The following is a 41512-nucleotide window of genomic DNA, read 5'->3' as shown; positions in this document are numbered from 1 at the left end:
AATTCTCATTGCTAGACCTAGGTCTAGCTTTTTTATTTTACGAAAACCACTAGCTGTACTAGTGGTTTCGACTGATCTGTTTATCAACTGTAGTGAGTGACGAAAAGCTAATATTTAGAGAGGATATAGTGGTATAGGGTAATCCAGTTTTGTTTAAATTTGGATATGAGTGACAGTTTCAAAAACAAGGGAAACCTTAATATTTTACTCTCTATTTCCGATTAATTCTGTGGTATTCTTAATAAATCTTATAAGCTCTAATGATGGTTTGGTCGCTTTTCATTATAGTTCTTATGGGACTTTTTGTGTATACTCAAACAGCTCTATAATCTCTACAGTGGTTTTTACCCACTACAGAAATTATAGAGCCTATAATTTTTATAGTGACATATATGTCTCTATTTTATTTCTTATGTATCTCTTATAATAGATTTCGTAATTATTTTAATTACAAATATTTTATCTATTTATAGGAGGTTTAATGGAACAAGAAGTTTTTGTTCACGCATATGAAGTTGTAAGGCCGATTGTACTTAAGGCTAGTAGACAATATTTCATCCAACTTTGGGACCAAGCTGATATGGAGCAGGAAGCAATGATGACACTTTATCAGCTTTTAAAAAAGTTTCCTGAGTTAGCGTCTGATGATGATAAGCTTCGACGTTATTTCAAAACTAAGTTTAGGAATAGGTTGAATGATGAGGTTAGAAGACAGGAGTCTGTAAAACGACAAGCTAATAGACAATGTTATATCGAAATTTCAGATATTGCTTTTTGTCTTCCGAATAAAGAGTTAGATGCGGTAGATAGGCTTGTTTATGATGAGCAGCTTAATGCTTTCCGTAATCAGTTGTCTTCGGAAGATGCTACTAAGTTAGACCGTCTGCTAGCTGGAGAATGTTTTAGAGGTCGAAAAAAGATGATCAGGGAGTTAAAATTTTGGATGGTAGATTTTGATCCTTATAATGAAGATGATTAATTTTGAATATAGATTCTAGTCTAGTTTTTTTGAGTAAAAGTCATAAAAAACACTTCGAAAGTAGATTTCTGTTATCTATCTTTTGAAGTGTTTTTAATGTAGTGTAAAGAATTTATTTTACTGCTATAGGGTTCCCAATGAATCTTGGAAGTTCAATATTTTCTTTGGTTAGGGCTTCTTGGTAAAGTTTTAAGAAATCAGCATAGATATGAGTTTGTTGTCCATTTTTCGTAAAAATATCAATACGAAATACTAGTTGTCCAGAAGGAGTTGTGCTTAATCCAATGATATTTGGAGCTCCACAGATTTGAGGATAGTTTTCAATGTTTTCTCGATTTACTTCTTGTATGATGCTTGTCACCTTATTGATATCGGTTGACGGATAGACTGGGATATCAATTTGAGCTCTCATGTTCCCTCGAGATTTGTTAGATACAATTGTGATATTTCTGTTAGGTATAAAATGGAGGGTTCCATCAAATCCTCGAATTTGAGTAGTTCGAATACCTACGGTTGAAACAAGGCCTGTAACGGCTCCTACTTCAACTGCGTCACCGACTTCAAATTGGTTTTCTAACAATATGAAAAAACCATTAACGACATCAGATAGGAAGCCTTGAGCTCCTAGACCAAGAGCAACCCCAGCAAGTCCTGCTCCAGCAAGGAGGCTAGATACTGGGACCCCAAGGATACTAAGAAGACAGTAAACAAGGAAGAAGTATAGCACGTAGTTCATGCAATTGTGTAGTAATCGTTCAATGGTTTTTTGTCGAGCAGGTGTTTGAATTGTCCAAGCTAGAGAGCGTCCCACTGTATGTTTAAAAAGGAAGTTGATAATCTTCTTACTAAGAAGAAAGATGATGAGGAGAATAAAGAGTTTAATCCCTTTCGTAATGAGTACCATTAGGGTCTCTTCAAAATTAAATTGTTGGATGTATCTTTGTAAAATATTCATAGCTCTAGTTTATCAAAATTTTGAAAAAGTAGCAGTTTCTAACGATTTTCTTGTGATTAAATTGGATAAAAAAACTTTTAAAAGGCTTTGAAATATGGTAAACTAAACTGTATCTATAAAAAATTTTAAGGAGAATGACTACATGTCTGTATCATTTGAAAACACAGCCACTAACCGTGGTGTGGTGACATTCACTATCGGTCAAGATAAAATTCAACCAGCTTTGGATCAAGCATTTAACAAGGTTAAAAAGAATTTGAACGCTCCAGGCTTCCGTAAAGGACACATGCCTCGTGCCGTATTTAACCAAAAATTTGGTGAAGAAGCTCTTTACGACGATGCTTTGAATGCAATTCTTCCAGCAGCTTATGAAGCAGCGATTGCTGAACTTGGTCTTGATGTTGTTGCACAACCAAAAATTGATGTAAAATCAATTGAAAAAGGTCAAGATTGGACACTTACTGCAGAAGTTGTTACAAAACCTGAAGTAAAACTTGGTGCATATAAAGATCTTGAAGTTTCAGTTGAAGCTTCTAAAGAAGTTACTGATGAAGAAGTTGATGCTAAGCTTGAAAGCGAACGCAAAAACTTAGCTGAATTGGTTGTTAAAGAAGGTGCAGCTGAAAATGGTGACACTGTTGTTATCGACTTTGTTGGTTCAGTAGACGGTGTTGAATTTGATGGTGGTAAAGGTGAAAACCACTCTCTTGAACTTGGTTCAGGTCAATTTATCCCAGGTTTCGAAGACCAATTGGTTGGAGCAAAAGCTGGTGATGAAGTAGAAGTTAAAGTAACTTTCCCAGAAGACTATCAAGCTGCTGACCTTGCAGGTAAAGCTGCTGTATTTGTTACTAAAGTTAACGAAGTTAAAGCTAAAGAAGTTCCAGCTCTTGATGATGAGTTGGCTAAAGATCTTGACGATGAAGTTGAAACTCTTGACGAGTTGAAAGCTAAATACCGTAAAGAACTTGAAGCAGCTAAAGAAATCGCATTTGATGACGCTGTTGAAGGTGCTGCACTTGATTTGGCTGTTGAAAACGCTGAAATCGTTGAATTGCCAGCAGAAATGGTTGAAGACGAAGTTCACCGTGCTATGAACGAATTCATGGGTAACATGCAACGTCAAGGTATCTCTCCTGAAATGTACTTCCAAATCACTGGTACAACTCAAGAAGATCTTCACAAACAATATGAAGCTGACGCTGACAAACGTGTGAAAACTAACCTTGTTATCGAAGCTGTTGCGGCTGCTGAAGGATTCGACGCTACAGAAGAAGAAATCCAAAAAGAAATTAACGATCTTGCAGCTGAGTACAACATGGAAGTATCACAAGTTTCTGCACTTCTTTCACCTGAAATGCTTAAACACGATATCACTATGAAGAAAGCTGTTGAAGTTATCACAAGCACAGCAAAAGTTAAATAATATGACTAAAATCAAGTTTCTGTTGAGACTTGATTTTTTCTTCTATAAATGCTTTGACTATTGACTCTTTTTAGCGTAAAATAAAAGGTAGCGAAAAATTGATTGCTGAGCTATTTCTGATAGAAACTAGCTTGAGTAAGAATGAAGGAGAACCACTTTGGAACTAGACGTATTTGCTGGACAAGAAAAAAGTGAATTATCAATGATTGAAGTGGCCCGTGCTATCTTAGAAACACGTGGTCGTGATAATGAAATGTATTTCAATGATTTGGTCAATGAAATTCAAAATTACTTAGAAAAATCGGATGCTGATATCCGCAATGCTTTGCCATTCTTTTATTCAGATTTGAATACGGATGGAAGTTTCATTCCACTAGGTGATAACAAATGGGGCTTGCGTTCATGGTATGCAATTGATGAAATCGATGAAGAGGTCATCACATTGGAAGATACTGATGAAAATGCACCAAAACGTAAGAACAAGAAAGTTAATGCCTTCATGGATGGTGATGAAGATGCCATCGATTATAATGACGATGATCCAGAAGACGAGAACTTTACACCTGATTCTGATAGTCTTGAATATGACGACGATAGCGAAGATGATGAGAAAGCCGAAGTGGAATCTTATGACTCTGAGTTGAATGAAATTATTCCAGATGATGATTTGGATGATGTTGAGTTGTCAGAAGAAGATGATGACGATGACTATGAGGACGAGTCAAACGACTAAGTTTTCATTGACAAATGGTCTTGGATAGTTTAGACTATTTATCGGGCACCTCTTTTGAAGAGGTCATGATTAAGGCTCCCAGAGTAAAACTCTTGGGGGTCATTTTTGTTTTTAGTCATTTACTGGACTTGTCTAAGGTGAGGTACTTTGTACGGCTCCAATCAGGTACTAGGAAAGGACTATCGTGATTATCTGAGTAGGTAACCAATCTGCTATCTGTAGTTGTTTTGAATTATATTATAAGGAGTTAACATGACAAAATATATTTTCGTCACTGGTGGTGTGGTATCTTCAATTGGTAAAGGGATTGTAGCTGCAAGTCTTGGGCGTTTGCTTAAGAACCGTGGTCTTAAGGTTACGATTCAAAAATTTGATCCTTACATCAATATTGACCCAGGAACAATGAGTCCTTACCAACACGGTGAAGTTTATGTCACTGATGATGGTACTGAAACTGACCTTGACCTTGGTCACTACGAACGTTTTATTGATATCAATCTTAATAAATACTCTAACGTGACTACTGGTAAGATTTATAGCGAAGTTTTGCGTAAGGAACGTAAAGGAGAGTATCTTGGTGCGACTGTTCAGGTGATTCCGCATATCACAGATGCTTTGAAAGACAAGATTAAGCGCGCAGCGACAACAACTGATTCAGATGTCATTATCACTGAAGTTGGTGGTACGGTTGGTGATATTGAAAGTCTTCCATTCCTTGAAGCGCTTCGTCAAATGAAGGCTGATGTGGGCTCTGACAATGTTATGTATATCCACACAACGCTTCTTCCTTATTTGAAGGCTGCTGGTGAAATGAAGACAAAGCCAACGCAACACTCTGTTAAGGAATTGCGTGGTTTGGGTATCCAACCAAATATGTTGGTTATTCGTACAGAACAACCTGCTGGTCAGGGAATCAAGAATAAATTAGCTCAATTCTGTGATGTTGCACCTGAGGCTGTTATCGAATCACTCGACGTGGAACATATCTATCAAGTGCCACTTAATATGCAGGCTCAAGGTATGGATCAAATCGTTTGTGATCATTTGAAACTGGATGCTCCAGCTGCAGATATGACAGAGTGGTCTGCTATGGTTGATAAGGTGCTTAACCTTAAGAAAACAACTAAAATTGCTCTTGTTGGTAAGTATGTGGAGCTTCACGATGCTTACTTGTCAGTAGTTGAGGCACTTAAGCACTCAGGTTTGGCAAATGATACTGCCATTGATATTGACTGGGTCAATGCTAATGATTTGACTGCTGAAAATGTTGCTTCTCGTTTGGCTGATGCTGATGGTATTATTGTTCCTGGTGGTTTCGGTCAACGTGGTACTGAAGGTAAGATTCAAGCTATTCGTTATGCACGTGAAAATGATGTGCCAATGTTAGGTGTCTGTCTCGGTATGCAATTGACATGTATTGAGTTTGCTCGCCACGTTCTTCACTTGGATGGCGCTAATTCAGCTGAGCTTGATCCAAACACAAAATATCCAATTATCGATATTATGCGTGATCAAATTGACATTGAAGACATGGGTGGTACTCTTCGTCTTGGTCTTTACCCATGTAAGTTGAAACCAGGTTCTAAGGCAGCTGCAGCTTATGGCAACCAAGAAGTTGTTCAACGTCGTCACCGTCACCGTTATGAATTTAATACTAAATTCCGTGAACAGTTTGAGGCTGAAGGCTTTGTATTCTCAGGTGTGTCACCAGATAATCGTTTGATGGAAGTTGTAGAACTCCCAGACAAGAAATTCTTTGTGGCAGCGCAATACCACCCAGAATATCATAGCCGTCCAAACCATGCTGAAGAACTTTACAGTGCCTTTGTGACAGCAGCGGTTGAAAATGCTAAATAATTATCTAAGACAGAGTGGGATAGCCTACTCTGTTTTTTATTGGCTCCTTTTATGCTAAAATAAAGGGAATAATAAGAAAGAACGAGGAAAACAAATGGCTAAATTTGGCTTTTTGTCAGTATTAGAAGAAGAACTGGATAAGCACCTGGACTATGATTTTGCGATGGACTGGGATAAAAAGAATCATGCTGTGGAAGTAACGTTCATCCTAGAAGCGCAAAACAGTAGTAATGTGGAGACTATTGATGATAAGGGTGAAGTGTCTGATGAAGATGTCATTTTTGAGGATTACGTGCTCTTTTATAATCCAGCAAAATCACGTTTTGATGAAGAGGACTACCTAGTGACAATTCCATATGAACCTAAGAAAGGTCTATCTCGTGAGTTTTTGTCCTATTTTGCGGAGACCTTGAATGAGGTGGCAACAGAAGGATTGAGTGACTTGATGGATTTTCTATCTGATGATGGACCTGAGGAATTCGGTTTGGTTTGGGACAAAGAAGCTTTCGAAAAAGGGAAAGCTCAACTTGAAGAGAAGGAATTTTTTGCTTATCCAAGGTATTAAAGGGAGCGAAAAGGGATGGATGCTTATTTAAAAGATCAGTTCAATTTTACAGGTGTTAAGGCGGCCTTACTCGTAGAGCAAAGTATTTTGGTCATTCTCAGAGATAATAAACCAGATATTCCTTGGCCAAATACATGGGAGTTGCCTGGTGGTGGAAGAGAAGGTCAAGAAACACCACTTGAGTGTCTTCAACGCGAAGTCTGGGAGGAGCTGGGATTGGCTCTGAAAGAGGAATCGATTATTTGGTCGAAAATCTATCCTAGTATGTTGGATAAAAATAGGTTAGCTGTTTTTGTGGTTGGCCAAATTAGCCAAGAGCAGTATCGTGAGATTCGTTTTGGTGACGAGGGACAGGAATTTAAACTAATGCCTGTAGAGGATTTTATAAAAGCAGAAGGTGTCATTGCCCAGTTGCAGGAACGCTTTAAAGACTATTTAGTAGGAAAGGAAACAGAGAAATAAATGGACAAATGGCAAGAATTAACGATTGAAGTTAATCGTGAGGTCGAAGAAGCGGCTTCTAATATTTTAATTGAGTCTGGGAGCCAGGGTGTGGCTATTGATGATAGTGCAGATTATTTGGAAAATGCGGACCGTTTTGGGGAACTTTATCCTGAGGTTGAGCAGGTTGAAACGGTTAAAATTACGGCTTATTATCCAGAGTCAGCAGATATCGAGGCCATTACTAAGCAGGTCAATGAGCGTTTGGCTGAGTTGACAGATTTTGGTCTTGAAACTGGAGATATTCACTTAGCTACTCAAGAATTGGTTGAAGAAGATTGGGCTGAGAATTGGAAAAAATACTATGAACCAGCTCGCATTACCCATGACCTGACTATCGTACCGTCATGGACGGATTATGAGGCATCAGAGGGGGAAAAGATCATTAAGTTGGATCCTGGTATGGCCTTTGGGACAGGAACACATCCAACAACTAAGATGAGCCTCTTTGCCTTGGAGCAGGTGCTTCGTGGTGGTGAGACGGTGATTGATGTGGGGACTGGTTCAGGAGTCCTCTCGATTGCTAGCTCTCTGCTTGGTGCCAAGGAAATCTACGCTTATGACCTTGACGATGTAGCGGTTCGAGTGGCACAGGAAAACATTGATATGAATCCTGGTATGGAAAATATTCATGTTGCTGCGGGAGATCTTTTGAAGGGCGTGACGCAAGAAGCTGATGTTATCGTGGCTAATATTCTGGCGGATATTCTCATCCACCTGACAGAAGATGCCGACCGTTTGGTTAAGGATGAAGGTTATTTGATTATGTCAGGGATTATCTCTGAAAAATGGGATATGGTGCGTGAATCGGCTGAGAAAGCTGGTTTCTTCCTAGAAACTCACATGGTTCAGGGAGAGTGGAATGCCTGTGTCTTCAAGAAGACAGATGATATTTCAGGTGTGATTGGAGGCTAAATGCAACAGTATTTTATAAAGGGGCAGGTTGAAAATCCAGTAATTATCAAAGACAAGGATACTGTGAAGCATATGTTTAACGTTATGCGTTTAACAGAGGATGATCAGGTTGTCTTGGTTTTTGAAGATGGTATCAAGCGTCTTGCGCGTGTGACTGACCGTGAGAATCACGTCTTTGAAGTGATTGAAGATTTAACTGATAATGTCGAGATGCCTGTATCTGTAAGCATTGCCTCAGGTTTTCCCAAGGGAGATAAACTGGAGTTGGTGACACAAAAGGCAACAGAGCTTGGAGCTCAGGCTATTTGGGCCTTCCCTGCCGACTGGTCTGTGGTTAAGTGGGATGGTAAGAAGCTAGCCAAGAAGGAAGATAAGCTTGCCAAAATTGCTCTAGGAGCTGCAGAACAATCCAAGCGTAATCGTGTGCCAGAAGTCAGATTGTTCGAGAAAAAAGGGGAATTTCTATCAGAATTAGATAATTTTGATAAGATTTTTATCGCCTATGAGGAAACAGCCAAAGCAGGTGAGTTGGCTACTCTAGCTCGTGAGTTGGCTCAGGTAGAGAATGGTCAGAAAATTCTCTTTATCTTTGGACCAGAAGGTGGTATTTCTCCGTCTGAGATTGATGCATTTGAAGAAGCTGGTGGCGTTAAAATTGGCCTTGGACCGCGCATTATGCGGACGGAAACCGCTCCTCTCTACGCTTTGAGTAGTGTCAGTTATGCCTTGGAATTGAATAAGTAAGAGAAAGTTGGCCTTGTTCCAACTTTTTTTGTATTTGACACTTTTAAGCTAAGATTGCATCGTGCCATTAGTTTTGTATGACAAATCGAGCATTTCTAAAAAAGTTGATAATCTTATTTAGATTTAATATAATTGTACTATCTTTATAAAAGGGGAAGATTTTTAATGAAAACGAATCGTTATGTGACTCAATCTGCCGTGGTTTTGGGCCTTTTTGCTCTTTTGACTGTGCCACAAGTCCTAGGTCAAGCTGATGAGGCAACGGCACCAGTACCAACTACTTCTACAGAAACTGTGACAGATAGTGGAGCTGCTACCGTATCAGTACAAGGAACTGCGGGAACAGCTGTTCAAGGAGGAACAGAGACTGTATCTCCTACATCAACAACAGTAGCGACAAATGCATCTGCAGAGTCATCAGCTAATACCTCGACGGCCCAATCAAGTCAAGAAGCCAGTGCTGTTTTGACGAATGCCAATCAGGTGACACCAGCGGTGCCAGTACAGGCTGAAACTGTTACAGAGCCTGCTCATGAGGGGCAGACCGTTGATATGCAGATTTTGTCAACAACAGACCTTCATACCAACTTGGTTAACTATGATTATTATCAAGATAAGCCGTCTCAAACAGTTGGTTTGTCTAAAACTGCTGTCCTTATCAAAAAAGCCCGTGAAACTAATCCCAATACGGTCTTAGTGGACAGTGGGGATACGATTCAGGGAACTCCTTTTGGGACTTATAAGGCTTTGATTGACCCTGTTGCCCAAGGTGAGACTCACCCTATGTACAAAGCCTTTGAGATGCTGGGCTACGATGCCGAAACACTTGGAAACCACGAGTTTAACTATGGTCTAGAATTTTTGGATCGTATGGTTAAGGCTGCTAAGATTAACATTATCAATGCCAATGTGCGTAATGCTCAGACAGGTGACTACTATTACAACCCTTATAAGATTGTTAACAAGACCTTTACTGATACAGATGGCAAACAGGTAACGCTAAAAATCGGTATTACAGGTGTCCTTCCAACACAGATTTTGGTTTGGGATAAGGCCAATCTTGAAGGTAAGGTAACTGTTGACGATCCAATGGAGGCTGTTAAGGCTATCGTTCCTAAGATGAAGGCTGCAGGAGCTGACTTTATCCTTGTTGCTGCTCACTCTGGTATTGGTGACAATGAATACACTAAGAATGAGGAAAATGAAGGTTACCAAATTGCTGGTATCGAAGGTGTTGATGCTGTTGCGACAGGGCATTCTCATGCGGATTTCCCAAATGGGGATGGTACAAGTTTTTATGCGAAATACCCTGGTGTAGATGATGTCAATGGTCTCATCAATGGGAAACCTGTGGTTATGGCTGGTAAATTCGGAGATCATCTAGGCATCATGGATGTCAAATTGACTTACACGGATGGTAAATGGAAAGTTGTTAACAGTAAGGCCAAGCTTGAAAAGATTGATACTAAGTCAGATGTTGCGGACAAGGATTTAATTAATATGGCTGCTCATGACCATAATGGAACAATCAACTATGTTCGTAAGGAAGTTGGTGAGACTACTGCACCAATCACTAGCTACTTTGCTCAGGTTCAGGACGATCCATCTATTCAAATCGTTAATAATGCACAACTATGGTATGCTAAAAAACAAGTAGCTGGAACAGCAGATGCGAATCTTCCACTCCTCTCAGCTGCAGCACCTTTCAAGGCGGGGACTCGTGGGGATGCGACCTACTATACCGATATTCCAGCAGGACCATTAGCCATTAAGAATGTCGCGGACCTCTACCTCTACGACAATGTTACTGCCCTACTCAAGGTGACTGGTGCACAAATAAAAGAATGGTTGGAAATGTCTGCAGGACAGTTCAATCAAATTGATCCTAATAGCAAAGAGCCACAACAACTCATTAATAGTAGCTATCGCTCATACAATTACGATGTGATTGATGGGTTGACTTATAAGTTTGATTTGACACAACCTAACAAATACGATCGTGAAGGTAAGTTGGTTAACCCAGATGCTAGTCGTGTTCGTGACTTGACTTATCAAGGTAAACCCATTGATTTGAATCAGACTTTCCTTGTCGTGACTAACAACTATCGTGCGACTGGTAACTTCCCTGGTGTTAAGGATGCTGCAGAAAAACGTCTCCTCAATCTTGAGAATCGTCAGGCAATCATTGATTATATCGTTAGTGAGAAAACGATTAACCCAACTGCTGATGGAAATTGGAGTTTCGTTCCTAATATTACGAATGCAGATATCCGTTTTGCCTCATCTGACAATGCACGTGCCCACCTTGCTGGTCAGGATGCCATTAGTTATGTAGGACCATCAACACAAGCAGGATTTGCAGAGTACCGCTTTGTTGTTAAGGAAAAGGCAAATCAAGTTGAGGATACGACTAAGAAAGAATCTGAGAAGTCACCAAAAGGTGTTGAGATGGCAGACCAAACTAAGCATGTGAAACCAAATGCTACTGCAGTCACCAGCGTGGCTAAACCTGCTCCAGCTATCCAGTTGTCAAACACTCAAGTCGTTATTTTGCCTCAAGCTCAAGTACAAGAAACTCAACCTTCCAGCTCAGCCAAGAGCTTGCCAAACACGAATTCAGACGAATCTGTGTCAGCAACTTTAGCTGGAATGTTCCTTATGACCTTGGCTGGTTTCTTTGGAATCAAAAAACACGAAAAAAATTAAGCAAAGGAAAAAGCCCCTGTCAGGGCTTTTTTGCTGTAGTTTTAGCGTTGGTTAAAGTTCTTTTGTGCTTCTAGAATAATAGGTGCCAGACGCTCGATATCAGACTGTGTGCCACGAAGCTCAAAGTCTCCCAACATAGGGAAGCCAAAACGTTGACTGTATTGTTTGGCGGTTAGGCAGTACTGGTTATTGAAGTTACGGTTACCAGAACCGATGATACCAAAGCAACGTTTGTGGTTATCATGGGCTGCGATAAAATCTCCCAGTGGATTGGTTAGGATTTCGACATCTCCATTGTCCACGCCATTTCCACCTTCAAGGTAGGTTGGCAAGAGTGCGACAAAGGGTTCATCTACTTGGAAGGTTTCATGATTAAGCTCTTTAATATTGATTTTGCGACATTCAATCCCGTGGTTGAGGGATAGATAGTCAGACATACGTTTGACAAAGCTTTGGGTATTGCCGCTTAGACTAATATAAACGAGGGTAAGTTGAGACATAAGCGTCCTCTTTCTATCTATATCTTGTGTTTGTTCAATCATTCTAACACAAGATGTTGTGCTTTTCAAGTTAGCTCCTTGCAGTTAATAATTGCCTAACTAGCTCTTTTTCTTTACTTGTAAAAGTGATAGAATAAAGGTTATTAAAAGAAGCGAAGGAAGAAATCATGGCTAAAGATAAAAATGTAACAGGAGAAGAAATTTTAGACATTTGCTCGGCCTACATGTCAGCAGATGATTTGAAATTAGTTGAAAAAGCCTGGCATTATGCGACAGATGCTCATAGTGGGCAATCTCGTCAGTCAGGAGAACCTTATATTATTCACCCTATTCAAGTGGCAGGTATCCTGGCAGACCTTCATCTTGATGCAGTGACAGTAGCCTGTGGTTTCTTACACGATGTCGTTGAAGACACCGAAAAAACGCTCGATGATTTGGAAACGGATTTTGGTACGGATGTACGAAATATCGTAGACGGTGTTACTAAGCTTGGTAAGGTTGAGTACAAGTCCCACGAGGAGCAGTTGGCTGAAAACCACCGTAAGATGCTTATGGCCATGTCTAAGGATATCCGTGTTATCTTGGTTAAATTGGCCGACCGTTTACACAATATGCGTACCCTAAAGCATCTTCGTAAGGATAAGCAAGAGCGCATTTCTCGTGAAACCATGGAAATCTATGCTCCTTTGGCTCACCGTCTGGGTATCAGTCGTATCAAATGGGAATTGGAAGATATGTCCTTCCGTTACCTTAATGAGGTGGAATTCTACAAGATTTCTCACATGATGAAGGAAAAACGTCGTGAGCGTGAGGAACTTGTGGACGAGATTGTCGATAAAATTAAGACCTACACAGCTGAACAAGGACTTGTTGGTGATGTTTATGGTCGTCCAAAGCATATCTACTCTATTTATCGTAAGATGCGCGACAAGAAAAAGCGCTTCGATCAAATTTATGATTTGATTGCCATCCGTTGTGTCATGGAGACGCACAGTGATGTTTATGCCATGTTGGGATACATTCATGAGCTCTGGCGTCCGATGCCTGGCCGTTTCAAAGACTATATTGCCAATCCTAAATCCAATGGTTACCAGTCTATCCATACAACGGTTTATGGACCAAAAGGACCTATTGAAATCCAAATCCGTACCAAGGAAATGCACCAAGTTGCCGAATACGGGGTTGCAGCTCACTGGGCTTACAAGAAAGGGATCAAGGGCAAGGTAGATTCAAAAGAGTCCGCTTTGGGAATGAACTGGATTAAAGATCTTGTTGAACTTCAAGATGCCTCAAATGGTGATGCTATGGGATTTGTAGACTCTGTTAAAGAGGATATCTTCTCAGAGCGTATTTATGTCTTTACGCCGAATGGTGCTGTTCAGGAATTGCCTAAAGATTCAGGACCTATTGACTTTGCCTATGCTATCCATACCCAAGTTGGAGAGAAGGCTACAGGTGCTAAGGTTAATGGCCGTATGGTTCCCTTGACTGCCAAACTTAAGACAGGTGATGTGGTTGAGATTGTCACTAATGCCAATTCTTTTGGTCCTAGTCGTGACTGGATTAAGATGGTCAAGACAACTAAGGCCAGAAATAAAATTCGACAATTCTTTAAGAATCAGGATAAGGAAGCTTCTATCACCAAAGGTCGTGAGCTTTTGATTGCCTACTTCCAAGAGCATGGCTATATTGCCAATAAATACCTAGACAAGAAACATATTGAGGAAATTCTCCCTCGTATGAGTGTGCGTAGTGAAGAAGCTCTCTATGCTGCTGTTGGCTTTGGCGAAATTAGTGCTGCTGCTGTTTTCAATCGTCTGACAGAAAAAGAACGCCGTGAGGAAGAGCGTGCTAAGGCAAAAGCTGAAGCTGAAGAGCTAATGAACGGTGGCGAGGTTAAGACTGAGAAGAAAGAAGTTCTTAAGGTTAAGAGTGAAAATGGAGTCATCATTCAAGGTGCCTCTGGTCTCCTCATGCGTATCGCTAAGTGCTGTAACCCAGTACCTGGAGATGAGATTGAAGGTTACATCACCAAGGGCCGTGGAATTGCTATTCATCGTTCAGATTGTAATAATATCAAGAGTCAAGAAGGTTATGAACAACGTTTAATCGAAGTGGAGTGGGATGAACGTAATGCCAATAAATCTTATTTGGCAGAGATTGACATCTATGGCCTTAACCGTTCTGGTCTGTTGAATGATGTTCTCCAAATCTTGTCAAATACGACCAAGAGCATCGCTACGGTCAATGCGCAACCGACTAAGGACATGAAGTTTGCCAATATTCACGTTAGCTTTGAAATTGCAAACCTTATTGAATTGACTGGTCTAGTGGATAAGATTAAAATTATCCCTGATGTTTACAGTGTTAAACGTACGAATGGGTAAGGAGTTACTGCGATGAAGATTGTGATTCAGCGCGTGCAAAGTGCCTCTGTGGTTATTGAGGATTCTACGGTTGGTGCTATTAATCAGGGGCTCTTACTCTTGGTCGGAGTTGGTCCAGAGGATACCAAAGAGGACCTAGAGTATGCAGTTCGTAAGATTGTCAATATGCGTATTTTTTCAGATGAAGAGGGCAAGATGAATCTTTCTGTTAAGGATATTGATGGCCAGATTTTGTCGATTTCTCAGTTTACGCTTTTTGCAGATACGAAAAAAGGGAATCGACCAGCATTTACAGGTGCTGCAAAGCCTGACATGGCTAGCCAGCTCTATGACGATTTCAATCAATCCTTGTCAACACATGTTCCTGTAGAAAGAGGACGCTTTGGTGCAGATATGCAGGTTAGTCTGGTTAATGACGGCCCTGTGACCATTATTTTAGATACTAAAAATCGATAAACAAACCATTTCTCGCCTTGTGTGAGAGGTGGTTTTTTTACTCTCATCGTATGGGCAATTTAGGTGATCGATTTTCATTATTTGGGATTTATTTTTGTTATTTTAAGTAGGCTTAACCAAGTGAATATTTAATGAAATTAGAAAATATTTTTCTCAAATTTCTGAAAAAATCTGACCATTCATGATGAAAAAATTACCGTTTACGAGGATTGCCGGAAATTCCCTTGTCTTACAAAAAAGATTAAGTTAACATTAGTTTCATAAGAAACACCAAGCGATTTTTATGAAACTAAAAAATAACTCGAGTTCACAGCATGCAAATACCAATAGTGATAATTTGAAACGCCGAGGTGATTTAAACTTTATTAGAGGGATAGAGAGATGTCAAAGAAAGTAGCGTCAACTAAATTATTATCAGGTTTGTTTGTAGCTGGCGGTGTCCTAGGGATGAATCAGGTCGCCAAGGCAGATAACATGGTCAGTTCAGAGGCAACAAAACCAGTCATTACAACTGAAGCAGATAACTTGGTGGTGGTACCAACGGAGGCAGTTGCTCCAGTTGCGACAACAGAAGTAGGTCCATCATCTGCCGCTGTTGCGACAGATACTGCAACAACAGCAACAGCTTCTACAATATTTTCACAAGCTGTGCCAGCAGAGAGTGCTAGCTCAGAAATGCTTGTAGCCAGTGAAGCACTAGCTCCTGAGTCAGCTGCTGTGGAAACCATCACATCATCATCTGATAATGCTACTGAAGCGGGACGCCATTCAACTGCTCAAGTGACACCAGTTACAGAAGTGACAGAGCAAAACTTAAATGGTGATGCTTATTTGACAGATCCAGAAACAACAAAAGCTGCTTATAGTAAGACAGATGGTGATATTAACTATTCTGTTGTTGTGTCTAATCCAACAGCAGAAACTAAGACGATGACTGTCAACTTGACACTTCAACATGCTTCAGAGATCATCGGTCAAGATAACGTTGACCTTATACTAGCGGCAGGAACCTCAGCTAAGGTTTCAAACTTGACAGTAGCGTCAGAGTGGTTGACAAACAATACAGGTTACTTGGTGACAATCAGTGTCAACGATAAATCAGGTAGTACTTTGTCAAGCAAGCGTGCTGGCTTGTCTGTTGAAGATGATTGGACAGTTTTCCCACGTTACGGTATCGTAGCAGGTTCGCCAACGGATCAAAACAGTATTCTTGTAAAAAATCTTGAAGCCTACCGTAAAGAGCTTGAGCTCATGAAGTCTATGAATATCAACTCATATTTCTTCTATGATGCTTATAGTGAAGCTACAGATCCTTTCCCAGAGGGTGTTGATAGCTTTGTTCAAAAATGGAATACCTGGAGTCATACTCAGGTTGACACTAAGGCTGTTAAAGAATTGGTTGACCAAGTTCATAAGTCAGGTGCTGTTGCCATGCTTTATAACATGATTTCAGCAGATTCAAATCCAAAGAATCCAACCCTTCCACTTGCTGCTTTGGCTTATAACTTCTATGATAGCTTTGGTAAGAAGGGTGAGCCGATGACTTACACTATCGGTGATAACCCAACTCAAGTTTACTATGATCCAGCTAATCCAGATTGGCAAAAATACATTGCGGGTGTCATGAAATCAGCTATGGATCGTATGGGCTTCGATGGTTGGCAAGGTGATACAATTGGTGACAACCGTGTGACTGATTATGAGCACTGTAACAGCTCAGACGAGGCTGACTCACACATGATGTCTGACTCATATGCGTCATTTATTAATGCTATGAAAGACCTCATTGGTGAAAAGTACTACATCACAATCAATGATGTCAATGGTGGTAATGATGATAAATTAGCCAAGGCACGTCAAGATGTTGTTTATAATGAGCTCTGGACAAACGGTGGTTCAGTTATTCCAGGACGTATGCAGGTTGCCTATGGTGATTTGAAAGCACGTATCGATATGGTACGCAATAAAACTGGTAAATCACTTATCGTTGGTGCCTACATAGAAGAACCAGGTATTGATTATACTGTTCCTGGCGGAAAAGCAACTAATGGTGCTGGTAAAGATGCCCTTGCTGGTAAGCCATTGCAAGCTGACGCGACTCTTCTCGTAGATGCGACAGTAGCTGCAGCCGGTGGCTATCACATGTCCATTGCAGCCCTTGCCAATGCTAATGCAGCCCTAAACGTCCTTCAAAGTGCTTATTACCCAACTCAATACCTCAGTGTGGCTAAGGACACTATTCGTAAGCTTTACAATTACCAACAGTTTATCACTGCTTATGAAACTCTTCTTCGTGGTGAGGGGGTGACTAACAGCACTCAGGCTGTATCTACCAAGAATGCTGCTGGTGAAATCCTTTCTAAGGATGCTCTAGGTGTGACAGGAAATCAAGTTTGGACATTTGCTAAATCAGGAAAAGGTTTCTCAACTGTTCAAATGATTAACATGATGGGCATCAATGCGGGCTGGCATAATGAAGAGGGTTATGCGGATAATAAAACACCGGATGCTCAAGAAAATCTCATAGTTCGTCTCAGTCTAGCAGGTAAAACAGCCCAAGAAGCAGCTAAAATTGTTGATCAAGTCTATGTGACGTCACCAGATGATTGGGCAACTTCAAGCATGAAGAAGGCACAAGCAAGCCTTGAAACAGATGAAAATGGTCAACCGGTACTTATCATTTCAGTTCCTAAACTAACGCTTTGGAACATGCTCTATATCAAGGAAGACACAACAGCAACACCGGTAGAACCAGTTATCTTGAAACCAGTTACTAACCAAGCTGGTAAGAAAGCAGATAATACCGTAACATCTGAAGCAAGCTCAGAAACAGCTAAATTCGAAAATACAACAGTAAACAAAGGTTCAGAGGCTCCAACTCATACGAAACCATCTGTTGAAGCTCCTAAACTAGATGAAATAACTAAACCAGCACCAACAGTTGACGAGTTAGTAAACTCAGCAGCTGTTCCAGTGGCAATAGCTGTATCAGAGACCGCACATGATAAGAAAGATGACAACTCAGTATCTAATACGGATCAAGGTGCAGTATCGTCAGATTCAATCACTACACCTGCTTCAGAGGCCACAAGCACAGCTGACTCAACAGCCTCATCAGAAGTATCAGAAAGTGCAACAGTATCATCGAAGGTCTCAGAAACTGATATTATCTCAGAAGCATCAACTTCAGAGACTTCAGCATCTGAATCAGAGAATTCAATCAGCACAGTCGTTTCAGAATCAGAAGTAGTTAAAGAACCAGCTGTTTCATTGACAGAATCAGAAAGTCAAGTGAGCACTTCAGAAGTGACTTCGGCAATTTCAGAAACAGTGAGCACGTCTGAGGAAGTCATCCTTGATGGACTATCAGAAAACATCAATAGTTGGAATAGACTCTCTGCAGCTCCTCGCGTCTCAGAAAACTTACCAAGTACTTCTGAAACGATTACAGAAGCAGCATCACTCTTTAGCAACTATGCAAGATATTCAGAAACAGCAAGCTCAGAATCTCACTCTATGGTAGCAGCTTTTTCAGAAGCTTCTATTGAAAAATTAGCAGTATCAATCTTGAAAGATACTGAGGGTGGCTTGTACGATGCAACTACAATCAGAAATATTGTTGAGATGATTGATAGCATTACAACAAATGTTAGCTATACTCGCAGTAGCCGTCAAGACCTTATCAATACAGCTTCGTCAGATACCACTTACAGTGGTAGCCAAGATCTTAACCTTGCAAGTAAGACAACGACGCAAGCAGGTGAAAAAGGAACAACTGAAGATCTTAAGGCTACAATTGCTAAAACAGCAAAATCTCATAAGTGGGGAGAACATGCTGTAGCTATCCTTACAGCCATTGTCCTTGCAGGTGCGGCAACCCTTGCAGCTCTTCGTAACTTCTTGATGTCAAAAAAAGTTGATAGTTGATAAATAATAAGTAGAACTCTTTGTGTAAACAAGGAGTTTTCTTTATACTGGCTGCTATTTTTTCTGAAAATTGTGATACAATAGAAATAGTTTGAATATTGTGTCAAAGGAGAGCCAATGATTACTGCAAATGATATCGTAAAGGCTAATGAAGTCTTAAAAAACGTGGTGGAACGCACACCACTAGATTTTGATCGCTACTTATCTGAAAAATACGGGGCGACCATTTATATTAAAAAAGAAAATATGCAAAAGGTACGCTCTTTCAAATTGCGAGGAGCCTACTATGCTATTCATCAATTGAGTGATGAGGATAAGGCGCGTGGTGTGGTTTGTGCATCAGCCGGCAACCATGCTCAAGGGGTTGCTTACACTTGTAACGAGATGAGGATTCCGGCAACCATCTTTATGCCAGTAACAACGCCTCTCCAAAAAATTGGTCAGGTCCGTTTCTTTGGTGGCAAGTTTGTAACAATCAAATTGGTGGGAGATACCTTTGATGCTTCTGCTCAAGCAGCACAGGAATATACCAAGTCTGAAGGCATGACTTTCATTGATCCATTCGACGATTATAATGTCCAAGCGGGTCAAGGAACAGTTGCTTATGAAATTTATGAGCAGGCTCAAGAGGAGGGTGTTTCCTTCGATAGTATCTTGGTTCCAGTAGGTGGTGGAGGCCTTATCTCTGGTGTGGCTACTTATATCAAGGATGTGGCACCATCTATGGAAGTTATTGGTGTTGAGGCTAGTGGTGCTCGTAGTATGCGTGCTGCCTTTGACCGTGGTTATCCTATAAAACTCGAAGAAATTGATAAGTTTGCGGATGGGATTGCTGTTCAAAAGGTAGGTGTCAAGACCTATGAAGTTGCACGTAAATATGTTGACCGTCTCTTGGGAGTTGATGAAGGCTTGATTTCAGAAACCCTAATTGATATGTACTCTAAGGTTGGTACCATTGCAGAACCCGCAGGTGCAGCATCAGTAGCAGCTTTGGAAGTGATTAAAGATGAGATTAAAGGAAAAACCATCGTCTGCATCATTTCAGGTGGTAACAATGATATCAACCGTATGCCAGAGATGGAAGAACGTGCGCTTATCTACGATGGCATCAAGCATTACTTTGTGGTTAACTTCCCACAACGTCCTGGTGCCCTTCGTGAATTTGTAAATGATATCTTGGGACCAAATGATGATATCACTCGTTTTGAGTACATCAAACGTGCTAATAAAGGAAAAGGTCCAGTTCTCATTGGTATCGCTCTTAGTGACAAGAACGATTATGATGGACTTCTCGATCGTCTTTCAGCCTTTGACCCAAGTTATATCAACCTTCACGGTAACGAAACACTTTACAATATGCTTGTCTGAGGACAGGTTCACATAATGAAAAAAGAACTGACAAAGTCGGTTCTTTTCTACTTTAACCTAGCTATACGGAGGCACTAAGGCTTTATCTTCAAATTAAAACCTCAGTATTGCTACTGAGGCTTTCTTTATTCGATAATCAAGAGTCCATCTTTAATGGCGAATGGATTGTCTTTATTGATGCGGTCGTAGAACATGATACCGTTAGTATGGTCGATTTCATGTTGAACAACAATTGAGTTGTACCCACGGAGCTTAACACGTTGCTTTTCTCCCTCTTTGTTGTAGTATTCAACAGTTACTCGAGCATGACGAACCACATAACCAGGAACGTCGCGGTCGACTGAGAGGCATCCTTCTCCATCACCCAAAGCAGCATCCTGAACAGAATGGGCAACTACTTTAGGGTTGTACATGATTTCTTGAAGGCTATATGCTTCTTTTGGTGGATTACCTTCAGCGTCTTCAGGGTTTGGAACGAGAACCGCGATAATGCGTTTTGAAATATCCAATTGTGGGGCTGCAAGACCGACTCCCCCACGAAGCCCCATTTTTTCAGCAATAACAGGATCTTGTGAATTACGAAGAAACTGCATCATTTTTTCACCTAGGATAATGTCTTCGTCTGATAGTGGGAAGGTTACATCTTCAGCGACAGCACGCAAGGTTGGGTTTCCTTCGCGAATGATATCATTCATATCAATCATATGGCTGGCGCGGATAATTTTGGTTTGAGCGTCCATTTGTTTACCTCTATTTTCTTTGATTTACTTGTTTATAACTATAGCACAAAAGGGTTGAAAATTAAACCATCAAGGATTAAAGTGAAGCTTTTTCTAATCGATAAAAGCCAGTTTTTCCAAGGTTTGTCGTTGTAAAATACGATAGGTCTTAAAAGCTTCTTTTTCAATAATTCCTTGATCGATAAATTGTTTGATGACTCGTTGCACATGGCGATAGCTAGTCCCAAAACGGGAAGCTAAAATGGATGGTGATAATTGAAAGATATTCTCTTCTTCACTATTCAAAATATGGGTGGCCAGACGCTCTTTGACAGAGTAACTCGCATTTGTTGAAGCAGTAATACCTTGCTTATGCAGTGCCATAGCCAGGTTACGTCCAATTTGGTAGAGAAAAACAGGGTCTTTGAGGAGTTCTTCTTTATTATTTAATGGGAGCTGAACTGCTTGAACCTCTTCTAAAGCAATGACTGATGATCCTGCTGGTTGGTTGGTCATGAGTTCTACATCTCCCAATATCTGAGGCTGATTGAGCGTTTCTAGGATATGTTCTTTACCATTGAAGAGAGAACGAACAATTTTTACCTTTCCTGATAAAATGTAGGTCAGCTCAGTGATAGCTTGCCCTTGGGTACAAATATAATCGTTTTTTTGAAAGGTGACTTTCTGTAATTGGTTGAGGTAGGGGGGTGGAAAGACCTGGTCAAGTTGAGGTCTTATGTCATGATTACGCATACATCTCCTTATTTAGGACCTAGGTCCTATTTTTTAAAGTCTCCTTAGATTATAATGAAAAAATAACTATTAGACAAGTAAGGAAAGGATGTTCTTATCCCTATATTATGACACGAATTTTAGAAAAAATGAGCCTGCTTGGGCTATCCTTGCTCTTGATTTCGGCCTTTTCGATTTCAACAGCGTTACCACCTATGTTGGACTACTATAGCCCAAGTTTTTCTGCCGCGCAAGTGGAGCTTTTAGTATCTGTCCCTTCATTTTCCGTAGTAGCGATGCTCTTACTTAATTCATTTATTGACAAAAGGTTAAGTGATAGACAGCTAATTGTGACTGGATTGCTTTTACTTAGTAGTGCTGGGATTTTTCCTTTTTTTGTACAAGCCTATCCTCTTGTCTTACTGTCACGTATTGCTTTTGGGATGGGGATTGGCCTTATCAATGCTAAGGCGATTGCCATCATCAGTCAACGTTTTCAAGGTAAAGAACGGGTTCAGATGTTAGGTATTCGTGGCTCCATGGAGTTGATTGGTGGAGCTTCGTGTTCTCTTTTGGTTGGTCAACTATTGAAAATCCATTGGACCTTTGCCTTTCTTATTTATGGTCTTGGTTTTGTGATTCTGACCATGTACCTCCTTTTTGTGCCAACGATGGATCAGGTGGAGAGGAAGCAGATTACAGAAAGTAAACAAGGTCTAAACAAAAAAGACCTTAGTATGATCCTTGGCATGGCCCTTTTAGCAGGATTTGTTATCTGTATTAATTCTTCGATTAGTTTGCGCGTGCCTCTATTTCAGGTTGCTGGTAATACCATTGCGAGTGGGCAATCAGCTTTAGTACTTAGTTTAGAGCAGGGAATTGGAATTGTAGCTGGACTAAGTTTCGCTTCTCTTATAGGATATTTTAAGAATCATCTTTTGCATATAGTGATGTTTTTATTGGCGGTTTGTCTCTTTGGGATGTCAGTGGCTAGTAACTTACCGATTTTGATTTTATCCTCAGTTGGTGTTGGTTTCTTCTATAGTACTGTTTTGACAATTATCTTTAACCGACTTTCTGAGCGTATTGCTAGAAATCTGTTGAACAAAGCGACAGCCTATGTCCTCTTGGGGTGTAACCTAGGGTCTGCCCTCTCTCCTTATGTTTTGAAATTATTGGCACTTGTATCTCCAAGTTTTAGTTGGATTTTCCTAGCCTATGCTATAGTAAGTTTCCTACTTTTCCTTGGGTTTTTGATGAAATCAAGAATGACAAAAAAGTCTAAGATGTAGAAATCTAAACAGTGAATCTTGTGATTGACAAAGATTAGTAGATAAGCTAAAATAGAGAGGTCGTAAAGACAAACCAACTCTTTCTTGGTTTTAGGAGAGCCAATCCTAAGACTCGGATGGAGCAAAAAAAGGAGAAAAAACATGGCAATCTCAAAAGAGAAAAAAAATGAAATCATTGCTCAATACGCACGTCACGAAGGTGACACTGGTTCAGTAGAGGTTCAAGTTGCTGTCCTTACTTGGGAAATCAACCACCTTAACGACCACATTAAACAACACAAAAAAGACCACGCTACTTACCGTGGTTTGATGAAAAAAATTGGTCACCGTCGTAACTTGTTGGCATACCTTCGCCGTACAGACGTTAACCGTTACCGTGAGTTGATCAGCTCACTCGGACTTCGTCGTTAATTCAAGATACAAAGACCGTTAAAAGCACAAAGCAAAAATAGGAAAATTGACGAAGAAACTTTAGTTTTTAGGAGATTTTATCTTTTTTGCCAAGTGCTTAGGCCTTGTTCAATTGAATACACGAAAATGGAACTGCTCTATAATGGGGCAGTTTTTCTTTTTCACTAGGATTTTAGCCCGAGTTCAGAACAGCTCTCTAGATTCAGAGGGCAGTTTTGCTGTATTCATCTAAGAATTTCTTACGATGATAAATCTATAGAGCAAGCAAAAGACCTCCAGGTTTAATTCTGGAGGCTTCTCTATCTTAAAATCTTTTTGATAACTGTTTGAAATTGAGGGAGTTGATGGATAGCGGTTCCGACAAGGATACCTAGCATATTTAAGGCGATATCTCCTAAATCAAAGACTCCCAAATGTCCAAAGTACTGAATGGATTCGACGGTGAAAAGGGTCAGGAGACAAAGTAGGAGATTACTCAATCGTGAAGAAAAGAGGAGTCCCAGAGGAATGAACATTAATAGGTTCATGACGGGAACGAAGTGGCTCCCCCAGTATAATTCCCGAGCGAAGGAAAGGGGATTAAGTGAGAGACCTTGGGTACCAATGTTTTTCAAGAAAAGTAGGTAGAAGAGAGCAAGAAAGTAAATGAAGTAGAGTAGGAGCAGTGTCTGTTTTTTCAGCTGTCTAGTAAGAAGGAGTTTCAAAAAAGCATAGACAAAGTAACTAAGCAGGACTATGATGACTAGGTTGAGTAAGACTTGGAAGTAGGAGCCATAATGGGCGATGTAATGAACGTATTGTTCGAGATGGCCCCTATAAAACCAATAAGACAAGCACAGTGATAGGCTTCCTAGTAAGATGTTACTCAATGTTTTTAATGTTTTTGCCACTTTGCTCCTCCATTTGCATATGATGAGTACACATTATATCAAAAAAACGTTTAAAGAAAGTTAAGAAACTGTAACGAAGTTTTGGTAGAATGGAAAAATAAGGCAGAATCAAAGACTAAAAAGGACTTTGAAACAGCAACTCTACTTTTGACTAACAATTTAATAGTTTTTGTAAACAGGCTATGAAAGCTTATAAAATAATTAAATTTAAAAAATTAGGAGTCAGCATCTTGTTTCGGGATTATTAAAATGTTATTATATAGTAGTGAATTTTTAACATAAAAAGGAGTTCGTCTTATGAATAAAAAGGTTTTGGCGACAGCTGGAATTGCAGCACTTGCAGTTTCTGCTACAGTTGCTAAAGCTGATGAGGTAACGACAAACGATCAAGCCTCAACAACAGCATCAGTATCATCGACAGCTACACAAGCTGTCCCAACTCAAGCCCAAGTTGAAGCGGCTAGAGAACAAGCCAACGCTGCAAATCAAGCAGTATCGCAACAAGAGTCAGTAGTTGCTAATCGTGAAGCAGTTGCCAACCAGGCTCAAGCAAATCTAGCGACAGCAGATGCTAACTTGCAAAAGGCACAAACAGCAGCCGATGAAGCAAGCCCAGAAACTATTGCTGCCGCTCAAGGTCAAGTAACTACTGCAGAAAATGCGGCTAAGGAAGCTAAGTCAGCAGTCGAAACAGCTCAATCAGCAGAAAAAACTGCCAAAGATGCAGCAGACAAACAGCAAGCTGTCGTTAATACAGATCAAGCTAATGTCAATGCAAAAGCTACTGAAGTGGCTAATGCTCAAAAATCAGTAGATGCCGCTAAAGCAGCCCTTAATGGTTCTAGCGCTTCTGAGGCAGCTTCGAATCAGGCTAAAGCACAATCAGCTTTTGATGCTGCAACAGCAGCTGAGAAAAAAGCTCAAGAAGAATTGGCAGCCGCTCAGGCAGCTGATAAAGAAAAAGCTACTGCTATTTCAGCTAAAGAAGGGCAATTGACTGCAGATCAAAATGCAGCAAACCAAGCTAAAGCAGCTTATGAGACTGCTCAAACAGTAGCTAATGAAAAGTCAGCTGCTCTTGCAGCCGCTGAAGCAGCTAAGAAAAAAGCAGAATCTTCAACAACTTCAACAGCTAATGTTCGTCAAAAATTCTCAGTGTCACAAGAGTATGTCAATGCTCTTAAGATTCATGAGTCTAAAACAGCGACCGCAGCAGAAAAAGCTCAAGCTGAACAAGTCTTGAAGAACGTTAATAAACGTGATCGTGGTAACAATAGTTATCAAGATAATGAAGCGGATAAAAATGTTAAAATTAGTGATTTGAATAACCTTAGTGAAGCTCAAATTACAGATTTGTCATTGTATGCTTCAAGTTTGATTAACCAAATTCGTACAGCCTTTGGTACAACTCAAACATCTGTTTCAAAAGGTAGTGTTCTTGCGGCTGACCGTGTTTCAGATGGTTATGTAGCAGATAACTGGGGTTGGGAAGCTATTACCCATAAACGACATGATAGTGCCGCCCTTGACCGTGCTGGTAAGTCATTTAATAGTGTAAGTATTGGTGAAAACCTTAATACATGGCAAGGTTTGACAGGACCATTTACTCTTAACGACATTAAGAAATATGTCTATGAAGCTATGCTTGACTTCATGTTTAACGGTAATGAGTGGAACCATGCTCGTTCTATCTCTGGACTTACAGCAGATGGTGGTGAGTCTTACATTGGAACAGACATCAGTGTTGTTGCCGGTGCCTTTAACGTTCACGTAAACAATGTCAATAAAAATTCTATCGCTTCTGATAGTAGCTTTGACACAACTAAGATTGCTAACCCATATGAAGGTAACCAATCTCAATCATCTTCAAATGCAAATCTTGCTGCTGCAAAAGCAGCTTATGAAGCTGCTAAGCAAGCTAACGATCAAGCTCAAAGTGACTTGGCTAGCAAGAAAGCGGCTTCTGAGTCAGCAACTCTTAAGCTTAAGAATACTCAGTCAGAACTTGCAGCTCTTAAAGCGACTGCAAGCAAGTTGGCAGCTGCTCAGAATAACCTTTCTGAAAAACAAGCAGCCCTTGCAACTGCTAAATCAGAATTGGAAAAAGCTAACGCTGCAGTTGAAAACCTTAATGCTAACGCACAAGAAAAAGCAGCAGCCCTTAGCAAAGCTCAAGCAACTCTTGATGAAAAACAAGCAGAGCTTAAAACAGCTAAAGATAAACTTGCGACAAGTTCTGCAACCTTGCAACGTTTGACAAATGCATACAACGCTGCTAAGCAAGATACTGCTAAGAAACAAGTAGCATTGACACAAGCTAACCAAGCCTTGACTGATGCTAAGAACCGTGTAGCAGCCCTTACAAATGCTTCAGGTAACCTAGCTAAGGCTAAAGCAGAACGTGCAACAGCCTTTGCCAAATTTACTGCGGCGAAAGCAGCTCTTTCAACTGAACGTGCGAAACTTGTTGAATTGTCAGCTAAGCGTGATAAATTAACGAGCGAATACACAACTGTTCAAACAGCTTTCGATAACTACATGAAAGCTAAGGCAGACAAAGAGCGTCAAACACAATTGGCTAAAGAGTTCGCTAACATTACATCTAAAGGTCTTACACCAGTACCTGTTTACGATGTAGATGGGAAAGTTATTGCTTTCACAACACAAGAACAAGCAGCTCAAACTGTAGCTCAAGTTCCTGTAAATTATGGTCAAACAAAAGCTGAGAAACAAGCTCCTGTACAAGAAGCAGACAGCTTGCCAGAAACAGGTGAGTCAACTGCAGTTGGATTCAGTCTTGTAGGTCTCTTCATGACACTCTTGGCCTTTCTTGGTTTCGTTGACAGACGTACACGTCGTAACTAATCATTATAGACAAAAAAACGGCAACTGCCGTTTTTTTGTATGTCTGAGAATCTAAAAAAGTTAAGGCCGAAACCTTAACTTTTTTGTTTTTAACCCAAGAAACGTTTGAGGAATTCCTTAGTACGTTCTTCTTTAGGATTTTCAAAGATTTGTTCTGGGCTACCTTGTTCAGCAATTACCCCTTTATCCATGAAGATGACACGGTCTGAAACATCACGTGCGAACTCCATTTCATGGGTAACGATAATCATGGTCAAACCAGTTTCAGATAGCTCCTGCATAGTCTTGAGTACTTCCCCTACCATTTCTGGGTCAAGGGCTGAAGTTGGCTCGTCAAAGAGGATGGCTTCTGGATCAACAGAGAGGGCACGAGCGATTGCTACACGTTGTTTTTGTCCCCCTGAAAGTTGCTTTGGTTTAGCTTTCCAGTATTGTTCCCCCATACCAACTTTCTCCAAGTTAGCTTTGGCGATGCTTTCAGCTTCTTTACGGTCACGTTTGAGAACAGTTGTTTGAGCTACGATAGCATTTTCCAAGACATTAAGGTTTTCAAAGAGGTTGAAGGATTGGAAAACCATACCGAGTCTTTCACGATAGGTAGTGAGGTCGTAACCTTTTTCAAGGACGTTGTCCCCATGATAGAGGATTTCACCACCTGAAGGTGATTCGAGTAGGTTAATAGAGCGAAGGAAGGTTGATTTCCCTGAACCTGAAGAACCAATAATTGAGATAACCTCACCCTTTTTGACGCTGAGGGAGATATCTTTGAGGACTTCATTTTTTCCGTATGATTTTTTGAGGTTTTTAATTTCTAAAATCGTCTCAGTCATTAGTGAACCCCTCCTTGTGTGTAAGTATCTTGATCCAAACGGCGTTCTACATAACGCAAGATGCGTGTCACTGTGAAGGTAAGGACAAAGTAGATTGCTGCGATAACAAAGAATGTTTGGAAGTATTGATAAGTTTGGCTTGCGACAGTGTTACCTGCGAAGTAAAGTTCCACAACAGAGATAACGTTCAAAACAGAGGTATCCTTGATATTGATAACGAACTCATTACCAGTAGCTGGCAAGATGTTACGGATAACCTGTGGAAGAACAATCTTACGCATGGTTTGACCATGGGTAAATCCAAGAGCAGTTGCAGCTTCAAATTGTCCTTTATCTACAGCGAAGATACCACCACGAACGATTTCACTCATGTAGGCTCCAGTGTTGATAGAAACGATGAAGACAGCTGCTAGGGTACGGTCAATATTGATACCAAAGGCCTGGGCAGTACCGTAGTAGATAACCATAGATTGTACAATCATTGGCGTACCACGGAAAACTTCGATATAGACATTAAGCACCCAACCGAAGAGTTTTTGGAGCAAGGCTACAAATTTATTAGCAGCCTTAGGAGCTGTGCGGTAAACACCAATCATAAGACCGATGAAAGTACCCACAACTGTACCGATAATTGAGATAAGAAGGGTAATTCCTGTACCACGTAAGAATTGTGGCCAGTTCTTAGCGATGATATTGCTCATCTGACTAAAGAAGTTTCCTTTTTTAGCCTCATCAGTCTTATCTGCAGGTTGAATGTCAATGATGTGATCCATCAGTTTAGCACGTTCCTCTTGGCTGATTCCAGCAAGGACCTTATTGACTTGTTCCATTTGCTGGCTGTCTCCTTTGCGAAGGCCGACGGCCAAGGAGACGTCATCGTCTGAAACCTGGAAACCACCATCTTTAAGCGTAATCATCTTATATTTTGAGCTAGCTTCTTCGGCAGTTTTTGCTTCAGGACGCTCTGAAACATAACCATCGCTGATACCAGATGCAAGGGCTTGGCGCATAGCACCGAAGTCTCCCATAGCTGTTTGTTTGCTGACGTCTGGGATTTGGTCAATTAAATTATAGAGATAAACCCCTTGTTGAGCTGTGATTTTAGCATCCTTGAAGTCTTTGAGGCTCTTAGCGTTGGCATAATCACCATCAGAGCTAACAACCATAACAGGCTCACTTCGGTAGTAGCTATCTGAAAAGTCAATTTCTTGACGACGTTCAGCTGTTGGACTCATACCAGCGATAATCATATCGATTTTGCCAGAAGTGAGGGCAGGAATCAAACCTGTCCAAGCTGTTTTGACCACCAAGGGTTTCTTACCTTGGGCTTGAGCAATTTTTTTAGCGATTTGCACGTCATAACCGTTGGCATACTGTTTAGTACCTTCGATTGGAACGGCTCCGTTTGAGTCATCGTCCTGTGTCCAGTTGAAAGGTGCATAGGCAGCCTCCATACCGACACGGAGATACTCGTCTGCTTGAGCGCTTGATACCCCACCAAAAACGAGGAGGAGCGCTGCAAAGCAGGCTACAATAATTTTTTTCATTGAAACAATGTCTCCTATAAAAATGTCATACCTTACTATTTTACAGGAAATTAGGACTAATGACAATAAGCTGGGATTAGAAAAACAATCTCTATATCAAGATTGTCTTCAAATACAAGTTGTAATTTGATATAATGGGAAGGACAATTTGGAGCCCTGATCATTTTTGGTGTGATGGGGCTAGCATTTTAAAACGGAGATAATTATGCAAACGGCACAATTTATTATTGAATTACTAAAAGCAGTCTTTCTTGGGATTGTCGAAGGAATCACAGAGTGGCTACCTATTTCATCTACAGGTCACTTGATTTTGGTTAATGAATTCTTGAATTTGAGACAGAGTAAAGATTTCATTGATATGTTTAATATCGTAATCCAACTTGGTGCTATTCTTGCGGTTATGGTCATCTACTTTAAACGCTTGAATCCCTTCCAACCTGGTAAGACAGCACGTGAAGTGCAGTTGACTTGGCAACTTTGGCTCAAGGTGGTCATTGCCTGTATTCCTTCAGCCTTCTTTGGGCTTCTTTTAGATGACTGGATGGAGGCTCATCTCAGTAATTTCTTTGTAGTAGCTATTATGTTGGTGGTCTACGGGATTGCCTTTATTTGGATTGAGGACCGCAATCGACGTGTAGAGCCTAAGGTAACGGATTTGGCACGTATGTCTTACAAGACAGCTTTCTATATTGGTCTTTTCCAAGTCTTGAGTATCATTCCAGGGACAAGCCGTTCAGGTGCTACTATTCTTGGGGGTATCATCGTTGGTACTAGTCGTAGCGTAGCTGCTGACTTCACTTTCTTCCTTGGTATTCCAACCATGTTTGGTTACAGTGGCCTTAAGGCAGTTAAGTACTTCATTGACGGAAATACTTTGACAGGTGGACAAGCAGCTATTCTCTTGGTAGCTAGTGTGACAGCCTTTGTTGTCAGCTTGTTCGTGATTCGCTTCTTGATGAATTACATTAAGAAACATGATTTTACAGTTTTCGGAAAATACCGTATCGTGCTTGGTATTATTGTGCTTCTCTATGGAGCTGTTAAACTTATTTTTGGATAATTACTTTTAAGTAAACTGAAAAGGACTTCAATTGGAGTCCTTTTTATCTGGTTTTGAAGTCATTTGTGGATAAGTTTTCCAAAGATGAGATAAGCCAGCAACCATAGGACCAGTCCGCAAGTTAAGAAGCTAGCTAGGATTTTCAAGAAGTCCACGACATTATGCAAGGGATACCATCCGGACAAACAGAGGATTGGAAGAATGGTAACACACATGATAGAGAAGTGGAGCAGTGATTGCTGTTTGAGCGATAAACGGTTATCGTCGTAAATGGGAGCAGTTGCTAGTATGATGGCGACAATTAGCCCCGTAAGAAAGGTAGATTTGTTTACTTGATGAGGTTGCCCCGACAAGTAGAGAAAGAGCGTCAATAAACTCGTTATTCCCCCAGCAATGCTAGCTCGTAGCCACCCTTTTTTGTAGGCAGTCATGGTCATCACCTCCACGTATAGTTTCATTTATATTATATCGCTTTCTGGGGGAGATGACAGGTATTAATGGGGAAATACAAGGTTTTGTTAGCATTAAGAAGTTTTTAGAAACCCTATCCTAAATAAGACGCAAACTTGCTCAGAAATTGCTATCTCTTGGCTTTTCTAGTATAATGAAATAACTACTCGTGCGAGGTTTTTTACATATGGAAATGAAACAAATAAGCGAGACAACTCTAAAAATCATGATTACCATGGAAGATCTTGAAGAACATGGTATGGAATTGAAAGATTTCTTGATTCCCCAGGAAAAAACAGAGGAATTTTTCTACACTGTCATGGATGAGTTGGACTTGCCTGATAACTTTAAAAATAGCGGGATGCTGAGCTTCCGTGTCACGCCACGCAAGGACCGTGTGGATGTCTTTGTGACTAAATCAGATCTTAAGGAAGACCTTGATTTCAACGATTTGTCAGATATGGACGACTACTCAGGGCTTTCTCCAGAAGAGTTCCTCAAGGCTCTTGAAGGTAACTTTATGGACAAGGGGGATATCGAAGCACACCATAAGCTCGAAGAACTTGAGAAGACCTTGGAAGAAGTTGATAAGGCTATGACAGAGCCTACCAAGGAAGTGGCTGAAGAAAATATTCGTGAAGACTATACCCACTATGTCTTGGCTTTCTCTGACTTTGATCAAGTAGTGACCTTTACACAAGGCTTGAAGAATGTACCTGTTGAAGGTTCTGAGCTTTATAAACTTGGGAATGTCTACTATATGACAATCCTTCTTTACTTGGCTGATGAGCCTGATTATTACGCGAACAATATGTATGCGCGTTTTCTTGAATATGCGAATGTGGCAGACCGAACACGTGCCTACCTACAAGAGCATGCAACAATTTTGATGGAAGAGGACGCCTTACCGGTACTACAAGCAACGAAATGGAGCTAAGACATGCCTTGGACCATTAACTATATATTCGTTTTGATTGGGACCTTTTTGATTGCCATTGTGGCGACTCCTTTGGTACGCTCTTTGGCCTTACGTGTCGGAGCTGTTGACAATCCCAATGCAAGACGTATCAATAAAAAGCCAATGCCTAGTGCTGGTGGTCTAGCTATTTTGTTGGCCTTTGTACTAGCGACCTTGGTCTTTATGCCTATGATTATTCATAAGGATATCTGGCATGTTTCCTACATCAGGTACATCTTGCCGGTTGTTGTAGGAGGATCTGTCGTAGCTCTGACTGGCTTCATTGATGATATCTTGGAATTAAAGCCTCTACCTAAGATGCTTGGTATTGTCATTGGAGCTGTCATCGTTTGGGCTTTTACAGACTTCCGATTTGATAGCTTTAAGATTCCATTTGGTGGTCCCATGATTCATTTTGGGCCGGTCTTGACCTTGATTTTAACGGTGTTATGGATTGCGGCCATCACCAATGCCATTAATCTGATTGATGGTTTGGATGGCTTAGTTGGAGGAGTTTCTATCATTTCCCTTATGACTATGGGGGTGATTTCTTATTTCTTCCTCTATGACACTGATATTTTCTTGACCATGACTATCTTTGTCTTGGTGGCTGCCATTGTGGGATTTTTCCCTTACAATTATCATCCAGCGATTATCTATCTAGGTGATACAGGGGCGCTCTTTATTGGCTTTATGATTGGTGTCTTGTCATTGCAAGGGTTGAAAAATGCGACAGCGGTGGCTATTTTGTCACCTGTTATTATCCTTGGAGTGCCAATTGTTGACACAGTGGTGGCTATTGTCCGCCGTAAGTTGTCAGGGCGCCCAGCTATGGAAGCTGACAAGATGCATTTGCATCATCGTCTCCTAGCTATGGGCTTTACTCATCGTGGAGCGGTTCTAGTGGTCTATGCCATCGCTATCCTCTTTTCATTGATTGCCCTCTTGTTAAATGTTTCTAGCCGTCTTGGTGGTATTCTCTTGCTCTTGAGTTTACTTCTGGGAATGGAAATTCTGATTGAAGGGCTTGAGATTTGGGGCGTTGGTCGAACACCTCTCTTCAACCTCCTGAAATTTATCGGAAATAGTGATTATCGCCAAGCAACCCTGTTAAAATGGAAGCAAGGGCGAAAAAATTAAACATTTGAAAAGCCAAGTAATGGCTTTTTTGTTATAATGATTCTAATTAAGGAAAATGGAAGTTCTCTTTTTGTTTTCCAGAAAATAGCAAGACTATTTTCAAAAAAATAATGCAAATTAGCGAGCGACTGCTCGCTGTATATATGAAAAAGGAGTATACAATGTCTGTACTTGAAATCAAAAATCTTCATGTTTCTGTTGAAGATAAAGAAATCTTGAAGGGTCTTAATTTGACTCTTAAAACTGGTGAGATTGCTGCTATCATGGGTCCTAACGGAACTGGTAAATCTACCCTTTCAGCTGCTATCATGGGTAATCCAAACTATGAAATCACAGAAGGGGACATCCTTTTTGATGGTGAAAGTATCCTTGACTTGGAAGTTGACGAACGTGCACGTCTAGGTCTTTTCCTTGCTATGCAATACCCAGCTGAAATCCCAGGAATCACAAATGCTGAGTTCATCCGTGCGGCTATGAACGCTGGTAAAGAAGATGACGAAAAGATTTCTGTTCTTGATTTCATCACTAAATTGGATGAAAAGATGGAATTGCTTGGTATGCGTGAAGAAATGGCTGAGCGTTACCTTAACGAAGGTTTCTCAGGTGGTGAGAAAAAACGTAACGAAATTCTTCAATTGCTCATGTTGGAACCTAAGTTTGCTCTTCTCGATGAGATTGACTCAGGTCTTGATATCGATGCCCTTAAAGTGGTTTCAAAAGGGGTTAACGCTATGCGTGGCGAAGGCTTTGGTGCCATGATTATCACTCACTACCAACGTCTCTTGAACTACATCACTCCAGATGTCGTACACGTGATGATGGAAGGTAAAGTGGTTCTTTCAGGTGGTCCTGAATTGGCTGCTCGTCTTGAGCAAGAAGGTTATGCGAAAATCGCTGAAGAGCTCGGTTACGAGTACCACGAAGAAGCGTAAGTCTGTTACTCGAAATAACTAGAAAAGGAGTAACCTATGTCAAAAGAATCTATTATCGCTTTTTCACAAGCAAAAGCAGAGCCACTTTGGTTGCAAGACCTTCGTCAAGCAGCCTTTGATAAGCTTGAAAGCTTGGCTCTTCCAAAAATTGAGCGTGTTAAATTCCACCGTTGGAATCTCGGTGATGGAACGATTACTGAAAATGAACCATCAGCAAATGTACCTGATTTTACAGCGCTTGGAAACAACCCTAAATTGGTCCAAGTAGGAACAAATACTGTACTTGAACAATTGCCAGCTGACTTGATTAGTCAAGGTGTGGTCTTCACAGACCTGACGACTGCTCTTGAGGAAATCCCAGAAGTCGTTGAAGCCTTCTTTGGTAAGGCTGTAGCCTATGATGAGGACAAATTGGCAGCTTATAACTATGCCTATTTCAATAGTGCAGCGGTCCTTTACGTACCAGATAATGTTGAAATTGACTTGCCAGTTGAAAGCTATTTTTACCAAGATGGAACTTCAAATGTTCCATTTAACAAACACGTTTTGATTGTGGCTGGTAAAAACAGTAAATTGACTTACCTTGAGCGCTTTGAAACGCTAGGTGAAGCGACTGAAAAAGCTAGTGCCAACATTTCAGTTGAAGTCATTGCTCAAGATGGTGCACAAGTTAAGTTTGCTGCTATTGACCGTTTGGGCGAAAACGTTACAACTTATATTAGTCGTCGTGGTCGTATCGGTCGTGATGCCAGCATTGACTGGGCTCTTGGTATCATGAACGAGGGCAATGTTATTGCTGACTTTGATAGTGACTTGATTGGTAATGGAAGTCATGCCAACCTTAAAGTTATTGGTCTTTCATCAGGGCGTCAGGTTCAAGGAATTGATACTCGTGTAACTAACTATGGTAACAACTCTGTGGGACATATCCTACAACATGGTGTTATTTTGGAACGTGGTACCTTGACTTTCAATGGTATTGGTCACATTGTCAAAGGTGCTAAGGGTGCTGATGCACAACAAGAAAGCCGTGTTCTAATGCTTTCTGACAAGGCACGTTCAGATGCGAACCCAATCCTCTTGATTGACGAAAACGAAGTTACGGCAGGGCATGCTGCTTCAATCGGTCAGGTGGATCCAGAGGATATGTATTACCTCATGAGTCGTGGACTTGATCAAGACACTGCAGAACGTTTGGTTATTCGCGGTTTCTTGGGAGCGGTTATTACCGAAATTCCAGTTAAAGAAGTACGCGATGAAATGATTTCTGTAACTGATACAAAACTAAACAAACGTTAGGAACTATCGACGCAGATAGTCTAACCTATAATATATCTAGATAGGGAGATAAGATGTCAGCTTTAGATGCCTATAAGATTCGACAAGATTTTGCCATTTTAGATCAGGTAGTTAATGATGAACCTTTGGTATACTTGGATAATGCAGCAACGACCCAGAAGCCTCAAGTCGTTTTGGACGCTCTCATGGCTTACTATCATGAGGACAATGCCAATGTTCACCGTGGTGTACATACCTTGGCTGAGCGTGCAACAGCTACTTACGAAGCTAGTCGTGAAAAGCTTCGTCAATTTATCAATGCTAAATCAACCAAAGAGGTCCTTTTTACCCGTGGAACGACGACAGGTCTTAACTGGATTGGTCGTTTTGCAGAGCAGGTTCTTGAGCCAGGAGATGAGGTGATTATTTCAATTATGGAACACCACTCGAATATCATTCCTTGGCAGGAAGCTTGTAAGAAGACGGGGGCTAAACTTGTTTACGCCTACTTGAAAGATGGCCAATTGGATATGGAAGATTTGGCCAACAAGATTACTGAAAAGACAAAATTTGTCAGTCTAGCTCAGGTTTCTAACGTTTTAGGTTGCATCAATCCTGTCAAAGAAATTGCCAAGCTCGCCCACCAAGTTGGTGCCTATATGGTGGTGGACGGTGCCCAATCGGCGCCTCACATGGCTACTGATGTTCAGGATTTGGATTGTGATTTCTTCACCCTTTCTGGACATAAGATGTTAGGTCCAACAGGGATTGGGGTTCTTTACGGCAAGGAAGAGATTCTTAACCAGATGAATCCTATTGAATTTGGTGGTGAAATGATTGATTTCGTTTATGAACAGGAAGCCACTTGGAAGGAATTGCCCTGGAAATTTGAGGCTGGTACACCTAACATTGCGGGGGCTATTGCTCTTGGTGCTGCTGTGGACTACCTCTCTGCTTTAGGTATGGAAAATGTTCATGCTTACGAGCAGGAGTTAGTAGACTATGTTTTGCCTAAACTTCATGAGATTGAGGGATTGACAGTCTACGGTCCAGATAATCCTAGCCAGCACGCAGGTGTTATTGCCTTTAACATTGATGGGCTTCATCCTCATGATGTGGCGACTGCCCTTGACTATGAAGGAGTAGCAGTGCGTGCAGGTCACCACTGTGCTCAGCCTTTAATCAATCATATAGGTATCTCATCAGCTGCCCGAGCAAGCTTCTATATTTACAATACTAAAGAGGATTGTGACAAGCTTGTAGAGGCAATTCTTGCGACGAAGGAGTTTTTCAATGGCACTCTCTAGACTAGATAGTTTATATATGGCTGTTGTGGCCGATCACTCTAAGAGCCCTCACCATCATGGTGTTCTACCTGATGTGGAGCAACTTCAACTGAATAATCCGACTTGTGGAGATGTTATCAATCTGTCAGTAAAATTTGATGGTGACGTGATTGAAGACATTGCCTTTGCTGGAGATGGTTGTACCATTTCTACAGCGTCATCAAGTATGATGACGGATGCGGTTATTGGTAAAACTAAGGCAGAGGCTTTGGAACTAGCGGAGATTTTCTCTCTTATGATTCAAGGAAATCATGAAGATGAAGATAAGCTAGGTGAGGCTAAGCTCTTGGCGGGGGTTTCTAAATTTCCACAACGTATCAAATGTGCAACACTCTCTTGGAATGCCCTTAAAAAAGCTATAGAGAGAAGTGAGCTTTAGGAAGTCAAGGAGCAGTCAGTCTCCTTGCCCAAGCAAAAAGGAAAACGAATCAAACCTTTAATAAAGGAAAATACTATGACTGAAACAAATGAAAAAGTAGAACCAAAACCCATTGATTTGGGAGAATATAAATACGGTTTCCATGACGATGTGACACCAGTCTTTTCAACCGGAAAAGGAATCAGTGAAGACGTTGTCCGTGCCATGTCTGCTGAAAAGGGGGAACCTGAGTGGATGCTTGAATTCCGCTTAAAATCATTGGAAACCTTTAACAAAATGGCTATGCAAGAGTGGGGACCAGACCTTTCTGGTATTAACTTTGATGACCTGACTTATTTCCAAAAGGCATCAGACAAACCTGCTCGTGACTGGGAAGATGTTCCTGAGAAAATTAAGGAAACTTTTGAACGTATTGGTATCCCAGAAGCAGAGCGTGCTTATCTTGCTGGAGCCTCAGCTCAGTATGAATCAGAAGTGGTTTACCACAATATGAAAGAAGAGTACGACAAGTTGGGGATTATCTTTACAGATACGGATTCAGCTCTTAAAGAGCATCCAGAACTCTTCAAGAAGTACTTCTCAAAACTAGTTCCGCCAACAGATAATAAATTTGCAGCCCTTAACTCAGCCTTCTGGTCAGGTGGTACCTTTATCTATGTACCTAAAGGCGTTAAGGTGGATATTCCGCTTCAAACCTACTTCCGTATCAATAACGAAGCAACTGCTCAGTTTGAACGTACTCTTATCATCGTTGATGAAGGTGCCAGCGTTCACTATGTTGAAGGATGTACAGCGCCAACTTACACAACTGCCAGCCTTCATGCGGCTATCGTTGAAATCTTTGCACTTGATGGTGCCTACATGCGCTACTCAACTATCCAAAACTGGTCAGATAGCGTCTACAACTTGGTAACTAAACGTGCTACGGCTAAGAAAAATGCGACTGTTGAGTGGATTGATGGTAACCTTGGAGCGGAAGTAACTATGAAGTATCCATCTGTTTACCTTGATGGAGAAGGTGCGCGTGGTACCATGCTTTCAATCGCCTTCGCCAATGCGGGTCAACACCAAGATACAGGGGCTAAGATGATTCACAATGCACCGCATACATCATCATCTATTGTCTCTAAATCAATCGCCCGTAATGGTGGTAAGGTTGACTACCGTGGACAAGTCACTTTCAACAAGGATTCTAAGAAATCGGTATCTCACATCGAATGTGACACCATTTTGATGGATGATTTGTCTAAATCAGATACTATCCCATTCAACGAAATCCATAACTCACAAGTTGCGCTTGAACACGAAGCTAAGGTTTCTAAGATTTCTGAAGAGCAACTCTACTACCTCATGAGCCGTGGACTTTCAGAACAAGAAGCAACAGAGATGATTGTCATGGGATTTGTGGAACCATTTACCAAAGAACTTCCAATGGAATATGCTGTTGAGCTTAACCGCTTGATTAGTTATGAAATGGAAGGATCAGTTGGGTAAAAGCTCTGATAATCTAAAGGGACCAGACGGTCCTTTTTGTTTTGCTTGAAAAATCAAGAAATGAGCTCTAGCTTAATGTTAGGAAGGGAGTAATTGTAATGATCAGAAAGCGTTTACAGCTGCTATTTAAAAAGATATAATAGATTTGAATAGCAAGTAATGGAGGGGGCTAATATGGGAGTATATAACAGTGACTGGCTACTCAATCAGATTCGTGGGACAGCTAATGTTGTCAGTAAGGCTTTTAAATTTGAGACTCTAGATATTGATTTAGGTCAGGTGGAGGACGAGCGAGGTCGCACTATTGATGGAAATGACTACATTGATGACTTGTTAATCCATGAACAGTATGATCAGGCAACTACCTTCATTCATAGTCAACTCAAGCGTTTGACGACTAATGACTATAATCTCCTTGTCAGTGTCTATATGGAGTATTTGGAGAATTTGCCACCTGTAATAAGGCAGAAACACCATTTTGACGATAGGAAAATAGCAAGTTTGAGGGAAAAACTGTCCGAATTTTCATGGTAGTTTGACAGAGAGTGTGGAAGAGAAACGCCGAGCGTTTACGATTTTTCCACCCTCTTTTTTGTGTTATAATAGAGTCACTATGGATAAATTAATAAAAACAATTTCAGAATCAGGTTCTTTCCGTGCTTACGTTCTTGATAGCACTGAAACAGTTAGAACCGCACAAGAAAAACACAATACATTATCATCATCAACAGTTGCTTTGGGGCGTACCCTTATTGCCAATCAAATCTTGGCTGCTAACCAAAAAGGTGAGAGCAAAATTACGGTTAAAGTTATCGGGAACAGCTCTTTTGGGCATATCATCTCTGTAGCTGATACCAAAGGACATGTTAAGGGCTACATCCAAAATCCAGGTGTGGACATCAAGAAAACAGCAACTGGTGAAGTCTTGGTGGGTCCTTTCATGGGACAAGGGCAGTTTGTTTCTATCATCGATTATGGAACTGGTAATCCCTACACGTCATCAACACCACTTATTTCTGGTGAAATCGGTGAAGACTTTGCCTACTATTTGACAGAATCTGAGCAAACGCCATCTGCTGTAGGTCTTAATGTACTTCTTGACGAAGAGGACAAGGTCAAGGTTGCTGGTGGCTTCATGCTTCAGGTCTTGCCAGGTGCTAGCGAGGAAGAAATCGCTCGTTACGAAAAACGCATCCAAGAGATGCCAGCAATTTCAACGCTTTTGGAGTCTGATGACCATATCGAAGCTCTCTTGAATGCCATTTATGGGGATGAACCTTTCAAACGTTTGTCTGAAGAGGAGCTTAGTTTTGAGTGTGATTGCTCACGTGAACGTTTTGAAAATGCCCTCTTGACACTTGGTAAGGATGAACTTCAAGCCATGAAAGACGAGGACCATGGGGCTGAAATTGTCTGCCAATTCTGTCAAAACAAGTATGAATTTTCAGAAGCTGACTTGGAGGAACTCATCAATGACTAAACTTAATTCGTCCTTCATGATTGGAAACGTAGAGATTCCTCATCGTACAGTATTAGCTCCTATGGCAGGTGTGACCAACTCGGCCTTCCGTACTATTGCCAAGGAATTTGGTGCTGGTCTTGTGGTTATGGAGATGATTTCTGAAAAAGGGCTCCTCTACAATAATGAGAAGACCCTCCACATGCTTCATATTGATGAAAATGAGCATCCAATGTCTATCCAGCTTTTCGGTGGTGATGCTGAGGGCTTGAAGCGTGCGGCTGACTTTATCCAGACCAATACCAAGGCTGATATCGTTGATATCAACATGGGTTGTCCGGTCAATAAGGTAGTCAAAAATGAAGCTGGTGCCAAGTGGCTCAAGGATCCAGACAAGATTTACCACATCGTCAAGGAAGTAACGTCGGTACTTGATATTCCTTTGACTGTTAAGATGCGTACGGGTTGGTCAAATAGTGATTTGGCTGTGGAAAACGCTCTTGCAGCTGAGTCTGCAGGTGTTTCTGCCCTTGCTATGCACGGCCGTACTCGTGAGCAGATGTACACAGGCCACTGTGATCACGAGACTTTAGCCCGTGTTGCTAAGGCTATCACCAAGATTCCATTTATCGGAAATGGTGATGTTCGAAGCGTTCAAGATGCTAAACTCATGATTGAAGAACTTGGTGTAGATGCTGTTATGGTGGGTCGTGCAGCTATGAACAATCCTTACATTTTCACGCAAATCAACCACTTCTTCGAAACAGGAGAGGAGTTGCCAGAGCTTCCATTTGATAAGAAATTGGACATCGCTGAAGACCACCTCAAACGTTTGGTAGACCTTAAAGGTGAAAAGATTGCTGTCCGTGAATTCCGTGGTCTTGCACCACACTATCTTCGTGGAACAGCGGGAGCAGCTAAGGTTCGTGGCGAAGTCTCACGTGCCGAGTCTGTGGCTCAGGTCGAAGAAATCTTTGCAACTTTGCGATAAATCTATATCTGATGAAAACTTAACCAGCTTGGTTAGGTTTTTATTTTACCTTTATTCTTCCTTGATAGTGATGATAGCCCATCACCAATCTTTTTCTTGGTCCTCCCTTGCAAAACCTTGGTATTTTCGATATAATTAACTGGTTAAGTAAATGGAGAAAGCAATGCTAGAACTAGAAGAACAAGTAAATCAATTGATTAATCAGATTTTGCTCAAGGCTGAAAATCAGCATGAGCTCCTCATTGGTCAGTGCCGTAGTCAGGTTAAGTTGACCAATACTCAGGAGCATATTCTCATGCTTTTGTCTGAGGGACGAAAGACCAATTCTGAGTTGGCTAAGACCCTCAATGTTAGCCAGGCTGCTGTTACCAAGGCAGTTAAAACCTTGGTCAAAGAGGGCATGTTGGAGGCTAAGAAAGATAAGGATGATGGGCGCGTGACCTACTTTGTCTTGACACAAGAAGCTCAACCCATAGCCCAAGAGCATGAGGAACACCACCAAGAGACCTTGGGGGTCTATCGGTCTGTATTGGATCAGTTCGATAATCAAGAGCGTCAGGTGATTGGACGTTTCTTGACAAAATTAGCAGAAAAAATCGAGGATTAAGATGCGCTATATTACAGTTGAAGGACTGAGCTTCCAGTATGATTCGGAGCCTGTTCTGGACAATATTCACTATCATTTGGATTCTGGGGAGTTTGTGACCCTAACTGGGGAAA

At 41.0% G+C, this 41512-nt stretch carries 36 protein-coding genes and 1 pseudogene; 29 read left to right on the top strand and 8 right to left on the bottom strand.

The window, feature by feature from the left end; genetic code table 11:
* The first annotated feature begins 481 nt into the window (after positions 1 to 481).
* Complete coding sequence (locus HMPREF2867_RS05460; protein WP_060972338.1) at positions 482 to 979, top strand: sigma-70 RNA polymerase sigma factor region 4 domain-containing protein; 498 nt, start codon at positions 482 to 484, stop codon at positions 977 to 979.
* 112 nt (positions 980 to 1091) lie between these two features.
* Here HMPREF2867_RS05460 and HMPREF2867_RS05455 read toward each other — a convergent pair whose 3' ends face one another.
* On the bottom strand, positions 1092 to 1934 hold the full coding sequence (locus HMPREF2867_RS05455) for a mechanosensitive ion channel family protein (RefSeq protein ID WP_070576267.1): 843 nt from the start codon (positions 1932 to 1934) through the stop codon (positions 1092 to 1094).
* Between the two features lie 142 nt (positions 1935 to 2076).
* On the opposite strand from HMPREF2867_RS05455, the gene tig reads away from it, so the two are divergent.
* From tig to HMPREF2867_RS05415, 8 genes are all read left to right on the top strand, one after another.
* Complete coding sequence (gene tig, locus HMPREF2867_RS05450; protein WP_070576264.1) at positions 2077 to 3360, top strand: trigger factor; 1284 nt, start codon at positions 2077 to 2079, stop codon at positions 3358 to 3360.
* Between the two features lie 157 nt (positions 3361 to 3517).
* Positions 3518 to 4093 (top strand): DNA-directed RNA polymerase subunit delta, encoded by a 576-nt coding sequence (rpoE, locus tag HMPREF2867_RS05445; RefSeq protein ID WP_002885605.1) that lies wholly within the window; start codon positions 3518 to 3520, stop codon positions 4091 to 4093.
* A 252-nt stretch (positions 4094 to 4345) separates the two neighbouring features.
* Positions 4346 to 5950, top strand: a complete 1605-nt coding sequence (locus HMPREF2867_RS05440) for a CTP synthase (RefSeq protein WP_049545134.1) — start codon at positions 4346 to 4348, stop codon at positions 5948 to 5950.
* 94 nt (positions 5951 to 6044) lie between these two features.
* Positions 6045 to 6515, top strand: coding sequence for a DUF3013 family protein (locus HMPREF2867_RS05435; protein ID WP_037598883.1), 471 nt, complete (start codon positions 6045 to 6047; stop codon positions 6513 to 6515).
* A gap of 15 nt (positions 6516 to 6530) precedes the next feature.
* The gene (locus HMPREF2867_RS05430) at positions 6531 to 6977 is read left to right on the top strand and encodes an NUDIX hydrolase (protein ID WP_070576262.1); all 447 of its coding nucleotides are present in this window, start codon (positions 6531 to 6533) and stop codon (positions 6975 to 6977) included.
* On the top strand, positions 6978 to 7931 hold the full coding sequence (gene prmA, locus HMPREF2867_RS05425) for a 50S ribosomal protein L11 methyltransferase (protein ID WP_037598885.1): 954 nt from the start codon (positions 6978 to 6980) through the stop codon (positions 7929 to 7931).
* Complete coding sequence (locus HMPREF2867_RS05420) at positions 7932 to 8675, top strand: 16S rRNA (uracil(1498)-N(3))-methyltransferase (RefSeq protein WP_037598886.1); 744 nt, start codon at positions 7932 to 7934, stop codon at positions 8673 to 8675.
* Positions 8676 to 8840: 165 nt separating this feature from the next.
* Complete coding sequence (locus tag HMPREF2867_RS05415; RefSeq protein WP_070576259.1) at positions 8841 to 11381, top strand: bifunctional 2',3'-cyclic-nucleotide 2'-phosphodiesterase/3'-nucleotidase; 2541 nt, start codon at positions 8841 to 8843, stop codon at positions 11379 to 11381.
* Positions 11382 to 11422: 41 nt separating this feature from the next.
* On the opposite strand, the gene nrdI is transcribed toward HMPREF2867_RS05415, so the two are convergent.
* Positions 11423 to 11881 (bottom strand): class Ib ribonucleoside-diphosphate reductase assembly flavoprotein NrdI, encoded by a 459-nt coding sequence (gene nrdI, locus HMPREF2867_RS05410; RefSeq protein ID WP_070576277.1) that lies wholly within the window; start codon positions 11879 to 11881, stop codon positions 11423 to 11425.
* A gap of 167 nt (positions 11882 to 12048) precedes the next feature.
* Between nrdI and HMPREF2867_RS05405 the strand changes: the two genes are divergently transcribed.
* The 4 genes from HMPREF2867_RS05405 (at position 12049) to ilvA (ending at position 20019) form a co-directional block, all read left to right on the top strand.
* A complete protein-coding gene (locus HMPREF2867_RS05405; protein ID WP_037604083.1) occupies positions 12049 to 14268 on the top strand; it encodes a RelA/SpoT family protein in 2220 nt (739 codons plus the stop codon).
* A gap of 12 nt (positions 14269 to 14280) precedes the next feature.
* On the top strand, positions 14281 to 14724 hold the full coding sequence (dtd, locus tag HMPREF2867_RS05400; protein WP_070576256.1) for a D-aminoacyl-tRNA deacylase: 444 nt from the start codon (positions 14281 to 14283) through the stop codon (positions 14722 to 14724).
* Positions 14725 to 15105: 381 nt separating this feature from the next.
* Positions 15106 to 18651 (top strand): glycoside hydrolase family 66 protein, encoded by a 3546-nt coding sequence (locus tag HMPREF2867_RS05395; RefSeq protein ID WP_070576253.1) that lies wholly within the window; start codon positions 15106 to 15108, stop codon positions 18649 to 18651.
* A gap of 117 nt (positions 18652 to 18768) precedes the next feature.
* Positions 18769 to 20019 (top strand): threonine ammonia-lyase IlvA, encoded by a 1251-nt coding sequence (gene ilvA / locus HMPREF2867_RS05390; protein ID WP_048673985.1) that lies wholly within the window; start codon positions 18769 to 18771, stop codon positions 20017 to 20019.
* 125 nt (positions 20020 to 20144) lie between these two features.
* Here the strand turns inward: ilvA and def are convergent, their stop codons facing one another.
* Entirely contained in the window at positions 20145 to 20759 is a 615-nt protein-coding gene (gene def, locus HMPREF2867_RS05385) for a peptide deformylase (RefSeq protein WP_003095026.1), read from the bottom strand.
* A 93-nt stretch (positions 20760 to 20852) separates the two neighbouring features.
* Positions 20853 to 21491, bottom strand: coding sequence for a Crp/Fnr family transcriptional regulator (locus HMPREF2867_RS05380; RefSeq protein WP_070576250.1), 639 nt, complete (start codon positions 21489 to 21491; stop codon positions 20853 to 20855).
* Between the two features lie 107 nt (positions 21492 to 21598).
* Here HMPREF2867_RS05380 and HMPREF2867_RS05375 point away from each other — a divergent pair, with 107 nt between their 5' ends.
* Both HMPREF2867_RS05375 and rpsO read left to right on the top strand, forming a co-directional pair.
* On the top strand, positions 21599 to 22762 hold the full coding sequence (locus HMPREF2867_RS05375; protein ID WP_070576247.1) for an MFS transporter: 1164 nt from the start codon (positions 21599 to 21601) through the stop codon (positions 22760 to 22762).
* Between the two features lie 141 nt (positions 22763 to 22903).
* On the top strand, positions 22904 to 23173 hold the full coding sequence (gene rpsO / locus HMPREF2867_RS05370; protein ID WP_008535715.1) for a 30S ribosomal protein S15: 270 nt from the start codon (positions 22904 to 22906) through the stop codon (positions 23171 to 23173).
* 299 nt (positions 23174 to 23472) lie between these two features.
* On the opposite strand, the gene HMPREF2867_RS05365 is transcribed toward rpsO, so the two are convergent.
* Positions 23473 to 24063 carry a VanZ family protein gene (locus tag HMPREF2867_RS05365; protein ID WP_070576244.1) on the bottom strand — a complete coding sequence of 197 codons (591 nt, stop codon included), beginning with the start codon at positions 24061 to 24063 and terminating at the stop codon, positions 23473 to 23475.
* Between the two features lie 297 nt (positions 24064 to 24360).
* Between HMPREF2867_RS05365 and HMPREF2867_RS05360 the strand changes: the two genes are divergently transcribed.
* A complete protein-coding gene (locus tag HMPREF2867_RS05360; RefSeq protein WP_070576242.1) occupies positions 24361 to 26928 on the top strand; it encodes an SEC10/PgrA surface exclusion domain-containing protein in 2568 nt (855 codons plus the stop codon).
* Positions 26929 to 27017: 89 nt separating this feature from the next.
* Here HMPREF2867_RS05360 and HMPREF2867_RS05355 read toward each other — a convergent pair whose 3' ends face one another.
* Together HMPREF2867_RS05355 and HMPREF2867_RS05350 are read right to left on the bottom strand one after the other, a co-directional pair.
* Positions 27018 to 27758 carry an amino acid ABC transporter ATP-binding protein gene (locus tag HMPREF2867_RS05355; protein WP_002886432.1) on the bottom strand — a complete coding sequence of 247 codons (741 nt, stop codon included), beginning with the start codon at positions 27756 to 27758 and terminating at the stop codon, positions 27018 to 27020.
* Positions 27758 to 29305 (bottom strand): ABC transporter substrate-binding protein/permease, encoded by a 1548-nt coding sequence (locus HMPREF2867_RS05350; protein ID WP_070576239.1) that lies wholly within the window; start codon positions 29303 to 29305, stop codon positions 27758 to 27760. The genes HMPREF2867_RS05355 and HMPREF2867_RS05350 overlap by 1 nt, the downstream gene beginning before the upstream one ends.
* Positions 29306 to 29510: 205 nt before the next feature.
* On the opposite strand from HMPREF2867_RS05350, the gene HMPREF2867_RS05345 reads away from it, so the two are divergent.
* Positions 29511 to 30365, top strand: a complete 855-nt coding sequence (locus tag HMPREF2867_RS05345; RefSeq protein WP_037598902.1) for an undecaprenyl-diphosphate phosphatase — start codon at positions 29511 to 29513, stop codon at positions 30363 to 30365.
* A gap of 59 nt (positions 30366 to 30424) precedes the next feature.
* On the opposite strand, the gene HMPREF2867_RS05340 is transcribed toward HMPREF2867_RS05345, so the two are convergent.
* Positions 30425 to 30796, bottom strand: coding sequence for a DUF3021 family protein (locus tag HMPREF2867_RS05340; protein ID WP_002889766.1), 372 nt, complete (start codon positions 30794 to 30796; stop codon positions 30425 to 30427).
* A 206-nt stretch (positions 30797 to 31002) separates the two neighbouring features.
* Between HMPREF2867_RS05340 and mecA the strand changes: the two genes are divergently transcribed.
* From mecA to HMPREF2867_RS11185, 12 genes and pseudogenes are all read left to right on the top strand, one after another.
* Positions 31003 to 31752, top strand: a complete 750-nt coding sequence (gene mecA / locus HMPREF2867_RS05335; RefSeq protein WP_070576236.1) for an adaptor protein MecA — start codon at positions 31003 to 31005, stop codon at positions 31750 to 31752.
* Between the two features lie 3 nt (positions 31753 to 31755).
* Positions 31756 to 32913 carry a glycosyltransferase family 4 protein gene (locus HMPREF2867_RS05330; RefSeq protein WP_037598909.1) on the top strand — a complete coding sequence of 386 codons (1158 nt, stop codon included), beginning with the start codon at positions 31756 to 31758 and terminating at the stop codon, positions 32911 to 32913.
* A gap of 161 nt (positions 32914 to 33074) precedes the next feature.
* Positions 33075 to 33845, top strand: a complete 771-nt coding sequence (gene sufC, locus HMPREF2867_RS05325) for a Fe-S cluster assembly ATPase SufC (RefSeq protein WP_002883600.1) — start codon at positions 33075 to 33077, stop codon at positions 33843 to 33845.
* Between the two features lie 36 nt (positions 33846 to 33881).
* Positions 33882 to 35144, top strand: coding sequence for a Fe-S cluster assembly protein SufD (gene sufD / locus HMPREF2867_RS05320; RefSeq protein WP_048790376.1), 1263 nt, complete (start codon positions 33882 to 33884; stop codon positions 35142 to 35144).
* 53 nt (positions 35145 to 35197) lie between these two features.
* A complete protein-coding gene (locus tag HMPREF2867_RS05315; protein WP_070576233.1) occupies positions 35198 to 36430 on the top strand; it encodes a cysteine desulfurase in 1233 nt (410 codons plus the stop codon).
* The gene (gene sufU / locus HMPREF2867_RS05310) at positions 36417 to 36848 is read left to right on the top strand and encodes a Fe-S cluster assembly sulfur transfer protein SufU (RefSeq protein WP_070576230.1); all 432 of its coding nucleotides are present in this window, start codon (positions 36417 to 36419) and stop codon (positions 36846 to 36848) included. The genes HMPREF2867_RS05315 and sufU overlap by 14 nt, the downstream gene beginning before the upstream one ends.
* Positions 36849 to 36923: 75 nt before the next feature.
* A complete protein-coding gene (gene sufB, locus HMPREF2867_RS05305; RefSeq protein WP_002883666.1) occupies positions 36924 to 38342 on the top strand; it encodes a Fe-S cluster assembly protein SufB in 1419 nt (472 codons plus the stop codon).
* Between the two features lie 174 nt (positions 38343 to 38516).
* Positions 38517 to 38876, top strand: coding sequence for a hypothetical protein (locus HMPREF2867_RS05300; protein ID WP_070576227.1), 360 nt, complete (start codon positions 38517 to 38519; stop codon positions 38874 to 38876).
* A 79-nt stretch (positions 38877 to 38955) separates the two neighbouring features.
* A complete protein-coding gene (gene hslO, locus HMPREF2867_RS05295) occupies positions 38956 to 39822 on the top strand; it encodes an Hsp33 family molecular chaperone HslO (RefSeq protein WP_070576224.1) in 867 nt (288 codons plus the stop codon).
* On the top strand, positions 39815 to 40792 hold the full coding sequence (dusB, locus tag HMPREF2867_RS05290) for a tRNA dihydrouridine synthase DusB (RefSeq protein WP_070576221.1): 978 nt from the start codon (positions 39815 to 39817) through the stop codon (positions 40790 to 40792). The genes hslO and dusB overlap by 8 nt, the downstream gene beginning before the upstream one ends.
* A 163-nt stretch (positions 40793 to 40955) precedes the next feature.
* Positions 40956 to 41399 (top strand): zinc-dependent MarR family transcriptional regulator, encoded by a 444-nt coding sequence (locus HMPREF2867_RS05285; protein WP_038675197.1) that lies wholly within the window; start codon positions 40956 to 40958, stop codon positions 41397 to 41399.
* Position 41400: 1 nt separating this feature from the next.
* A pseudogene (locus tag HMPREF2867_RS11185) lies at positions 41401 to 41512 on the top strand (zinc ABC transporter ATP-binding protein); the annotation flags it as partial.

Origin of the sequence: Streptococcus sp. HMSC064H09, assembly GCF_001812625.1 — a bacterium.
GTDB lineage: Bacteria > Bacillota > Bacilli > Lactobacillales > Streptococcaceae > Streptococcus.
This window is presented reverse-complemented; position numbering and strand designations above follow the sequence as displayed.

Bases quoted from the DNA above. Each gene is read 5' to 3' on its own strand.
- HMPREF2867_RS05350 (WP_070576239.1), bottom strand. From the start codon at position 29,305: ATGAAAAAAATTATTGTAGCCTGCTTTGCAGCGCTCCTCCTCGTTTTT.
- mecA (WP_070576236.1), top strand. From the start codon at position 31,003: ATGGAAATGAAACAAATAAGCGAGACAACTCTAAAAATCATGATTACC.
- HMPREF2867_RS05420 (WP_037598886.1), top strand. From the start codon at position 7,932: ATGCAACAGTATTTTATAAAGGGGCAGGTTGAAAATCCAGTAATTATC.
- HMPREF2867_RS05345 (WP_037598902.1), top strand. From the start codon at position 29,511: ATGCAAACGGCACAATTTATTATTGAATTACTAAAAGCAGTCTTTCTT.
- HMPREF2867_RS05455 (WP_070576267.1), bottom strand. From the start codon at position 1,934: ATGAATATTTTACAAAGATACATCCAACAATTTAATTTTGAAGAGACC.
- tig (WP_070576264.1), top strand. From the start codon at position 2,077: ATGTCTGTATCATTTGAAAACACAGCCACTAACCGTGGTGTGGTGACA.
- HMPREF2867_RS05340 (WP_002889766.1), bottom strand. From the start codon at position 30,796: ATGACTGCCTACAAAAAAGGGTGGCTACGAGCTAGCATTGCTGGGGGA.
- HMPREF2867_RS05285 (WP_038675197.1), top strand. From the start codon at position 40,956: ATGCTAGAACTAGAAGAACAAGTAAATCAATTGATTAATCAGATTTTG.
- dtd (WP_070576256.1), top strand. From the start codon at position 14,281: ATGAAGATTGTGATTCAGCGCGTGCAAAGTGCCTCTGTGGTTATTGAG.
- HMPREF2867_RS05460 (WP_060972338.1), top strand. From the start codon at position 482: ATGGAACAAGAAGTTTTTGTTCACGCATATGAAGTTGTAAGGCCGATT.
- hslO (WP_070576224.1), top strand. From the start codon at position 38,956: ATGGATAAATTAATAAAAACAATTTCAGAATCAGGTTCTTTCCGTGCT.
- sufB (WP_002883666.1), top strand. From the start codon at position 36,924: ATGACTGAAACAAATGAAAAAGTAGAACCAAAACCCATTGATTTGGGA.
- sufC (WP_002883600.1), top strand. From the start codon at position 33,075: ATGTCTGTACTTGAAATCAAAAATCTTCATGTTTCTGTTGAAGATAAA.
- nrdI (WP_070576277.1), bottom strand. From the start codon at position 11,881: ATGTCTCAACTTACCCTCGTTTATATTAGTCTAAGCGGCAATACCCAA.
- HMPREF2867_RS05355 (WP_002886432.1), bottom strand. From the start codon at position 27,758: ATGACTGAGACGATTTTAGAAATTAAAAACCTCAAAAAATCATACGGA.
- HMPREF2867_RS05380 (WP_070576250.1), bottom strand. From the start codon at position 21,491: ATGCGTAATCATGACATAAGACCTCAACTTGACCAGGTCTTTCCACCC.
- prmA (WP_037598885.1), top strand. From the start codon at position 6,978: ATGGACAAATGGCAAGAATTAACGATTGAAGTTAATCGTGAGGTCGAA.
- sufD (WP_048790376.1), top strand. From the start codon at position 33,882: ATGTCAAAAGAATCTATTATCGCTTTTTCACAAGCAAAAGCAGAGCCA.
- sufU (WP_070576230.1), top strand. From the start codon at position 36,417: ATGGCACTCTCTAGACTAGATAGTTTATATATGGCTGTTGTGGCCGAT.
- HMPREF2867_RS05395 (WP_070576253.1), top strand. From the start codon at position 15,106: ATGTCAAAGAAAGTAGCGTCAACTAAATTATTATCAGGTTTGTTTGTA.
- HMPREF2867_RS05315 (WP_070576233.1), top strand. From the start codon at position 35,198: ATGTCAGCTTTAGATGCCTATAAGATTCGACAAGATTTTGCCATTTTA.
- HMPREF2867_RS05415 (WP_070576259.1), top strand. From the start codon at position 8,841: ATGAAAACGAATCGTTATGTGACTCAATCTGCCGTGGTTTTGGGCCTT.
- HMPREF2867_RS05360 (WP_070576242.1), top strand. From the start codon at position 24,361: ATGAATAAAAAGGTTTTGGCGACAGCTGGAATTGCAGCACTTGCAGTT.
- dusB (WP_070576221.1), top strand. From the start codon at position 39,815: ATGACTAAACTTAATTCGTCCTTCATGATTGGAAACGTAGAGATTCCT.
- ilvA (WP_048673985.1), top strand. From the start codon at position 18,769: ATGATTACTGCAAATGATATCGTAAAGGCTAATGAAGTCTTAAAAAAC.
- HMPREF2867_RS05440 (WP_049545134.1), top strand. From the start codon at position 4,346: ATGACAAAATATATTTTCGTCACTGGTGGTGTGGTATCTTCAATTGGT.
- HMPREF2867_RS05430 (WP_070576262.1), top strand. From the start codon at position 6,531: ATGGATGCTTATTTAAAAGATCAGTTCAATTTTACAGGTGTTAAGGCG.
- HMPREF2867_RS05435 (WP_037598883.1), top strand. From the start codon at position 6,045: ATGGCTAAATTTGGCTTTTTGTCAGTATTAGAAGAAGAACTGGATAAG.
- HMPREF2867_RS05330 (WP_037598909.1), top strand. From the start codon at position 31,756: ATGCCTTGGACCATTAACTATATATTCGTTTTGATTGGGACCTTTTTG.
- rpsO (WP_008535715.1), top strand. From the start codon at position 22,904: ATGGCAATCTCAAAAGAGAAAAAAAATGAAATCATTGCTCAATACGCA.
- HMPREF2867_RS05375 (WP_070576247.1), top strand. From the start codon at position 21,599: ATGACACGAATTTTAGAAAAAATGAGCCTGCTTGGGCTATCCTTGCTC.
- def (WP_003095026.1), bottom strand. From the start codon at position 20,759: ATGGACGCTCAAACCAAAATTATCCGCGCCAGCCATATGATTGATATG.
- HMPREF2867_RS05300 (WP_070576227.1), top strand. From the start codon at position 38,517: ATGGGAGTATATAACAGTGACTGGCTACTCAATCAGATTCGTGGGACA.
- HMPREF2867_RS05405 (WP_037604083.1), top strand. From the start codon at position 12,049: ATGGCTAAAGATAAAAATGTAACAGGAGAAGAAATTTTAGACATTTGC.